This is a genomic window from Paracoccus alkanivorans (assembly GCF_003697785.1).
In the GTDB taxonomy this organism is placed as follows: domain Bacteria; phylum Pseudomonadota; class Alphaproteobacteria; order Rhodobacterales; family Rhodobacteraceae; genus Paracoccus; species Paracoccus alkanivorans.
In genome coordinates this window covers 788373-844086 of the sequence record NZ_QOKZ01000001.1, presented here as the reverse complement: position 1 = coordinate 844086, position 55714 = coordinate 788373, and the positions used below count along the sequence as shown (strand labels likewise).

Annotated in this window: 56 protein-coding genes and 2 pseudogenes (2 of these 58 only partly in view); 20 read left to right on the top strand and 38 right to left on the bottom strand. The window is 60.9% G+C overall.

Annotated elements, in window-relative coordinates:
• Nucleotides 1–102 (bottom strand): annotated as a pseudogene (locus C9E81_RS04205) (IS21 family transposase); its annotated part reaches 613 nt to the left of the window's first position; the annotation flags it as partial.
• Nucleotides 103–277: 175 nt separating this feature from the next.
• Between C9E81_RS04205 and C9E81_RS04200 the strand changes: the two are divergent.
• Nucleotides 278–1525, top strand: coding sequence for an Hsp70 family protein (locus C9E81_RS04200; RefSeq protein ID WP_122111017.1), 1248 nt, complete (start codon nucleotides 278–280; stop codon nucleotides 1523–1525).
• Between the two features lie 432 nt (nucleotides 1526–1957).
• Here C9E81_RS04200 and C9E81_RS04190 read toward each other — a convergent pair whose 3' ends face one another.
• Entirely contained in the window at nucleotides 1958–3394 is a 1437-nt protein-coding gene (locus C9E81_RS04190; RefSeq protein WP_243698482.1) for a YfcC family protein, read from the bottom strand.
• Nucleotides 3395–3574: 180 nt separating this feature from the next.
• Between C9E81_RS04190 and C9E81_RS04185 the strand changes: the two genes are divergently transcribed.
• The 9 genes from C9E81_RS04185 (at nucleotide 3575) to C9E81_RS04145 (ending at nucleotide 13241) form a co-directional block, all read left to right on the top strand.
• Nucleotides 3575–4231 carry a GntR family transcriptional regulator gene (locus C9E81_RS04185; protein ID WP_122111015.1) on the top strand — a complete coding sequence of 219 codons (657 nt, stop codon included), beginning with the start codon at nucleotides 3575–3577 and terminating at the stop codon, nucleotides 4229–4231.
• Between the two features lie 1059 nt (nucleotides 4232–5290).
• Nucleotides 5291–5881, top strand: a complete 591-nt coding sequence (locus tag C9E81_RS04180) for an RBBP9/YdeN family alpha/beta hydrolase (RefSeq protein ID WP_122111014.1) — start codon at nucleotides 5291–5293, stop codon at nucleotides 5879–5881.
• A 259-nt stretch (nucleotides 5882–6140) separates the two neighbouring features.
• Nucleotides 6141–7592 carry an FAD/NAD(P)-binding protein gene (locus tag C9E81_RS04175; protein ID WP_122111013.1) on the top strand — a complete coding sequence of 484 codons (1452 nt, stop codon included), beginning with the start codon at nucleotides 6141–6143 and terminating at the stop codon, nucleotides 7590–7592.
• A gap of 57 nt (nucleotides 7593–7649) precedes the next feature.
• On the top strand, nucleotides 7650–8219 hold the full coding sequence (locus C9E81_RS04170; RefSeq protein ID WP_122111012.1) for an NAD(P)H-dependent oxidoreductase: 570 nt from the start codon (nucleotides 7650–7652) through the stop codon (nucleotides 8217–8219).
• Between the two features lie 92 nt (nucleotides 8220–8311).
• Nucleotides 8312–9208, top strand: a complete 897-nt coding sequence (locus C9E81_RS04165) for a TauD/TfdA dioxygenase family protein (RefSeq protein ID WP_122111011.1) — start codon at nucleotides 8312–8314, stop codon at nucleotides 9206–9208.
• 35 nt (nucleotides 9209–9243) lie between these two features.
• Nucleotides 9244–10596: an LLM class flavin-dependent oxidoreductase gene (locus tag C9E81_RS04160; RefSeq protein ID WP_122111010.1), complete on the top strand. Its 1353-nt coding sequence runs from the start codon at nucleotides 9244–9246 to the stop codon at nucleotides 10594–10596.
• Between the two features lie 15 nt (nucleotides 10597–10611).
• The gene (locus tag C9E81_RS04155; protein WP_122111167.1) at nucleotides 10612–11442 is read left to right on the top strand and encodes an ABC transporter permease; all 831 of its coding nucleotides are present in this window, start codon (nucleotides 10612–10614) and stop codon (nucleotides 11440–11442) included.
• A 36-nt stretch (nucleotides 11443–11478) separates the two neighbouring features.
• On the top strand, nucleotides 11479–12474 hold the full coding sequence (locus C9E81_RS04150; RefSeq protein ID WP_122111009.1) for an ABC transporter substrate-binding protein: 996 nt from the start codon (nucleotides 11479–11481) through the stop codon (nucleotides 12472–12474).
• Entirely contained in the window at nucleotides 12471–13241 is a 771-nt protein-coding gene (locus tag C9E81_RS04145) for an ABC transporter ATP-binding protein (RefSeq protein ID WP_122111008.1), read from the top strand. The genes C9E81_RS04150 and C9E81_RS04145 overlap by 4 nt, the downstream gene beginning before the upstream one ends.
• A gap of 67 nt (nucleotides 13242–13308) precedes the next feature.
• Here the strand turns inward: C9E81_RS04145 and ureG are convergent, their stop codons facing one another.
• From ureG to C9E81_RS04075, 14 genes are all read right to left on the bottom strand, one after another.
• Entirely contained in the window at nucleotides 13309–13938 is a 630-nt protein-coding gene (ureG, locus tag C9E81_RS04140) for an urease accessory protein UreG (protein WP_122111007.1), read from the bottom strand.
• On the bottom strand, nucleotides 13935–14642 hold the full coding sequence (locus tag C9E81_RS04135; protein WP_243698481.1) for an urease accessory protein UreF: 708 nt from the start codon (nucleotides 14640–14642) through the stop codon (nucleotides 13935–13937). The genes ureG and C9E81_RS04135 overlap by 4 nt, the downstream gene beginning before the upstream one ends.
• The gene (locus tag C9E81_RS04130; protein ID WP_122111005.1) at nucleotides 14563–15045 is read right to left on the bottom strand and encodes an urease accessory protein UreE; all 483 of its coding nucleotides are present in this window, start codon (nucleotides 15043–15045) and stop codon (nucleotides 14563–14565) included. Before C9E81_RS04130 ends, C9E81_RS04135 begins: the two co-directional genes overlap by 80 nt.
• A 10-nt stretch (nucleotides 15046–15055) precedes the next feature.
• The gene (gene ureC / locus C9E81_RS04125) at nucleotides 15056–16744 is read right to left on the bottom strand and encodes an urease subunit alpha (protein ID WP_122111004.1); all 1689 of its coding nucleotides are present in this window, start codon (nucleotides 16742–16744) and stop codon (nucleotides 15056–15058) included.
• Nucleotides 16735–17049, bottom strand: coding sequence for an urease subunit beta (locus tag C9E81_RS04120; RefSeq protein ID WP_122111003.1), 315 nt, complete (start codon nucleotides 17047–17049; stop codon nucleotides 16735–16737). Before C9E81_RS04120 ends, ureC begins: the two co-directional genes overlap by 10 nt.
• Nucleotides 17050–17052: 3 nt before the next feature.
• Nucleotides 17053–17616 carry a HupE/UreJ family protein gene (locus tag C9E81_RS04115; RefSeq protein ID WP_122111002.1) on the bottom strand — a complete coding sequence of 188 codons (564 nt, stop codon included), beginning with the start codon at nucleotides 17614–17616 and terminating at the stop codon, nucleotides 17053–17055.
• Nucleotides 17617–17928, bottom strand: coding sequence for an urease subunit gamma (locus C9E81_RS04110; RefSeq protein WP_106692605.1), 312 nt, complete (start codon nucleotides 17926–17928; stop codon nucleotides 17617–17619). It abuts the gene before it with no gap.
• 3 nt (nucleotides 17929–17931) lie between these two features.
• On the bottom strand, nucleotides 17932–18744 hold the full coding sequence (locus C9E81_RS04105; protein ID WP_122111001.1) for an urease accessory protein UreD: 813 nt from the start codon (nucleotides 18742–18744) through the stop codon (nucleotides 17932–17934).
• 183 nt (nucleotides 18745–18927) lie between these two features.
• Nucleotides 18928–19641, bottom strand: a complete 714-nt coding sequence (gene urtE, locus C9E81_RS04100) for an urea ABC transporter ATP-binding subunit UrtE (protein WP_122111000.1) — start codon at nucleotides 19639–19641, stop codon at nucleotides 18928–18930.
• Between the two features lie 2 nt (nucleotides 19642–19643).
• Nucleotides 19644–20384: an urea ABC transporter ATP-binding protein UrtD gene (gene urtD, locus C9E81_RS04095; protein WP_122110999.1), complete on the bottom strand. Its 741-nt coding sequence runs from the start codon at nucleotides 20382–20384 to the stop codon at nucleotides 19644–19646.
• The gene (urtC, locus tag C9E81_RS04090; protein ID WP_122110998.1) at nucleotides 20381–21559 is read right to left on the bottom strand and encodes an urea ABC transporter permease subunit UrtC; all 1179 of its coding nucleotides are present in this window, start codon (nucleotides 21557–21559) and stop codon (nucleotides 20381–20383) included. Before urtC ends, urtD begins: the two co-directional genes overlap by 4 nt.
• A complete protein-coding gene (urtB, locus tag C9E81_RS04085) occupies nucleotides 21560–23449 on the bottom strand; it encodes an urea ABC transporter permease subunit UrtB (protein WP_122111166.1) in 1890 nt (629 codons plus the stop codon).
• 100 nt (nucleotides 23450–23549) lie between these two features.
• Entirely contained in the window at nucleotides 23550–24833 is a 1284-nt protein-coding gene (urtA, locus tag C9E81_RS04080) for an urea ABC transporter substrate-binding protein (protein ID WP_122110997.1), read from the bottom strand.
• A gap of 888 nt (nucleotides 24834–25721) precedes the next feature.
• Nucleotides 25722–26444 (bottom strand): glutathione S-transferase family protein, encoded by a 723-nt coding sequence (locus tag C9E81_RS04075; RefSeq protein ID WP_122110996.1) that lies wholly within the window; start codon nucleotides 26442–26444, stop codon nucleotides 25722–25724.
• 107 nt (nucleotides 26445–26551) lie between these two features.
• On the opposite strand from C9E81_RS04075, the gene C9E81_RS04070 reads away from it, so the two are divergent.
• Complete coding sequence (locus C9E81_RS04070) at nucleotides 26552–26920, top strand: winged helix-turn-helix transcriptional regulator (RefSeq protein WP_122110995.1); 369 nt, start codon at nucleotides 26552–26554, stop codon at nucleotides 26918–26920.
• Between the two features lie 482 nt (nucleotides 26921–27402).
• Here the strand turns inward: C9E81_RS04070 and C9E81_RS04065 are convergent, their stop codons facing one another.
• Nucleotides 27403–28347, bottom strand: a complete 945-nt coding sequence (locus C9E81_RS04065) for a DMT family transporter (protein ID WP_208021078.1) — start codon at nucleotides 28345–28347, stop codon at nucleotides 27403–27405.
• Nucleotides 28348–28394: 47 nt separating this feature from the next.
• The gene (locus tag C9E81_RS04060) at nucleotides 28395–29012 is read right to left on the bottom strand and encodes a nitroreductase family protein (protein WP_122111164.1); all 618 of its coding nucleotides are present in this window, start codon (nucleotides 29010–29012) and stop codon (nucleotides 28395–28397) included.
• Between the two features lie 129 nt (nucleotides 29013–29141).
• On the opposite strand from C9E81_RS04060, the gene C9E81_RS04055 reads away from it, so the two are divergent.
• Entirely contained in the window at nucleotides 29142–30035 is an 894-nt protein-coding gene (locus tag C9E81_RS04055; protein WP_122110994.1) for a LysR family transcriptional regulator, read from the top strand.
• A gap of 255 nt (nucleotides 30036–30290) precedes the next feature.
• Here the strand turns inward: C9E81_RS04055 and C9E81_RS04050 are convergent, their stop codons facing one another.
• The 9 genes from C9E81_RS04050 to C9E81_RS04010 form a co-directional block, all read right to left on the bottom strand.
• Nucleotides 30291–31784: a UxaA family hydrolase gene (locus tag C9E81_RS04050; protein ID WP_122110993.1), complete on the bottom strand. Its 1494-nt coding sequence runs from the start codon at nucleotides 31782–31784 to the stop codon at nucleotides 30291–30293.
• The gene (locus C9E81_RS04045; RefSeq protein WP_122110992.1) at nucleotides 31781–32884 is read right to left on the bottom strand and encodes a mannitol dehydrogenase family protein; all 1104 of its coding nucleotides are present in this window, start codon (nucleotides 32882–32884) and stop codon (nucleotides 31781–31783) included. Before C9E81_RS04045 ends, C9E81_RS04050 begins: the two co-directional genes overlap by 4 nt.
• Entirely contained in the window at nucleotides 32877–33881 is a 1005-nt protein-coding gene (locus tag C9E81_RS04040; protein ID WP_243698480.1) for a zinc-binding alcohol dehydrogenase family protein, read from the bottom strand. The genes C9E81_RS04045 and C9E81_RS04040 overlap by 8 nt, the downstream gene beginning before the upstream one ends.
• 19 nt (nucleotides 33882–33900) lie before the next feature.
• Nucleotides 33901–35172 (bottom strand): TRAP transporter large permease, encoded by a 1272-nt coding sequence (locus C9E81_RS04035; protein ID WP_122110991.1) that lies wholly within the window; start codon nucleotides 35170–35172, stop codon nucleotides 33901–33903.
• Entirely contained in the window at nucleotides 35169–35690 is a 522-nt protein-coding gene (locus C9E81_RS04030) for a TRAP transporter small permease (protein ID WP_122110990.1), read from the bottom strand. The genes C9E81_RS04035 and C9E81_RS04030 overlap by 4 nt, the downstream gene beginning before the upstream one ends.
• 57 nt (nucleotides 35691–35747) lie before the next feature.
• The gene (locus tag C9E81_RS04025) at nucleotides 35748–36746 is read right to left on the bottom strand and encodes a C4-dicarboxylate TRAP transporter substrate-binding protein (RefSeq protein WP_122110989.1); all 999 of its coding nucleotides are present in this window, start codon (nucleotides 36744–36746) and stop codon (nucleotides 35748–35750) included.
• Nucleotides 36743–37501 carry a FadR/GntR family transcriptional regulator gene (locus tag C9E81_RS04020; protein WP_122110988.1) on the bottom strand — a complete coding sequence of 253 codons (759 nt, stop codon included), beginning with the start codon at nucleotides 37499–37501 and terminating at the stop codon, nucleotides 36743–36745. Before C9E81_RS04020 ends, C9E81_RS04025 begins: the two co-directional genes overlap by 4 nt.
• 263 nt (nucleotides 37502–37764) lie before the next feature.
• Complete coding sequence (locus C9E81_RS04015; RefSeq protein WP_122110987.1) at nucleotides 37765–38196, bottom strand: nuclear transport factor 2 family protein; 432 nt, start codon at nucleotides 38194–38196, stop codon at nucleotides 37765–37767.
• 25 nt (nucleotides 38197–38221) lie between these two features.
• On the bottom strand, nucleotides 38222–38623 hold the full coding sequence (locus C9E81_RS04010; RefSeq protein ID WP_122110986.1) for a hypothetical protein: 402 nt from the start codon (nucleotides 38621–38623) through the stop codon (nucleotides 38222–38224).
• Nucleotides 38624–38756: 133 nt separating this feature from the next.
• On the opposite strand from C9E81_RS04010, the gene C9E81_RS04005 reads away from it, so the two are divergent.
• Nucleotides 38757–39554, top strand: coding sequence for an MmyB family transcriptional regulator (locus C9E81_RS04005; RefSeq protein WP_122110985.1), 798 nt, complete (start codon nucleotides 38757–38759; stop codon nucleotides 39552–39554).
• Between the two features lie 69 nt (nucleotides 39555–39623).
• Here C9E81_RS04005 and C9E81_RS04000 read toward each other — a convergent pair whose 3' ends face one another.
• A complete protein-coding gene (locus C9E81_RS04000; RefSeq protein ID WP_122110984.1) occupies nucleotides 39624–40442 on the bottom strand; it encodes an alpha/beta fold hydrolase in 819 nt (272 codons plus the stop codon).
• Nucleotides 40443–40489: 47 nt separating this feature from the next.
• Here C9E81_RS04000 and C9E81_RS03995 point away from each other — a divergent pair, with 47 nt between their 5' ends.
• Nucleotides 40490–40798 carry an ArsR/SmtB family transcription factor gene (locus C9E81_RS03995; RefSeq protein ID WP_122110983.1) on the top strand — a complete coding sequence of 103 codons (309 nt, stop codon included), beginning with the start codon at nucleotides 40490–40492 and terminating at the stop codon, nucleotides 40796–40798.
• Nucleotides 40799–41024: 226 nt separating this feature from the next.
• Here the strand turns inward: C9E81_RS03995 and C9E81_RS03990 are convergent, their stop codons facing one another.
• A complete protein-coding gene (locus C9E81_RS03990; RefSeq protein WP_122110982.1) occupies nucleotides 41025–42056 on the bottom strand; it encodes an aldo/keto reductase in 1032 nt (343 codons plus the stop codon).
• A 167-nt stretch (nucleotides 42057–42223) separates the two neighbouring features.
• Here C9E81_RS03990 and C9E81_RS03985 point away from each other — a divergent pair, with 167 nt between their 5' ends.
• Entirely contained in the window at nucleotides 42224–43129 is a 906-nt protein-coding gene (locus C9E81_RS03985) for an AraC family transcriptional regulator (protein ID WP_122111162.1), read from the top strand.
• Between the two features lie 110 nt (nucleotides 43130–43239).
• Here the strand turns inward: C9E81_RS03985 and C9E81_RS03980 are convergent, their stop codons facing one another.
• The gene (locus C9E81_RS03980) at nucleotides 43240–44454 is read right to left on the bottom strand and encodes an SGNH/GDSL hydrolase family protein (protein ID WP_166461809.1); all 1215 of its coding nucleotides are present in this window, start codon (nucleotides 44452–44454) and stop codon (nucleotides 43240–43242) included.
• Nucleotides 44454–45644, bottom strand: a complete 1191-nt coding sequence (locus C9E81_RS03975; protein ID WP_122110981.1) for an MFS transporter — start codon at nucleotides 45642–45644, stop codon at nucleotides 44454–44456. The genes C9E81_RS03980 and C9E81_RS03975 overlap by 1 nt, the downstream gene beginning before the upstream one ends.
• 109 nt (nucleotides 45645–45753) lie before the next feature.
• Here C9E81_RS03975 and C9E81_RS03970 point away from each other — a divergent pair, with 109 nt between their 5' ends.
• Together C9E81_RS03970 and C9E81_RS22645 are read left to right on the top strand one after the other, a co-directional pair.
• Complete coding sequence (locus C9E81_RS03970; RefSeq protein WP_166461808.1) at nucleotides 45754–46620, top strand: LysR family transcriptional regulator; 867 nt, start codon at nucleotides 45754–45756, stop codon at nucleotides 46618–46620.
• Nucleotides 46621–46815: 195 nt separating this feature from the next.
• A complete protein-coding gene (locus C9E81_RS22645; protein ID WP_147457553.1) occupies nucleotides 46816–47145 on the top strand; it encodes a hypothetical protein in 330 nt (109 codons plus the stop codon).
• A gap of 358 nt (nucleotides 47146–47503) precedes the next feature.
• Here C9E81_RS22645 and C9E81_RS03960 read toward each other — a convergent pair whose 3' ends face one another.
• Nucleotides 47504–48325 carry a glycosyltransferase gene (locus C9E81_RS03960; protein ID WP_122110978.1) on the bottom strand — a complete coding sequence of 274 codons (822 nt, stop codon included), beginning with the start codon at nucleotides 48323–48325 and terminating at the stop codon, nucleotides 47504–47506.
• Nucleotides 48326–48508: 183 nt separating this feature from the next.
• On the opposite strand from C9E81_RS03960, the pseudogene C9E81_RS23215 reads away from it, so the two are divergent.
• A pseudogene (locus C9E81_RS23215) lies at nucleotides 48509–48834 on the top strand (IS5/IS1182 family transposase); the annotation flags it as partial.
• Nucleotides 48835–48842: 8 nt separating this feature from the next.
• Here the strand turns inward: C9E81_RS23215 and C9E81_RS03955 are convergent.
• Genes C9E81_RS03955 through C9E81_RS03930 form a run of 6 tightly spaced genes read right to left on the bottom strand, consistent with a single transcriptional unit; the run spans nucleotide 48843 to nucleotide 54856 of the window.
• Nucleotides 48843–49253 carry a Na+/H+ antiporter subunit G gene (locus tag C9E81_RS03955; protein ID WP_208021077.1) on the bottom strand — a complete coding sequence of 137 codons (411 nt, stop codon included), beginning with the start codon at nucleotides 49251–49253 and terminating at the stop codon, nucleotides 48843–48845.
• A gap of 15 nt (nucleotides 49254–49268) precedes the next feature.
• A complete protein-coding gene (locus C9E81_RS03950; protein WP_122110976.1) occupies nucleotides 49269–49538 on the bottom strand; it encodes a K+/H+ antiporter subunit F in 270 nt (89 codons plus the stop codon).
• On the bottom strand, nucleotides 49535–50026 hold the full coding sequence (locus C9E81_RS03945; protein WP_122110975.1) for a Na+/H+ antiporter subunit E: 492 nt from the start codon (nucleotides 50024–50026) through the stop codon (nucleotides 49535–49537). The genes C9E81_RS03950 and C9E81_RS03945 overlap by 4 nt, the downstream gene beginning before the upstream one ends.
• Nucleotides 50023–51621: a monovalent cation/H+ antiporter subunit D gene (locus tag C9E81_RS03940; RefSeq protein WP_122110974.1), complete on the bottom strand. Its 1599-nt coding sequence runs from the start codon at nucleotides 51619–51621 to the stop codon at nucleotides 50023–50025. The genes C9E81_RS03945 and C9E81_RS03940 overlap by 4 nt, the downstream gene beginning before the upstream one ends.
• Nucleotides 51618–52007 carry a Na+/H+ antiporter subunit C gene (locus tag C9E81_RS03935; protein ID WP_122110973.1) on the bottom strand — a complete coding sequence of 130 codons (390 nt, stop codon included), beginning with the start codon at nucleotides 52005–52007 and terminating at the stop codon, nucleotides 51618–51620. Before C9E81_RS03935 ends, C9E81_RS03940 begins: the two co-directional genes overlap by 4 nt.
• On the bottom strand, nucleotides 52007–54856 hold the full coding sequence (locus tag C9E81_RS03930) for a monovalent cation/H+ antiporter subunit A (RefSeq protein ID WP_122110972.1): 2850 nt from the start codon (nucleotides 54854–54856) through the stop codon (nucleotides 52007–52009). Before C9E81_RS03930 ends, C9E81_RS03935 begins: the two co-directional genes overlap by 1 nt.
• 152 nt (nucleotides 54857–55008) lie before the next feature.
• On the opposite strand from C9E81_RS03930, the gene ruvC reads away from it, so the two are divergent.
• Both ruvC and ruvA read left to right on the top strand, forming a co-directional pair.
• Nucleotides 55009–55527: a crossover junction endodeoxyribonuclease RuvC gene (gene ruvC / locus C9E81_RS03925; protein ID WP_122110971.1), complete on the top strand. Its 519-nt coding sequence runs from the start codon at nucleotides 55009–55011 to the stop codon at nucleotides 55525–55527.
• On the top strand, nucleotides 55524–55714 hold the beginning of the coding sequence (ruvA, locus tag C9E81_RS03920) for a Holliday junction branch migration protein RuvA (protein ID WP_122110970.1). 514 nt of this gene lie beyond the right edge of the window; the window shows 191 of its 705 coding nt (coding positions 1–191); the start codon lies at nucleotides 55524–55526; its stop codon lies off the right edge, out of view. Before ruvC ends, ruvA begins: the two co-directional genes overlap by 4 nt.

Below are 55714 nucleotides of genomic sequence, written 5' to 3'. Positions count from 1 at the left end.
CAGGCATCGGCCATTATTATAGACGATCGACTGCGGAACCGCACCAAAGACGGCAAAGGCATGGCTATGACCGTCCACACAAGCCTCGGCTGGATATGATCGAGACATTGGAAGAGTAGCGCAAGCGCATGGGTTCGACGCCACCGGGCGCTTCATCCGGATCGGGGTGGGCAAGGCCCAATTGCCGCGATCGCCCGACCTCGCGCGCCTGTTCGCTTGACATCCATGTTTCCGCCCCCTATCGACCCGCTCCTTGTTTCAAACCGGAGGGGTGGGTATGACGCGGCAGGCCCGCATTTTGGGTGTCGATTTCGGCACCTCCAATTCCGCTGCGGGCTATCTTTGCGATGGCAGGCCCCGGCTGATCCAGATGGCGCCCGGCCAGGCCACGCTGCCGACGACCTTCTTCTTTGACTACGAGACCCGGCAGACATTGATCGGCGAAGCCGCCAACAGAGCGCTTCTGGACGGCGTGGAAGGACGCTTCATGCGCGCGCTCAAGCGGGTGCTTGGCACCACGCTGATGCATGAGAAGCGCCAGATCCTCAACGAAAGGGTGACCTTCGTCGAGATCGTTGCCCGCTTCCTGAACCAGATCAAGACCAAGGCCGAAACCGAAGCCGGGATCGTTTTCGACCATGTCCTGTCGGGTCGGCCGGTGGTGTTCCACGGTTCCGGCGATCCGCGCGAGGAGCAGGCCGAGGCGGATTTGCGAAGCTGCTATCTGGCGGCGGGGTTTCGCGAGGTGGATTTCATGCCCGAGCCCGAGGCCGCCGCCATTGCTGGCGGTGCGCTGGAACAACCCGGCGCGATCGGGCTGATCGTCGATGTCGGGGGCGGCACCTCGGATTTTTCACTATTCCGTTCCGGCAATGAGGGCGTGACGATCCTTGCCAATCACGGTGTCCGCATCGGCGGCACCGATTTCGACCGGTCGATCAATATTGATCACGTGATGCCTCTGCTCGGCAAGGGGACAGAGTTGCGAAAGGTGATGGGACCGGGCATGTCGCCCACCCCGAACGCCATCTTCAACGATCTTGCCACATGGGAGAAGATTCCGTTCGTCTATACACCGCAGAACCGCCGGATGGTCGCGGAAATGGTGCGCTTGGCGCAGCGCCCGGACCGGCTGTCCCGTCTGGCGAAGGTGCTGGATGACGAGCTTGGCCACGACCTGGCCTTTGCCGTCGAGCGCGGCAAGATCGCCGCCAATGGCGGAGACGGGCAGTCCCACATCCTGCTCGACCAGATCGAACGCGACCTGTTTGTGCTATTGTCAGCCGAGGGAATGGCGGGGAGCCTTCTGCGGCATGCGGAACTGCTGACGGCCGGAGCGCGGGAAACGCTGCAAATCGCCGGCATCGACGCGGCCGATGTCCAGCAGGTGATCTATGTCGGCGGCTCCAGCTTGATGTCCATGGTCTCCGACACGATGAAGGCACAATTCCCCACGGCGTGTCATTCGTTCAGCGAGGTTTTCACCGCGGTCGCTGATGGGTTGGCCATCGCGGCGGGGCGTTGACCGCGACGCGGCATTTGTCGAGTGGGGCTTGGGGCAGGAGCCATCCGAACAGGATTTACGATCATGTGCAACTGGCAGCAGTTGCCCGGGAACGGTGGGCTCTGGTCTGTTTTGAAACCATTGGCGGGCAAGAACGGCGGCTCTGGGCAAGTTTGGACGTGGTCGGGTGCAGGCACGGCAACTGCGGCCGGCACAGATCGCCACCCAATACAACCCGGTCCTGAAAGCTTTTGCTGATCGCCTGCGCAGGGCTGGCAAACCGCACAGGGTTCTCATCACAGCCGTCGCCCGCAAGTTCGTCACAATCGCAAACGCGCTTTGCAAATCTTGTCTGAAATGGACCAATCAGGCCGCCTGAGAAATATAGTTGCTAATCATGCTGGTGGCAGATCAGGCAAGCCTCACCCGCCACCAGCACCGGCTGCAGGGAGGTCAGCCGATCCAGCTTACCGCCTGTGCATAGATCAGGAACAGTGCGGAGATCGCGATCCAGATGCCGAAGAGCGGCAGGAAGAAGCGTACCCAACGGTCCCAGCCCACCCCGGCCAGCGCCAGCGTAGCCATGAAATAGCCCGATGTCGGGTAAAGGATGTTCGAAAGCCCGTCGCCGAGTTGATAGGCCAGGACCGAGCTTTGCCGCGTCACGCCGATCAGGTCGGACAGGGGTGCCATGATCGGCATGGTGACCAGTGCCTGACCGCTGCCCGAGGGCACGACGAAGTTGAAGCCGAGCTGGGAGACGAACATGCCAAGGGCCGAGAAGGTCGAGGGCAACCCTCCAACCAGTCCGCCAAGCCCGTGAACGAGCGTGTCCATGACCTGCCCCTGCTCCAGCATCACGGCGACGGCACGGGCAAGGCCGACGATGATCGCTCCGACCAGCACATCTCGGAACCCCTCGTTGAAGGCCTCGCAGATCTTGCCCGTGCCGAGGCCGGCGATCAGGCCGACGCTGATCCCCATGACCACGAACAGCCCCGCCATTTCGGTCATGAACCAGCCGCGCGTCAGGACGCCCCAGACCATGATCGCGAAAAATCCGATGGCCGCGATGCCGCCCCATTTCTGGCGATTGCTGAAGCTCATCGCGGGTGTGTCGAGATCATGAACATAAACGCGACGTTTCTCCTGTTCGAGCGAACTGCCCGCCATCAGGCTGAACTCGGGATTGGTGCGGACCTTCAGGGCGTAGCGCATCAGGTAGAGGATGGCCGCGCCGGTCAACGCAGTGAACAGCAATGCGCGCAGGCCAAACCCGGAATAAAGCGGCAGTTCGGCGATGGTCTGGCCCAGCCCGGTATTGATGGGGTTCAGGACCCCGGCAGTGAACCCGGCCGTCGTCGCCAGCAGGGCGGTGCCCGCGGCGACGATCGAATCGAAGCGCAGGGCGATCATCAGGGGCAGGATGACGGGCACATAGACCAGCGCCAATTCTTGCGTGCCGATCAGCGTGGCGATGGTCGCAAAGACGATCATCAGGGTCGGGATCATCAGCACGCTGCGCCCGGCAAAGCGGCGGGTCAGCTTGTCCACGGCCACGTCGATGATGCCGGTGCGCCTGATAACCATGAACATGCCGCCGATAATCAGCGTGAAGAACACGACTTGTGCGGCGTCGATCAACCCATTTGGCACGGCCATCATGAATTGCTCCAGCCCGACCGGTGAGGCATCGATATAGCGGAATGTCTCGGGGTCGACTGCGGCGCGACCGTTCGGCAGGGTGATCCGGTCATATTGTCCCGCCGGAATCACATGGGTCAGCAGTGCCGCGATGGCCGTGAAGACGAACAGGATCACGTAGATATGAGGCATACGGAATCGGCCGCCGGTTTCTTCCTCGCTGCTGTCGGTTATGCCGTCTGACATCGTCATCTCCCTTATGGTTGCGCGCCTGGCGCTGATTGGTTGTGCCAGTTTTCTGACATCCGTTCTTATATCTATTGTAAAATGTTACATGATATAGCAGCATGAAGACTATGCCGGAATCCGGAAATCATTTTTCTGGATTTCTTGAAAGTCTATCTTTCCTGTTCAGGGGAATCCGCGATGAAGCCGTCACGGGAGTTGCAATCGGACCAGGCATTCGAGGCGTTGCTGGCGGCCTTGCGCAGCGGCAAGCTGCGCAGCAGCGAGTTTCTGGCCATGCCGGCGTTGGCCGAGACGATCGAGTTTCCGTTGGCCGCTACACGCGAAGCGATCAAGCGTGCTGAGGAACAATCCTTGCTGAGCGTTCTCCCCAAGCGCGGCGTGATCATCATGGAGACCGGGCCGGAAACCACTCGTGCCTGCATGGACATGCGTGCCGCACTGGAGAAGGAAGGCGCGCGGCGCCTGCTCGGATCAGGCAGGCCGGATATGTCGGAACTGCGTGCGACGCATGAGGCCTTGCTGGCCGAAGCCCGGCGCGAACCTGCCGCCGATCTCTCGCGCCGTGCGATCGCGACGGATCTGTCCCTGCATGATTTCATGGCTTCTGGCCTGGATAATCCATTCCTGCAGCAAGCTTATGCGGCCAATCGTAACCGCATCGCGATCATCCAGAACGCCCGCAGTTTCCTGGCTGATCGGGTGGTGCCCGCCATGCAGGAACATCTGGAGATCATCGCGGCGCTGGAAAGCGGTGACAGCGATGCCGCGGTCGATAGAATCGAGCATCACCTGAAGCTGACATTGCGCTGGTGGGGCGTGGGTACGGCTGTTTGAAAAATCTGCGGAAACACTCGTCTGTATTTTAGCAAAACGCGCTACCCGGGTGGTTCCAGGCGCACAACATCAATTATCTGCGGTTGTTTCACATGCTTGGTGTCCCAGTGGAACCACCGTGCTCCACTGCTTTCGTCAAGGATCACCGCACAACATATGCTCGTTGTTTCATGCGCGAGAGTCCAAATTGCGGTAATGCTGAAATTTGCTGCCGTCGTGCGGTCTGGTTGTCGAGTAGCTTCACCTGTAAGCCCGACCGCCCTTTCGTGTCAGGTGAGAGCCGACAGTCGACTGCATCACCATCGCCATCGCCACCGTTGACACGGTCGGCAGCGCAGGAGTGATCCCAGCCTGTGTGGTGGCGGAAAGGCCGTGAAGGCGCTCGGAGACCGCACCAACGGGTTTGACTTCGTGCTGCAGGGCTCCGACGCCGAGTTACTCGGGTGGTCACTCGCCGATCTCACCAGGGAAACGGCGAGTTGATCATTGCAGCTAGGCTGGCACAGCCGGCCCTGCTCTTGTTTTGTGAGTTACGGCTGGATGCGCCCCGATTGAACGTCCAAGACCACTCCGCAGGTATCCCAGGCACTCATATCAAGCGTAACGAACCATTCCTTTGCTGGACCGGTTCCCTTCGTCCATATAGATGGCGTCCCGCCCTGACACATGAATCCACGCCGCAAGCGGTCTGACGCAACGGGTTGTGGGGACGGTGATTCATTCGACCATCGGCGATGACACGGGCCGGGACTGAGCCGGGGCGACAGATCAGGCGGTGGTGTCGGAAAACCGGACTACGACAGAGATGCTGTTCTTCCCGACCGTCGGCTGCGGTGCCGGCAACGGATCTCGCGCAGCAGCTTCCATGAGGCAGGTCCCGCAGCTGGCAAGCCATAGCGGCCCGACTCGATCTGATGGCGGCCCCTTACCGACTGTGTTCCGGAAGTTCCATATGGCGAAGATAGCGCCTGCCGGAGACTCGTCTTCTATCAGACCGGCAATGTTTGGAATTCAAATACACGATTAAATTGGTAGTTTTTATGGGAAAGGAGAACCTAGATGATCAGAACACTTCTCATTCCCGGCCTTGATGGCTCCCCAGCACCACATTGGCAACAATGGTGGGCCGCAATTGATCCGACGGCCAAGATAGTCGAACAGCACTCCTGGTCGAAACCCAGGCCTGAAGCCTGGCTCACGGAAATCGCCGCCGCCACTTTGCTCCACCCTGGCTCGGTGCTTGTCGGCCATTCACTGGGGGCGATTGCCGTGGTCCGGCTTCTGGCCTCCTGGCCTCAGGTGAAAATCGCAGGTGCAATGCTGGTGGCCCCGGCAGAACCGTCGAAATGCAGCCGCATTGCCTCATTCGGGCCGATCCCGGAGCGCTCACTCAATGCCAGGGTCGTCGTCGCGGCCAGCAGGAACGATCCCTGGATGGAGCAGGATCAGGCCCGTAGACTGGCTGACCGTTGGGAAGCGGATTTCATCGACATGGGAGACGCGGGTCATATCAATATTGCGTCGGGTCATGGACCTTGGCCAGCAGGCAAGGCGTTGCGCGATCTGCTTTGGCCTCGAAACGGTTCCGCCGCCCGCCCAGGCATTCGGCGGACAGGTTCCGGTCTCTGCAAGCTGAAAGCTCATTCATGACATCGCAACCCGCGCCCCGCGCCGTCCGAAAAGTTACCCCGAGATGACTCCCGAGAGTTGTTTCAGCCCGCGCTGCCTTGACCAGCCCGAAAGGAGAGTGCCGCATGTATCCATGTTGTACATATGACCCCGATCTATTTTTCCTGTTCATGACGGGTGATGACTCACCTGAACCGATACCCGAACACCACATCCTGACAACTGCTATCGTTACCTTGGCGTCGGCTGTTTTCCTGAGCCTGCTCGTATCGGTGTCCTGATGAACCAGGAACATCAGCATGGGATACATTGCCGACAGCGGGTGGTGATTATCGGTGGCGGGGCGAGCGGCGTTCTTATGGCAGCGCATCTGTTGCGCCAGCCCTCGAAAGAAGTCGAGGTCACCATCATCGAACGCTCAAGGTTGCTCGGTTGTGGCATCGCCTACAACACGGCGGATCCGGGCCATTTGCTCAATACCCGCGCCTCGCAGATGAGCGCCTTTCCCGACGACCCCTCCCATTTTGAGCGCTGGCTGGAAAGTGAGAGCATTCCGGTTACGGGGACGAGCTTTGTCGACCGGGGCACTTATGGCCGCTATCTCGCCAGTCTCTTGAGATCACCACATGCGGGCGAAAACATCAGACGCCTTCACTGCGTTCACGGTGAGTGCATGCGCCTTATCGAGACAGAACATGGTGTGATTGCGGAACTCGATGATGGTCGCACCATACATGCCGATCGGGCCGTTCTGGCCACAGGTCACGCGGTCCCTGCTGAGCCGCTGCCCCCACTGCGCGGGGCGTGGGATTTCGAGTTGCCACATGACGCCGACGCGGTTGTGGCCATCATCGGAACCGGGCTCAGTATGGTGGATCATATGACCACACTTCTTGGTGCCGGGCATCGCGGACCAATCTACTGCTTGTCGCGGCGCGGTCTGTTTCCGCAGACGCACGAAACAACGCATCCTCTGGTTCTTGAAGCTCAGGGCATTCCTTTTGGCGCGTCCGTCAGTAGGACAATGTACTGGCTGCGCAGCCTCGTTCGTCTTGCCGAGGCGCAAGGCGGGACCTGGCGAGATGCTATTGATGGCGTTAGGCCCCATGTCGCGGAAATATGGGGCGCCTGGCCACTCGCGGAGAAGGCCCGGTTCCTCCGCCACGCTGCCTCCTGGTGGGAGGTGCATCGCCACCGGATGCCTCCGGTCTCGGCTGGGCGCATCTCCCGTGCTGCCGCAAGTGGTCAACTCCGTGTACTTCGTGGCAGTTTCGAAAGTGCAGAAGAGCGCGCCGATGGTCGGATCATGTTGAATATTGTTCCGCGGAAAAGTGGTATCCCCGAGCATCTGATCGCTGATCACGTCATTGACTGCCGTGGTATTCGCAGAAATCCGGCAGAACATGCCGCACCCGTTATCCGGGACCTTCTGACCCGTGGAGCAGCCCGGCTCGATCCGCTTGGCCTCGGGCTTGATACAACCCTCTCAGCCCAACTCATCGATGTTTCTGGCAAGGTGTCGCAGCGTATCTCCGCAATCGGGCCTGCGGCACGCGGAGCATTGTGGGAAATTACGGCGATTCCCGACATCCGTGCGCAGACTCACGCGCTGGCCCGGGGCTTTCTCAAACATGCCAGGATCCTAGCCCGGCAAAGGGGGCTAAAGTTCTCCGAAAAGAGCCGGCGGGAAGGGATTTCACCTCTTCGAGCAAGAATCTTTGGAATAGAGTAAAACGTCTCGATATTTTATATCTAAATAACGATAGAAATAATCGTGATAGGATTCGACATGACCGATATCGTAGGTTTTGCGGGCAGCCTGAACACTCCGTCTCGCACCAGAGCACTTGTGGACAAGGCGACGCAAAGAAGCGCGGATTTGTCGGGTGGGAAAGGGACGGTCTTTGATCTGACCGATCTTGGCAGCCGGTTCGGCGCTGTCCATGATCTGGCGGAGCTTGATCCGCAGCCGCGTGCCGTGGTCAGCCGGATTGTCGAAGCGGATGCGCTCGTGATCGGAAGTCCGGTCTACAAGGGCAGCTATACCGGGCTTTTCAAGCATCTGTTCGACCTGATCGAGCCCGATGCGCTGAAAGGAAAACCGGTTCTACTTACTGCAACCGGCGGTGGACATCGCCACGCACTGGTCATCGAGCACCAGCTACGCCCGCTTTTGGGTTTTTTTGAGGCGGCAGTCGTTGCCACCGGCATCTACGCCTGTTCAGAAGATTTTACCGATGGTGTGCTGGCATCGCCTGCAGTTGCAGCCAGACTGGACATTGCTGCGGCGCAGTTGGCTTCCGCCATCGCCGAACGCGCCCCTGCCAGGCAGCACGAGTTCGCCATCAGCGCAGCCTGAATTCCCCAGTTTCACCAGTTCGCCTTGCTTTTGGCTCGGTTCATCCACGGACCGGCAATGGCGGCCTAATGCCCAATGAAAGGAAATTCCACATGACCCAGCAAGATACCATCACCCGCGGGACACCCGCGCTCGAAACTCTGCAGGTTACGCTTGTCATCGGGGCAGAGATTCGCGGTGTCCGATTGTCGACAGATCTTGATGCGGCAGTCGTCGACGAGATCAAGGCGCTTGTTGCTCGTCACAAAGTCGTGTTTTTCCGCGATCAGGATCACCTCGACGATCGAGGTCAGGAAGCTTTTGCCGCGAGGCTGGGCGATCTGTTGCCTCATCCGACCCAACATGTCCGCGAAGGGACGTCAAGCCTTCTGGAGTTGGATTCATCACATGGTGGCCGGGCCGATCAGTGGCACACCGATATCACCTTCCTGCCAGCTTATCCCAAATATTCAGTGCTGCGCGGCGTCGTGATCCCCGAGACCGGTGGAGACACGATCTGGGCCAATACGACGGCGGCCTACGAGGCATTGCCGTCCGCATTGAAGCAACTCGCCGATACATTAAGAGCGGTACATAGCAATGCCTATGACTATGCGGCACAGCGCCCGAAGGCGACGGAGGTCGAAAAGCGGCATTACCGCGAGGTCTTTGCGTCCAGGATCTTCCAAGCAGAGCATCCGGTGGTGCGCGTGCATCCCGAGACCAGGGAGCGCACATTGCTCCTGGGCAGTTTCGTGCAGCGCATCTCCGGCCTGTCCCGCCCCGACACCCACCGAATATACGAACTTTTCCAAGGCTATATCACTTCGCCTGAAAATACCGTTCGCTGGCAGTGGCGCAAAGGTGATGTCGCGATCTGGGATAATCGCGCAACCCAGCATGTCGCGGTCAATGATTATGGCGAGGCACATCGTGTCGTGCGCCGTGTCACTGTCGAAGGCGATACGCCCATCGGCGTCGACGGGCGCAGCAGCGTCGCAATCGTCTGACGCAAATCCTTTACGACATCACAGGAACCAGAACCATGACCAGACAGATCAAACTTGGTGCGTTCTTACCCGGCGGTGGTCAGCATGTAGCTGCCTGGCGGCATCCCGACCAGCCCGCGGATGGAGCTACGAGTTTCGAATTTCATAAGCAACTCGCCCGCACTGCCGAACGCGGGCTATTCGATGCCTATTTCCTTGCTGACGGACTCGCCGTGGCATTTGGCGGTGGGACCGAGGGCGGCAATGCAAAGGTCGCCGGATTCGAACCGGTGACGCTGTTTTCCGCCCTGGCCCCGCTGACGACGAATCTGGGTTTTATCGCGACGGCCTCCACGACTTACGAAGAACCCTATAACACCGCCCGTAAATTCGCTTCGCTCGACCTGCTTTCCGGTGGTCGAGCCGGGTGGAACGTGGTGACGACAGCAAGCGATGCTGCGGCCCGGAACTTCAACCTGACCAAACAGCCCCCGCATGCCACGCGATATCGTCGCGCGCAGGAGCATGTTGAAGTTGTCAAGAAGCTCTGGGACAGTTTCGAGGATGATGCCTTTATCCGCGACAAGAAAAGTGGCGTCTTCTATGATACGGAGAAGATGCATTTTGCCGATCATGTCGGTGCGCATTTCACGGTCGAGGGACCGTTAAACGTTCCCCGCTCTCCGCAGGGTCATCCGGTCATTGTCCAGGCCGGACAATCCGAAGACGGACGGAAACTGGCCGCTGCGACCGCAGAGGTGATATTCACCGCACATCAAAGACTGGATACCGCCCGGGAATTCTACCGTGATATAAAGACGCGCGTCACGGCCAATGGACGCAACCCGGATCATGTGCTGATCATGCCTGGCATATCGCCTTTCGTCGGACGGACCGAGGAGGAAGCACGCGAGAAATACGAGCGCCTCACCTCCTATATACCGGAAGAGGACGGTATTGCGCTTTTGAACGCCTTGACTGGCGGAACGCTGGACCTGACTGAATACAATCTCGACGGTCCGCTGCCTCCCGCCCCCGAGACCGAGGGCAACAAGTCGCGCCAGGCTTTGCTGCGGCAGATTGCGGATGAAAACGGCTTTACCATTCGTCAGCTTTACCAATGGGTTGCTTCTGCACGCGGGCACTATACCATTATCGGCACAGCGGTGCAGATTGCCGACATATTGCAAGAATGGTTCGAGAACGAGGCTGCGGACGGTTTCAACATCTTGCCGCCCTGGCTCCCGACATCGCTTGATGATTTCGTCGCTTTGGTGATCCCCGAATTGCAGCGTCGTGGCCTGTTTCGCACAGCCTATGAAGGGCGGACACTGCGCGAGAATCTCGGGCTCCCCATCCCCATCAACAGATATGCGGCGGATCATCCCACGATCCAGGCAGCGGAATAGCAGGAGGGGATGTCGATGACCTATGAGTTGATTGAACCTGCGAGGCGCTCACATCCGAAATGGCTACGGCGTGTTGCCAACGGTCAGCGGCGGCGGAATGTCCTTGGCAAGATCGCAGCCGACTATGGTCTGCTCTTTGCTTTTTTCGCCCTCTGGCAGATTGCCAGCGGTGCTGGCTGGCTGAACCCATCGGTGTTTCCACCGCTCGACCGGGTGGCGGCGACGCTCTGGACAGGCATCGCCTCCGGTGCGCTTCTCGACGATATCGCCATTTCGCTTCAGCGTGCCGGAATCGCCTTCCTTGCAGCAGTCGGCCTAGGGATTCCGCTTGGGCTTTTCATGGGGCAGATCAGGGCGATTGAACGTGCCCTCGATCCGATCCTTCAACTTTTCCGACAAACCTCGGCATTGGCACTTTACCCCGTTTTTATCCTGCTGCTCGGACTCGGCGAGGCGTCCAAGGTCTTCGTGATCTTCTGGGCAACGCTCTTCCCGATCCTGCTGGCCACGATCGGCGGGGTCAAGGAAGTCGACACAAAGCTGGTCGAGATGGCGCGCAGCTTCGGCGCTTCGCGCAGGACGATCTTCCGGCGTGTGATCCTGCCGGCTTCGGTGCCGCCGATCTTCGTCGGCCTGCGCCTCTCGGCCACGACGGCGCTGTTGCTTCTGATCGCCGCCGAGATGATCGGCGCGAACAAGGGTGTCGGCTTTCAGGTGATGAATGCCCAGTACAACTTCCAGATCCCGCTGATGTTCGCGGCCATATTCCTGCTGGCCTTTCTCGGCCTGGCCGCGAACTCGGTTCTAATGCTGCTCCAGCGGCGCCTTTGCCGCTGGAGCGCCTGACCTCACGGATTTCGAAATTCACGACAGGACAGCCTCATGACTCAAGTGTTCAGAAACCTTCTTTCCGCCTCGGGTATCGCCATCGGCCTTGCAGGCGCGGCGCATGCCGAGGATGTCACCATGCGTTTTCTTTCCACCCATGGCAGTATCGCCGCGCATGAGCTTGCTCAGGAACTCGGTTATTTCGAGGGCACCGGAATAAGCGTCGAAAGCATCGGCTATTCCGGCAGCGGTCCCGAATCGCTCTTTGCCCTCGCTTCGGGGAATGTCGATATCGGTTCCGCCGCGACGCCGGCCTTTCTCAATTCGGTCGCCAGTGGCAACGATTTCGTGGCGGCTTATCCCAGCAACGGCATAAATGACGATGTGCAATCTATCTTCTACGTGCTCGAGGATAGCCCGATCCGCAGCATCGAGGATATCGCCGGCAAGACCATCGCCGTCAACACGCTCGGCGCGCATCTGGACCACACCGTGCGAGAGGCGCTGCGCTCTGTCGGCCTGCCACAGGACTCGGCTAATCTGGTGGTGGCACCCGGTCCGCAACTGGAACAGGTCCTGCGCTCGAAGCAGGTCGATATCGCCGCATTCGGATATTGGCAGACAACCTTTGAAGGCGTTGCCCGTGCGAAGGGCGGCTTGCGTGCGGTATTCGACGATACGGACGTGCTGGGTGACATCGCTGGCGGCTTTATCGTCCTGCGCCGGGACTGGGTCGATGAGCATCCCGAGGCTGCCCGCGTCTTTGTCGAGCAGTCAGCGCGAGCCCTGGACTATGCGCGGGAACATCCCGAAGAGACCCGTCAGATCATGGCTCGCCAGTTGGAAGAACGGGGCGAGAACCCGGAGGTGGCACAATATTTTGCTGGCTATGGCGTCCGCGAGGGCGGTTTACCGGTGGAGCATGATGTGCAGTTCTGGATCGATGTTCTGGTCAGGGAAGGTGTCCTCGCAGATGGGCAACTCAGCCCATCCGACATTCTGCTGGTGACCGGTGAACGGAAAAAGACGGATGAGGACTCCGGCGCATGACCATTACCCGGTTTTCCGCAAGAGGCGAGGTCATCATCCGTGATCTCTCCAAATCCTTTCAGATTGACGGCGACAAGCTGACGGTGCTCAAAAACGTCAATCTCGACATCTCCGCCGGAGAAAGCCTCGCCATCGTTGGCGCCAGCGGTTCTGGCAAGACAACCTTGCTGCGGGTCCTTGCAGGGCTGGAAGAGCCGGACTCGGGTGGCGTGCTGATTGATGGAACGCCGGTCCACGGCCTTGGAAAAGAACGCGCGGTGATTTTCCAGGAGCCAAGGCTTCTTCCTTGGCTTACAGTTCTCGGAAACGTGGCGTTCGGCCTCGAAGTTCAGGGCGTTTCGCGCCGCGAGGCAGAAGATCGGGCGCGACATTACATTCGCCTGGTAGGGCTCACCGCGTTCGAGGCAGCTTGGCCCCGACAGCTTTCAGGGGGTATGGCGCAACGCGTTGGCATTGCCCGCGCATTAACGATACAGCCGGAAATTTTGCTGCTCGATGAACCATTGGGTGCGCTGGATGCCATGACCAAGCTGACAATGCATGAAGAGCTCACCCGGATCTGGACCGAGGAGAGGGTGACGATGGTGCTTGTGACCCACGATCTCGAAGAGGCAATCTTCCTGGCCGACCGTGTGCTAATTCTGCCAAAGGAAAAAAGTGCCTCTCCACGTGTGATCGAAATCGACCTGCCTCGGCCGCGTGATCGCAGCGAGGCTCGTTTCGTCCGGTTCCGTCAGCAACTGATGGCCGAGTTTGGTCTCCATTGAACCTGCGGCCGGCATTCCACCACCGACTGAATCATTGTCAGCATCTCCGAAGGAGGGCCGGAGCGTGTCAGTTTTCGACGGAAGCAAGTTCCAACCCGCCTTCGCGGATGAGAAAATCAACGATTTCGGAGACGCCGTTTCCTTTGCGCAGCGAGGCCATGACCACCGGGCGTGGCCCTCTTGCCTCAAGCGCATCGGCCTCCAGCAATGCGATGTCGACTCCGACATGCGGCGCCAGATCGGTCTTGTTTACCACCAGCAGGTCGGAGCGGGCGAGCCCGGGGCCGCGCTTGCGGGGAATGTCCTGACCCGCGGCGGTGTCGATCACGTAGATCGTCAAATCGGCCAGTTCGGGCGAGAATGTCGCGGCTAGATTGTCGCCGCCCGACTCGATCAGCACCAGATCGAGATCGGGAAAGGCAGTGTTCAGATCAGCGATGGCGGCAAGGTTGATGCTGGCATCCTCGCGGATCGCGGTGTGCGGACAGCCGCCGGTCTCGACGCCGCGGATACGCTCCTGCGGCAGGACCTGCGCGCGCATCAGCGCCTCGGCATCCTCGCGGGTGTATATGTCATTGGTGATCACAGCCATGGACAGGCGCGGAGCGAGATGCCGCGCCAGTTGCTCGGTCAAGGTGGTCTTGCCCGCGCCGACGGGGCCGCCGATGCCGACACGAAGAGGTCCGTTGAGGCTCATGATCTGAAAATCCTTACAATCATGGTTTCATGCGACATGGCAGCAATATCGGCGCCCCATGTCGCACTGGTCAGGTCAGTTTCGCGGGCCGAGGCGGCGCGAGATGCTGTTGCAAGCATTGCCGGTTGCAGTTCGGCCAGCATTGTTTGCCCCTCAACCGGGCCAAGCGGCATGAAACGGACCGCCGCCGAGATCAATGCGCTGGCTTGCGCTTGCAGGTAGACCGCAATCATCTCGGGCACCGGCAGCGGAAATCCGGCACAGGCTCGTCCGAAAGCGACGGGCAGGGTGGCGGCGGCATGGGGTTCGCCGGTGATCGCCGTTACGTTGGCTGCGAAGGCCGTGCCCTGCTCGACCGTTTCGGTCAGCCGCTCGGAGGTCATGCAGGCCGCTCGCGCCAGATCATCGAGCCCGACATGATTGGCATCAGGCCGCAGGGACAGCGTGGCCAATACCGCATCCGTCCAGCCGCCGCCATGCTCCAGCCAGTCTGCCAGCCACTGCGGCAGGGTCTTGCGGGTCGCTGCGCCCTGATTGATTGCCCATTCCAGCCCCTGTGACCACGCAAACCCGCCGGTTGGGAAAGCAGGCGACAGATATTGCGCCAATCTTAACCGGGCAGTGTCAGGCGTGATCGTGTTGATGGTCATGCGCGTGGGAATGAGAATGACCGTGATCGTGGCCGAAAGTGCGGCCATGGCCATAGGCGCCCTTCTCGGGGCTGAAGGGCAGCGTGGCATGTTCGAGCCGCGCGCCAAGCTGTTCCAGCATCGCCTCCAGCACGTGATCGGCGCGGATGATCAGCCGGTCGGCCTCGATCCGGCAGGGGGTGTGGCGGTTGCCGATATGCCATGCGAGGCGGGGCAGATCGCCGCGAATGACCAGCACCGGCTCGGCGGCGGCATGAACGGTGATGCGGCGGCCATCCGACAGCAGGAAGGCGTCGCCATCCTCGAGGCTGGTGACCTCGGGCAGATCTACAAGGAAATCGCCCGCATCGCAGGCCAGCCGCTTGCGACGCAGCAACCGGCCCTCGTAATCGAGCTCCACGCTACCATCGAAAGGGCCGGAGGCGTTGCGGATGACCTGGTGACTATGGGGGATCATCGGGGACTCCTCAGAACAGGAAATAGCGTTGCGCCATGGGCAGTTCACTCGCGGGTTCGCAGGTCAGCAACGCACCGTCGGCGCGGACCTCGTAGGTCTCGGGATCGACCTCGATCTCGGGCATGGCATCGTTCAGCACCATGTCGGATTTGCCGATGCCCCGGGTGTGTTCGACCGCAATCAGGGTCTTGTCCAGGCGGTCGCCCGCCCCGGCTTCCAGCCCCGCATGTGACAGGAACAGCGCTGAAGACCGGCGCGAATGCCCCCACATCGGGCGGCTGAAGACCGGCTGCACCGGGATCGAGCCGTTCGGATCGCCCATCTGCGCCACGCTGATCTGGCCGCCAACAAGCACCATCTCGGGTTTGACGCCGAAGAATGCCGGGGACCACAGGACCAGATCGGCGCGCTTGCCGGTTTCGATACTGCCGATATGGGCGCTGACGCCATGCGCGATAGCCGGGTTGATCGTGTATTTGGCGATGTAGCGGCGGGCGCGCAGGTTATCGTTCTCGCCCTGCTCGCCATCCAGCCGCCCGCGCTGACGACGCATCTTGTCGGCAGTCTGCCATGTGCGGATGATCACCTCGCCCACGCGCCCCATCGCCTGGCTGTCCGACGAGATCACGCTGAAGGCGCCCAGATCATGCAGGATATCCTCGGCGGCGATGGTCTCGCGCCGGATGCGGCTTTCGGCGAAGGCCACATCCTCGGGCACGCGGCGGTCGAGATGGTGGCAGACCATCAGCATGTCGAGATGCTCTTCGACGGTATTTGCCGTGTAGGGCCGGGTCGGGTTGGTCGATGAGGGCAGCACATTGCCCATGCCCACCATGCGGATGATGTCGGGGGCATGACCGCCGCCCGCGCCCTCGGTGTGATAGGCATGGATCGTGCGCCCGCCGATGGCGGCCATCGTGTCCTCGACAAAACCGGATTCGTTCAGCGTGTCGGTATGGATCATCACCTGCACATCCATCGCGTCGGCTACGCCCAGGCAATTGTCGATGGCGGCGGGCGTAGTGCCCCAGTCCTCGTGCAGCTTCAGAGCGCAGGCCCCGGCGCGGACCTGTTCCTCCAACGGTTCGGGGCGCGAGGCATTGCCCTTGCCCGCCACCCCGATATTGACCGGCAGATCGGCACAGGCCTCCAGCATCCGGGCGATATGCCAGGGGCCGGGCGTGCAGGTGGTGGCCAGCGTGCCATGCGCGGGGCCGGTGCCGCCGCCAAGCAGGGTGGTGACACCGGAATGCAGCGCGTGATCGACCTGCTGCGGGCAGATGTAATGGATATGGCAGTCGAAACCGCCGGGAGTCAGGATGCGGCCCTCGCCCGCGATGATCTCGGTTCCCGGGCCGATGATCAGGGTGACGCCCGGCTGCGTGTCGGGATTGCCCGCCTTGCCGATCCCGGCGATACGGCCGTCTTTCAGCCCAACATCGGCCTTGGTGATGCCCTGATGATCGAACACCACCACGCCCGTGATGACGGTATCCATCGCGCCGCCCTCGCGCGTGATCTGGGACTGGCCCATACCGTCACGCACCACCTTGCCGCCGCCGAATTTGACCTCTTCGCCGGGGATGGTCAGGTCGCGCTCGACCTCGATCAGCAGTTCGGTATCGGCCAGCCGGATGCGGTCGCCACTTGTCGGGCCATACATCGCCGCGTAATCGGCGCGGGAAAGCGTCACGGCCATGACAAGGCCCCCATGATGTCTTTGCGGAAGCCCTGCACGATCCGGTCGCCCGCATAGGGGATCAGCCGCACTTCGCGCGACTGTCCCGGCTCGAAGCGCACGGCGGTGCCTGCCGGGATGCACAGGCGCATGCCACGGGCAGCGGCGCGGTCGAAGCGCAGCGCCGGGTTGGTTTCGGCAAAATGGTAATGGCTGCCGACCTGGATGGGACGGTCGCCGCTATTGGCGACCATGAGGGTGACCGGCTCGCGGCCCTCGTTCAGCGCGATCTCGCCCTTGGCGGGGATGATTTCACCGGGGATCATGGCCTAGCCCGCAACCATAAGGGCAAGACCGGCCAGCGCCGTGCCGCCGCCGATTCCGCGCAGTAACGCCCCGCGCTGCAGCAGCCTGCCGATACCGATGCCCAGCAGATGCAGCGCCATGGTCGCGGCGGCGAAACCCACTGCGTAGGGAATCAGCCCCTGCGCCGGGCCCTCTGCCCCATGCGCCCAGCCATGGGCAAAGCCGAAGATGGCGACGCCCGGCAGCAGCACCGCCATCGGCGGGCGCATGGCCATCGCCACGAGCGCACCAAGGATCACCACCGAGGCAAGGATCATCGGCTCGACCCCGGGAAATGGCAGCCCCGCCCAACCCGACAGCCCGCCGGCGATCATAGCGGCGACGAATGCGGCAGGCAGTGTCCAGAGCGCCCGGCCGCCGATCTGCGCCGCCAGCAGGCCAAGCGCGACCATGGCCAGCAAATGGTCGGCCCCACCGACCGGATGGGACAACCCGCCCATGAACTGCCCGGTCTCGTGGCCGGGATGCGCAAGTGCCAGGCCGGGCAGGGTTGCGGTTGCAGCGGTAAGAGTGAAAAATCGTTTCATTCAAGCCTCCTCGCGGATCGGATGATGGACGGTAACCAGCTTGGTGCCGTCGGGAAAGGTGGCCTCGACCTGCACCGACTCGATCATTTCGGGCACGCCCTGCATACATTGCCCGGCAGTGATCACATGCGCGCCCGCCTGCATCAGATCGGCCACACTGCGGCCGTCACGCGCGCCCTCGACGACGAAATCGGTGATCAGGGCGATGGCCTCGGGATGGTTCAGCTTGACGCCACGGGCCAGCCGCCCGCGGGCGACCATCGCGGCGACCGAGACCAGAAGCTTCTCGCGTTCACGGGGGGTAAGGTTCATGGATCAGACCTGCCAGATACGTGGAAGGGAATTGGGGCGCAGTGCCGCGAGCAGCCGGTTGATCTGCCGCCGCAGCGGCCAGTCATCTCTGGCCAGGAACCGCAGGACCAGCCGTCCGGGCGGCGCACTGGCGGCGGATGTCACGCCGGGCTCATTTAGAACATCGCGGACGCAGCCCAGAAAATCCGGCGCATGCGGGGCAATCATGGTCAAAGTCGCCATGGCCCGCGCCCCGTTCAGCATTGCCGCACCGTCCAGTCGCCGCAGACCGGCATCGTTCAGTGCCAGCGCGTCGTGATGCAAGATGTGTCCTTCGCGCCGGACCACCCTGCGGTCGCGCAAGTGCAGATGCGACACTGTCTCGCCCATGGCCAGCCGGCCCAGCACGATAATCTCAAGCAGCAGGCATCCCGCGCCCGCTGCAAGGTCGACCTCGGTCACCCGGTCGAGCGCGGCGCCATCGAAGAGGATGGTTTCCTGCGGCAGCCAGTCCAGCCAGCCGTTCTTGCCGATGCTCAATCGCACATGGGAGCTGGCCGCATTGCCCTCGGCACGATAGGCGCGTTCTGCTGTCTGGGTGGTTGCCAGCGCGCGCGTGCCAGAGCGTAATTCAACGCCGTATTCCAACTGGTCATCCGCGGTCAGCCCGCCGGATGTGTTCAGGAACACGATCTCGGGCAATCCGGCGGTAGCCCGTGGCAGCATCGCCTTGGCTGAGCCGGATTGGGCCAGATCGACAATGCCACGCGGACCAAGGACGATCCGGGCCTGTCCATGACTTCGCTGAAAACTGGATATGTGGGACGTGTCGAGCATGCTCCCATTGAAAAGTTCAATGGAGCAGCCTCAACAATGCGCTGTCAAATTGGGCAGAACGACAAGGGAATCTCGGGTTATGTGCCCGAATACAGGGCATCGTGTCACATATTTGAGCAACTCATTGACGGCGGATCATTGAGGCGCCGTTGCAAACAGGAATTGTCCGACGCTGCCGCAGGATCACTCCGCTGTGCTTGGGTGACCGGCCAGCCGGGCATGCAGCTCGCCGCGCCGAAGATCGGATTTCGGCCCGTGCATGACTGTCCGGCCACGTTCCAGCACCAGGAATCTGTCGCCCAGTTCCCAGGCAAAGTCGAAGAACTGCTCGACAAGGATAATCGCCATGTCCCCCCGGTCACGAAGGGAGGCGATGACACGGCTGATCTGGGCGATGATATTGGGCTGGATGCCCTCGGTAGGCTCATCCAGCAGCAGTAGGCGCGGACGGGTGATCAGCGCACGGGCGATGGCCAGTTGCTGTTGCTGCCCGCCCGACAGATCACCGCCGCGCCGATAAGACATTTCCGCAAGAACCGGGAAGCTGTCGAATATCTCGTCGGGAATGCGACGCTCGGCGCGGGGCAGGCAGGCAAAGCCCGTCTCCATGTTCTCGCGGACCGTCAGCATCGGAAAGATTGCGCGTCCCTGTGGCACATAGCCCACGCCCATCCGCGCCATGGCCTGCGCCGTCGGGCGGCCCAGATTCTGGCCATCGAAAATGATCTCGCCTCCCGATCGCGGATGCCGCCCGGCCAGCAGGTTCAGAAGCGAGGTCTTGCCCACGCCGTTATTCCCCATAACGCAGGTCACCTGCCCGGGGGCAGCCGCGATATCGATGCCGTACAGGATTTGCGAGCCGCCGTAATGCAGGGTCAGGTTGGTGGCATTCAGCATGATCAGCGTCCCAGATAGACTTCGATGACTTGCGGATTGCGGGTGACGTGATCCAGGCTGCCCTCGGCCAGAACCGATCCTTGATGAAGCACCGTCACCTTGCAGTTCAGGCGTCGAACAAAGTCCATGTCATGTTCGACCACGACTACCGCATGCGTCTCGGCCAACCGGCGCAAGAGCGTGGTGGTCTGCTCGCGCTCGGCCAGGGTCATGCCCGCCGCCGGTTCATCGACCAGCAACAGCCGAGGCTCCTGCGCCAGCAGCATGCCGATCTCCAGCCATTGTTTCTGACCGTGGCTCAACTCGCCCGCCTTGCGGTTCACCTGTTCGGCCAGCCCGACCTCGGCGGCAAGCTCCGTGACACGTTGATCCGACGATGGCGAGGCACGCCAGCCAAGAACGCTGAAGGGATTGCGATTGGCCCTGAGCGCCATGGTCAGGTTGTCGGCAACGGATTGATCCTCGAAGACCGTGGGGCGCTGGAACTTTCGGCCGATGCCTGCGCGGGCGATCTGCGCCTCGTTCATTTTCAGCAATGAACGGGAGTATTCACCCCACAGCACCTCGCCCGCATCCGGGCGGGTTTTGCCGGTGATGATATCCATGAAGGTGGTTTTACCCGCCCCATTCGGGCCAATCACTGCGCGCAGCTCAGCGGGGCCGATGCTGAAGGACAGGTTGTCGATCGCCCTGAACCCGTCGAAACTGACCGAGACGCCGGAGACTTCCAGTAATGCGCTCATGATCCGCTCTCCTTGCGGCGGGTGAACAGATCGAAGAACCCGGCGATGCCCCGGGGCGCGAACAGGGTGACGAGGACGAATGACAGGCCAAGCGCCACCTGCCACCAGTCCACCCATTTGACGACATAGCCCGGCAAGGCAAGATCGGGCGCCCGACCGCCGGTGAACCAGCTCGACAACAGCGAAACGAAGACCGCACCGATCACCGCGCCATAGAGCCGTCCGCGTCCGCCGATGGCGACCCATACGGCAAGGTAGATCGAGGCGATGGGCGCCAGTTCCGCCGGGTTGATGATCCCCGCCTGCGGGTAATAAAGCGCACCTGCGACCGCGGTGATCATGGCGGCGAGGGTGAAGACCACCAGCTTGAAGCCCTCGACAGGGTAGCCAAGGAAACGCACGCGGGTTTCATCGTCGCGGATGGCGCGGATCACGGAGCCGAACTTGCCGCCGACCAGCCACGCGATCAGCACATATCCAAGCCCGAGCGCGGCGGCGGAAGCCCAGAGGAACCAGATTGACAGCCGCGCCTGCGACACGCCGTCGAGGCCGGGAATATTCTGCAAGCCCGACAGCCCGTTATTGCCGCGAAAGCCGGAATCGTTCTGGAACAGCCACAGGGCAAGCGCCAGCGTCATGGCCTGCGTCAGGATCGACAGGTAGACCCCGTTGACCCGCGAACGGAACGCCAGCCAGCCGAAGACCAGCGCCAGCAGGCCGGGCACCGCGACGACCAGCAACAACTGGAGCGGCAGCGAATGGGCAAAACTCCAAACCATAGGCAGGTCCGACGAGCCGACCACGCCGAAAATCTGGCTGGCGGTGGCCTCTTGCAGTTCCAGCGGCGTGGGCGGGATCGGTGCCTGCGCCAGCGAGGCGGCGACGATCGCCTCGGTCCTTGCATACATCAGCCACTGGCCGATCATGTAGCCGCCAAGCGCGAAGAAGGCCATCTGCCCGAGGCTGAGAATGCCGATATAACCCCAGACAAGGTCCATCGCCACGGCGGCAAGGGCAAGGCACAGCGTCTTGCCCAGCACCTTGACCATCGAGGTCGGGACCGCGCCGCTGCCATAGGCCTGGCTCATCAGGGTGACGGCCGCGGTGAAAACCGCCAGCACGGCCAGCATGAGCAGCACCGAAGGGTTGCGCAGGATGAAGGGTTTGCGGGTCATTTACGCCTCTGCCGCGCGGCCCTTTTGCGGGATGATCCCGCGCGGCCGGAACTGGATGAAGATGATGATGAACAGGATCATGAAGGTCTGTGCCGCCAGCGTGTTCGAGGGGTTAAGCGACTCGATGATCTTGGACAGTGCGCCGATCAGCCCCGCCCCCGCCAGCGTGCCCCAGATATTGCCGACACCGCCGACTACCACGGTCATGAAGCTTTGCACAATGTAATCCTGCCCTAATTCCGAGGTGACCTTGGCGAACAGCCCGATGGCGACGCCGGCGATTCCCGCGATGCCTGAACCCAGGCCAAAGGTCAGCATGGCGATGCGGTCAGGGTTGATGCCCATGCTTGCCGCCATGCCGGGGTTCTGTGTGACGGCGCGAACCTCCAGCCCCAGCCTCGTGCGCTTCATGATGAACAGGAACAGCCCGAGGAACAACAGCGCCAGCACGAAAATCGCCGCGCGAATAGTCGAGATCGAGATCACGTCGTTGAAGGTGATCGCCCCTTCCAGCCATTCCGGCGCGGTCAGCGGGCGGGCCTGGGTGCCGAAAACATTCTTGGCGATCTGTTGCAGCGCGATCGAGACACCAAAGGTCGCCAGCAGGGTTTCCAGCGGGCGCTTGGCAAGATGCCGGATCACCAGCCGCTCCAATGCCACACCGGCGGCGAAAGTGACGGCGAAAGCGGCAGGCAGGGCCACGATCAGCGACAATGTGCGGTCCGGTATCAGGGTCTGGACGACATAGCCGGTATAGGCGCCCATCATGATGAATTCGCCATGCGCCATATTGATGACTCGCATGACGCCGAAAGTCACGGCCAGCCCGATGGCGGCAAGGAAATAGATCGAGGCGAATGACAGCGCATCGAGTCCCAGGTCAATCCCCTTCATCGCCGCCAGCCGCACCTGCGCCCGCGTCTGCGCGGATTTGGCGGCCTCGGTGACATCCGGGTTCGGCTCGGCATAGATCTCGTAATAGCGATGCCTGTCGATGGCCTCTTGCGCCTCGGCCTCGGTGGCGGCAGGGGTGACGGTGCCCGCTGCCTCCAATGCCTCATAGGCGCGGTCGCGGGCTTGCGGGTCGCCCAGATCCGTCACCGGAATACCGCCGACGCGGCCATCCGCGATATTGGCGATCAGGATATCGCGCTGTGCCGCGAGGGTCAGGCGGGGCTGAGCGAGTTCCTGCGATTTCAGCAATTCATAAGCGGCATCGCGGGACAGCTCGTCGCTGCCGGGTTTGAGTTCGCGGGCGATATTGGCGTCCCCGGGCGCCTCAGTCGCGGCAACCCGGCGGGTCGCCAGCAGCGGGTTGAGCACCGCGCGGAAATCCAGCCCGACATCGCCCGACATTTCCTTCAGCGCCGCAATACGGGCCTGCGGGTCGCCGTCATACTGAATGGTCAGCAGGGTCTCCAGCCGCTCTTTCCGGGCCTGCAGCGCCGGATCCGGATCAGGTGGAGCATTGCGCAGCGCCGCCAGATGCTCTTCGGAGCCCGAGCGGGCGATGGAATCCAGTGCCTGCACCCGGATTTTCCGGTCGGGATCGGATATCTGGCCGGCGACCAATGCCGAGTCGATCAACCCGCGCACGCCGGAATTGGGGCGCAGCATCTTCGGATCCGCACCGGCCACCGCCTCGCCGGTTGCGGCATCGGCCATATCGTCGCCGGCAACGATCACAACCCGCCCGTCATCGGTCAGCCCAAGCCGCCGGTCGGTCCACGCGGCCAGCATCGCCTTGCCTTCCGGGCCGGTCGCGGCGATCTGCTTGATCAATGGCCCTACCGTCCGCCGTGAAGGGCGCTCGATCTGATCCATGTTCGTGGCGATCAACGCTTCCAGCTCAGGATTGGCCTGTGCCGGAAGAGCGGAAACTAGAAGCATCAGCGCAAGCGCAATGAGCGACTGGGCACGGAGCGAAGATGTCACGTTTGCTTTTCCCGAATTGGAGGGGGGAGGACGCGCGCGCCCTCCCGTTCAACGATCAGTAATTCGACTGGATCTGCACGCAGCTTCCGGTCTCGGTGTTGAACATGCCGCATTCCTTGCCCGGCCAATCGGCATCCAGCACCGCCGATTCCGGCAGGAAATCGGTCCAGGCATCGCCCGGCACGGGATCGGTCTCGCTGACGATATCGAACTGCCCATCATCGCGGATCTCGCCGATCAGGACCGGCTTGGTCAGGTGGTGATTGGGCAGGACCGTCGCGGTCGAACCGGTCAGGTTCGGCACCTCCAGCCCGACGATAGCGTCAAGCACGGCATCGGTATCGGTGCTGCCCGCCTTCTCGACGGCCTGAACCCACAGGTTGAAGCCCAGCATGGTCGCTTCCATCGGATCGTTGGTCACACGGGACTCGTCACCGGTGGACTTGTGCCATTCCTCGATGAAAGCCGCGTTTTCGTCGGTTTCGGCGGTCTGGAAATAGTTCCACGCCGCCAGGTGCCCGACGAGGTTCCCGGTATCCAGTCCCGACAATTCCTCTTCACCGACGGAAAAGGCCATGACGGGGATATCATCCGCCGAAATACCGGCCGCCGCCAGTTCCTTGTAAAAACCGACATTCGCGTCGCCATTGATGGTCGAGACCACGCCGACCTTCTTGCCATCCGCGCCAAGCGCCACGACATCCGCGACGATCTTGGACCAGTCGGAATGGCCGAAGGGCGTGTAATTGACGAAGATGTCCTCGGCCGCGACACCCTGATCCTTGAGATAGCTTTCAAGGATATTGTTCGTCGTGCGCGGATAGACGTAATCGGTGCCCAGCAGCGCCCATTTCTCGACGCCCAATTCCTCGGTCATGTATTCCACCGCCGGAATCGCCTGCTGGTTCGGCGCGGCGCCGGTATAGATGACGTTCCTGGAGCTCTCCTCGCCCTCGTATTGCACCGGGTAGAACAGCAGCCCGTTCAGTTCCTCGATCACCGGAAGCACGGATTTGCGGGATACCGAGGTCCAGCAGCCGAAAATCGCGTCCACTTCCGAGACGGTCAGCAATTCGCGCGCCTTCTCGGCGAATAGCGGCCAGTCCGAGGCCGGATCAACGACCACGGCCTCCAGCGGACGGCCAAGAACGCCACCCTTGGCGTTCTGCTGCTCGACCATCATCAGAACGGTATCTTTCAGCGTGGTTTCCGAGATCGCCATGGTGCCCGACAGCGAATGCAGCACGCCGATCTTGATCGGCTCGCCCTCTTGCGCCCATGCCCCGGGCGACAAACTGATCGCACCGGTCAGCATCAGCAGTTTCGTGGTCGTTTTCATATCACCCTTTCCGACCGGTGCTCTGACCGGTGTCCCTGTTGTGATTGTCCGGGAAGGCCGCGCCCTCTCGTGCATCACAACAGCGGAATCCCGCTTGGTTGGACAGGATTCGGGCAGTTCCGATGCCGGGCGGTCAGGCATTGTCGATAATATGGGCAGATTGCTTCGATGCTGCATGAAAACCGGGCGCGCAGGGGCTGGGGATGATGCCGCGCCGATGTGGCAGGACGGAAGAAGTTCGAGCCGGATTGATGCGTGAGAGCCGTTTCAGGCATGAGATGATCCCAGTATTGAAGATTGCCTGGGACGTTTGCCGGCGCGGCCCCGATCCGGGACACAGTCCCGGTGATACCTTGATCAGAATGGCTTTGCACAAAGCCTTTGAGGCGCGAGGTTCCCCTTTCGTCGGGCAGACTTATCTCACAACCTTCGTGACAGGTATGGCAAGCACGGTGTCGTCGTTCAGAACGGCGATGCGGACTTGCGACCTGACGGTCGCAGTCCCATGCCATGGGCCACCGGCCCAACAGCCTGATGCAATGCATCATTGTCACGGCTTGGTTTCGATGGTGATACCGGCTCCATCGTCATCGGATTACAGGGCCGAAGCATTTGACTACCCTGAGGATGTCACAGCATCCCGGTGTTGACATGGGACATCGCGGATCGGCCCTGAGGAATTTGACTGCAAGCTGTCTACCGCTGACCTCGCCATACCCAAGGATGGATTGCGATCAACGGGACTCTCAAGAGTGACCTGACGGCGATCCTCCTGAATGTCCCATCGGCGAAAGTCAAAAAAGCTCGGCGTCGCGACCCGATCAGGGCGGGCTGGATGAATGCCCGAAGTCGAAACCTGGCTTGATGGCTTTCGCCGATGCCCGAACTTCAAGGTGACCAAGGTGACGACGAACCGAACCGGTCGATCAGTTCCGCAAGACCGATATGACCGAGGCAAGCTCCGCTGCCCGGTCTCGTTTCGCCCCCTTCCAACGCAGTTGCATAAATGACTGCGGGATCGGCTTCGAGCCTCTGCCGAATGGCTGCAAGCCTTGGCCAGCGTTCCGGGTCGGCAACCTCATGGAAATTGAGCCACCGGGCGATTCCGATGAACAAGGCGTCCGCAAGCTTCGGTTTGTCCCCCGTCAGGAATGGAGCATCTCCGGCCATTTTTTCCAGCATATCGTGGCGTTTGATTACGGCTTCGCGCCCCCATTCGCGTAGCGCCGCCTGCAGTGGAGGATTGGGAGGTGTCATCTCAAGGGCAGCCCATAACGGGCCGAAGGCAGCGGTGAAGCCTGTATTGATGAACGCCATCACCTGATGCATCCGGTTCGCTTCCGGCGAAAGCGGATCGAAGCTGATCCGCCGCTCGGTATCTCTCGCCTCGAACCAGGCGGCAATGGCCATTGTTTCCGTCAGCGTTTCTCCCTTATCGGTAATGAGCGCCGGTGTCTCGTGGCGCGCATTGATCCGCGCATAGGAAGGTTCTCGCATTTCGGTCAGCATATCGACGCGGCAAAGGCGATAGGGCTTGCCCAGCCATTCAAGGGCGGCAACGAGGCCCATGGAGCTTCCCGCCGGGAAGCCGTATATGAGAATGGGTTCCATTTTACGTTCTCCGTGAATTCCGATGATTACGCTGCGCAGCTGTGCTGGAACCTAGCGGAGTGTTATCCGGAGTAAATTACGCACCTTTTTGTAACCATGGAGGAAGAATGAAAAACCTTGTCTCCCGCTGCCCGATCGAAGAGGTGATGCAGGTGCTCAGCGGTCGCTGGCCGACATTGCTGATTTATTATCTCAAGGATGGCACCAAGCGATTCAACGAGCTTCGCCGGGACAATCCGACGATTTCCCACAAGATGTTGACGTTGGAGCTTCGAAAGCTGGAGGATGCGGGTATCGTGCAACGGACAGAGTTCAATGGCTACCCGCTTCGCGTCGAATACGATCTGACCCCTGCCGGAGAAACGCTTGTGCCTCTTATCGATGCGTTGGGTGAGTGGTGGGAGGCCACTGACAGTCCTGGTCAGCAACACGCCGAAGAAATCGGAAACGCGGTCGAGTTTGATCGTCCGGTTTAACCTGCGTCAGGAAAACCGATAATCCCCGATGCGATCATGGGGGTTATTGGGAAGAATGAGGACGAATCGCCCCATCGTCACTGGCGCATGGGCAACAGCATGCGGCCCTTGGTCTTCGCTCGGCAGACAGTGAAGAAGGAGCCACATGGCCGTTAACCGGGCAATCCGCTGTGTGTTTCTGGTGAGCGGCAATATGCCGGGGCGCAGAGGCGAGACGAGAGTGGATTTGCAGACCGGAGTCTCTGGCTGGAGGTCAACCATGTCCGTTGCGCTGCCTGCATAAACATGAGAGAGGCCGAACAGGGGCAGTAAGGGGGCCTGGCGGCCTGCGAGGTCGGAGCGCAAGCAACATTACCTGCTCCCCGAGGCGCGCTCAGGAGAAAGAGTTGCCCGGAACCATCATCCTGCAGGTCCGGGCATCGCGGTGCAGTCATCTTCATATTGGAAATTCATGGCTGCGCAGCGAAATCATGTCATCTGGATCAGCCGCGCAGTCTTCCCGCATCGGCATGCGAAATAGCCGCAAGCTGTCTGCCTCCCGTGCGGAAGAGCAGGATCATCGCCGTGATCACCAGCGCGCTGCCCGGCAGCCAATGCCAGCCGATGACCTCAGGTCGTGCGGCGAACAGGGCCAGCATCGATACGAAGGGCACCAGATAGCTGTAGGCCGTCACCGCACCCGGCGTCAGCACCCCGGTTCCGCGCTGCATCAGCCAGAATGTGACACCGCTGGAAAACACCCCGAGATAGGCGACCAGCAATATGTCCTTGGGCTGCATCTTTGCCATGGCCGTCAGGGGCTCCATGGCAAAACCGGCCAGTGCAATCAGGACGCACCCCATGGCAAGGCTCCAGAAAGTCCTGACGGCAGCGTCGGATGAGAGGATGCCTCGGGCCAATCCCCATTTGGACAGGACCGGGTAAAGGGCCGAAGCGATGCAGCCCAGAAAAAACGCGCCTTCGCCCCGGCCGAATTGCAGTGCGGTCAGGTTGCCGCCGCTTTGGGCAAGCGCAAGGGCAATTGCTCCGCCCGCGCCCAGGGCCAGAACGGCCGGCAGGCGGGCTGCGCGCGGCTCTATGCCAAGAACCCGGCCAATCCCATAGGCCAACAGCGGCATGGATACGAACAGGGCCGACATGGAAAGCGCGCTCACACGGTGCGCAGCCCAGAACATGACGCCAAAGAAACCGGCAAGGCAAAGCCCCATGAACGCGTAAAGCAGCAGGCCGAGGATATCGGGCATCTCCGGTCCTTTCCGCCAGACCAGCGGCAGCATTGCCAGCGCCGCGATCGCGAAACGCATCGCCGTCAACAGTAATGACGGCAGCCCCTCGCTCAACATGCCGACAACCGGGAAGGAGGCGCCGACTATCGCTGCCCAAAGCAGCATGCCCAGATGCGCACCTGTCACATTGCCGTTTTCCATTTGGTTTCTTCCTTATCAGTTAAAGGCATCTCTTTGCGGGGAAGATCTCAGGCAAAATCCAGAACCTGTGACAGCGGGAGTCTCGGTTTCTGCGGCCAGTTGCCTTCCCGGGCATACCCCACCGCGATCAGCACCACCGGGATCTCGTTTGCGGCCAGATTGAACTCGCGCGCGACAATCTCGGGATCGAAACCAACCATCGGCCCCGTCGCCAGGCCATGGGCCTCTGCTGCGAACATCAGGAATGCAGCGCCCAGAGTTGCCGTCCGAATTGCCTCGTCCCGCTGCATCTGCGCATTGCCGCCATAGTTGTCCTCGACCGCCTTCGTCCATGCGCCGATCATGTCGGAAGGCATGAACCCTGCCTCGACCGAGGGTTGCAGCCGCTCCTCCATGACCGCAGATACAGGGTGCTGCCCGCAGATGATATAAGTCACCGCAGCCTCCGCCACCTTGGTCTGCCCATAGGCGGCGGCCTGCAGGCGTGCCTTGGCCTCGGCGCTCCGAGCGGCAATGAAACGCCAGTTCTGGAGGTTGTAGGCCGTGGGCGCTCGCGTGGCGAGGCTGGCGAGTTCCTCGATCTGCGCGTCGGTCAATGCCTTCCCGGCATCGAACAGATTGGTTGAAACACGGTTCTCGATGGCGGTGATAATCGGATTTTTCATCTGTCTCGACCTTTGACGATAATGTGTTTCAGCGAAGATGCCGCTGATGAGGTCGAGATAATTCTTTTCCACTGCCGGGATAATCCGTTATCCAGTTTCATAACTCATAACCAAAAGTAAATAATAACGATGGATCAGTTGCAGGCTCTCCGGGTATTCCGCCAAACGGTGGAAGGCGGTTCCTTTGCCGAGGCAGCACGCCGGTTGGGACTTTCCCCGGCCGCGATCAGCAAGAACATCCGGGAACTTGAGGCGCATCTTGGCGTGCGCCTGCTCAACCGAACCACGCGCCGGATGAGCCTGACCGAAGCCGGCCAGCGCTATTACGAGCAGATAGCCCGCGTTCTCGACGACCTTTCGGATGCCGACAATTCTCTGGGACCCCTGCAGCAGATGCCAAGCGGGCTGTTGCGGGTCAGCGCCCCCATGGCCTTTACATTGACGCGCCTGTCAGATGCTATCATCGGCTTTCTCGATCGTCATCCCGACCTGACGCTTGACCTGAAACTGGAGGATCGTCGGGTCGATCTTGTCAAGGAGGGGATAGACGTCGCCATTCGTGGCAGTGACCGACTGGAGGATTCCAGCCTGATCGCGCGCAAACTGACAACGCTTCGGCATGTGATCTGCGCCTCGCCGGGTTACTTCGCGCAATATGGCCGCCCCGGGATTCCTGATGACCTGCGCGCGCATAACTGCGTGCAGTTCACGCTTTCGGGCCATGTCCAGCAATGGTCATTCGCGCGGATGGGGCAAAGCGTATCCGTGCCGGTCGACGGGCGCTATAAGGTCACGACCAGCCTGGCGGTTCGGGACGCGCTGCTTGTCGGCTTCGGGCTCAGCCTGATCCCCTATATCTATGTGGAACGGGATATTGCCGAAGGAAGGCTTGTGACGGCGCTTGATGATTGGAGCGCGGTCGAAACCTCGATCCATGTCGTCTATCCCTCGCGCCAATACATCCTTCCCAAGGTGCGGGCCTTCGTGGACTTCCTGGCAGACGAGATGCAGGAGGAAGAGTAAATCTTTTCCGAACGGGCGGTGACGCGCCGCTTATTGGCTGGAAAATCCGCTGTTCACGGTCAATCCCGCCAGCCAGGCGGGAGCGGCGTGATCGGTCAGGACCAATACGGTCTGTTCCGGATCGAACAATGCGGCAGGAGTGGCCATAACCTTCGGGGCAAGGAACGGCCATCCCCGATGATCCTCGCCCGATTGGCTACACCTCGATGTCTCGCGAATGCGGATGATCTTGAAAACGAATCCGGGGTTGCCGGCTTATAGCGTCGCACCGATCTTCCAGGGTACGAATTCATTGTCACCATAGCCCAGAGCTTCGGATTTCGTTTGCTGCCCCGAAGCCATGTCCAGGATACTGTCGTAGATGCGACGGCCCATTTCGGCTATTGGCACTCCCCGATCCACGATCACTCCGCAATCAATATCCATATCCTCGGCCATGTTGCGGGCCATTTCAGAGTTGGACGCCAGTTTCAGCGACGGCGTGGGTTTGTAGCCGGCACAGGATCCGCGCCCGGTCGTAAAGCAGAGTGCATTCGCCCCGGCGGCGATCTGCCCGGTGGCGACGACAGGATCATAGCCGGGGCTGTCCATATACACGAAGCCGGGCCCGTCGATACGCTCTGCATAGCCATGGACGCCGGACATGGGCGATACGCCACCCTTGGCAACCGCGCCAAGGGATTTTTCGAGGATCGTCGTCAGTCCGCCGCGCTTGTTCCCCGGAGAGGGGTTGTTGTCGAGAGTGGTGCCGTTCCGGGCGGCATAATCGCGCCACCAGTCGATCATGCCGCGCAGGCGCGCCCCATCTTCGCTGTTCGCACGTGAGATCAGCAGATGCTCGGCGCCGAAGATCTCGGGGGTTTCGCTGAGAATGGAGGTGCCGCCCGCCGCCACCAGCAGGTCGGAGGCATGGCCGAGCGCCGGATTGCATGTGATACCCGAGAAACCGTCCGAGCCGCCGCATTGCATCCCCAGGATGAGTCTAGAGATATCCTGTGTCGTGCGCCGGTCACGGTTGGCTGCCGCCGCAATCGGTTCCAACAGCTCCAGCGCCCGTCTTACCGCAGAGCGCGAGCCGCCCACCTCCTGCATGTTGAAACTGTGGTAACGGTCCCTGGTCCAGTCGTTTGGCGGATAAAGCGTCAGCTGGTTCACCTCGCAGCCAAGACCCACGATGATGATGCCGCCGAAATTCGGATGATCGCGATAACCCTTCATCACACGGATCAGCGCGTCATAGTCGGGCCCCTTGTGTTCCATCCCGCAGCCCTGCCCGTGGATAAGGGGTGCAAAGCCGTCGATGCCGGGGTATTTCGGTAAAAGGGTGCGGTTGGCTTCGGCCGCTATCGCATCGCAGACAGTGGTCGAGCAATTCACCGAGGCGAGGATTCCGATATAGTTGCGGGTTCCGACCCGGCCATCAGGACGCAGGTAGCCCTCGAAGCTGCGCCTTTCGGGCGGTTCGGGCGTCGTCGCCCTGGGGGCCGGCATTTCGGCATGATCCCTGGGAAAGCCGCAATTATGCGTATGGACATGGGCACCCACAGCGATGTCCTCCGAGGCGATACCCATCATTTGACCGTATTTAATGACGGGATCGCCCTTTGCCATTGGCAGACGGGCAATCTTGTGGCCGCGCGTGATTTCCTCGACAGCAGTGACCCCGGCACGAGTCTCCCCCGCCGGCCAATCGGTTAGCGCGATTGCCACAGTGTCGATTTCGGAAAGGATCATTGCTCCGGTGCTCATGCCGTATTTTCCTTGCTCGCGATCCGCTGCAGTTGCGGGGCCTCGAACTCCGCCTCCACCTCGCGGACCCATTCGAGGAACGCACCGATCCGGCGCTGGATCTTCTGGGGGTGATTTTGCGCGATGTCCGAGAGACGATGTTCCAGAAACGGGTTGCGAAACCGCTCTAATGTGGTCGCAAGATAGTCTGCCGCGGCATCCTTCATGCCGTGCGCGGCAAATCCTCGTAAAACCTCCGTCTCGGCGATGGCCTGCATCCGCTGCCCAAGTGACCCCTTCATCGCGGCATTGACGGTCAGGTCGGACTCGCCATTCGCCTCCATCCAGAGCTGGACAAGCACGGTATGGCAAAGGTTCAGTATATGGAGCTTCAGCCGTTCGATCCGCTCGATATCGTCAACCATGCGGATCGCAGGATGCGAGGTAGGCGCGGCAAGGCCCGGTTGGGTTTCTATGGCCCAAAGCGCGTAGGGTTCGGCCACTGCGCCGGCTGGTTCGATCGGCTCTGACACGATCCGATCGACGAGAGAGACTGCCCAACGGCATTTTGCCAGCCAGTTCATCAATGCGTCCGGGGCTGACCGGGCGCGGGCGATCTGTGTCACGCGATCCCGCAGAACGATGCCGTTGTCGGAGATCAGTTCCATCGGAAAGATGTCAAGAGGCGCCGCACCGGCCGAATGGCGGTGGGCAAGGAGATGATAGAGCTTGGCCGGGTAGCTCATGTCCCGGGGATCATTGCCGGTCTCGTCACCGGGCAACGGATCATAGCCGCTGTCGCCGGTGTTGGACAGGATGGCGATCGCCTCTTCGGTGACGACACGTGTAACTTCGTCCCAATCGGTAGTGGTAGACAGCGTGCGGCGGACGATTTCGACGCAGCGCTCTTCATCCACGGTCTTGCCATCCTGAAGGCCGCGGATGCGGACCGGATAACTGCCTGTGAGATGGGCGAGGCGCTTGCGGCGATCAGGATCGCCGGATGACTGGATGACCGTTACCGCTCGTTGTGGCGTGCCTTCCTGAAAGAACAGATCTGCATGGGCCTGCAGAAAACGCGAGGTGCCGAACTGCACGATGGGAGTGGTGACATCAGACATGGATCAGTGCCTTGACGACAGTATTGCGATCTTCGGCCCATTTTGGCAGGTCGGTTACGGCTGCTTCAAGAGTCGTGCTATGGGTGCCGAAGGCGTCGATGGGGACGAGCCCGCGCGCCATGCAGTCCATCACATGCTCGAAATCGGCCTTCAGCGCGTTGCGGCTGGCGAAAAGCGTTGTTTCACGCTTGTGAAACTCGGGATCGGCAAAGAGCAGATCGCCCTTGACCACAGAAAGCAGAACATAGGCCCCACCATGGGCTACGAAACGCAGGCCGGCATTCATTGCCTTGATGTTGCCGGTCGCGTCGAAGACCGCATCAAATGCCCCGCCGCCCGCTGCATCCACGGTTTCGCATGTCGCATCGGGCAGGATCGCACGGGCCAGGTCAAGTCGCTCGGACGAGGTGTCGCGTACGGTCACGCTGGCCCCGGCGATCTGCGCAAACAGCGCCGCTCCCAGTCCAATGGGGCCAGCGCCCACCACAAGCGCCGTCGAACCCGAGCCGATACCGGCGCGGTGCACGCCGTGGGCGCCGATGGCCAGGAATTCCACCATCGCGGCGGCCCGCGGTTGCAGCCCGGGCGCGGCATAGGCGTTGGCCTCGGGGATCACGATCTCCTCGCACATGCCGCCGTCGCGATGAACACCGAGCACACCGATATTCTCGCAGCAATTGGGCTTGCCGGTGGTGCAGGCACGGCATTCGCCGCAGGTGATATAGGGATTGACCGCCACCAAATCGCCACCCTTGATGCGGCCGTCGGAACTGTCCTGCATCGCGCGCGCGGCAAGCTCGTGTCCCATGATGCGCGGATAGGACAGAAAGGGCTGCTGGCCCTTGTAGATGTGATAGTCCGTTCCGCAGATGCCGATCGCCTCGATTTTCAGCCGGATATGTCCGGGACGGTCCTCGGGGCGCGGTCGCGTGACCAGTTCGAGACGGCCCGGCTGGTCGCAGACCAGTGATTGCATCTCGTTCGGAAAGTTCGTCATGACAATTCCGTTCCTTCAGTTAGATCAGGGCAAGTGACAGCGCGGGCACGAAGGTCACAAGCGCCAGGGCGACGATCAGCGCCAACATGAAGGGCCAGCCATCCTTCAGGAACTCTGTGATGGAGGTTCCCGTCAGATTACATGTCAGCAGCATGACCGTTCCCACAGGCGGCGTCAGGGTGCCGATCGCAAGGTTCAGGATCATGACGATACCGAAATGCACCGGATCGATCCCCAGATCGACCACGACCGGCTTCAGCAGTGGCACCAGAATGATAAGAAGCGCGTTGCCTTCGATGAACATCCCGAGAACCAGCAACGCAAGGTTCACCACCAGCAGAAAAAGCCAGGGATTCGATGTCAGTGCAGTGATCCAGTCGGCCAGTTCGACCCCTGCACGCTCCAGGGTGAAGATCCAGGCCAGAGCCGACGACATCATGATGACCAGCAGAACTGCGGCCGTCTGCCGGGCGGTCATGCTGAATGCTGCCGCCAGATCCCGTCCGTTCATTTCGCGATAAACAAAAAGCCCGATCAGGATGGTGATGACAGTGGCAACCGCGCCAGCCTCGGACGGGGTGAATACGCCAAAGCGGATACCGCCGATGATGACGGCCACGAGCAGGATCGCGGGCCATGCGCCGAGAACCGTGATCCCAGTTTCGCGTGCGGTAGGCCAGCTTTCCCGTGAAGGCGGCTGGCCCTCGCGCCGGGCGACGATATAAACAGCGGCGATCAAAAGCGCGGAGCAAAGCAGACCCGGCAAGATGCCCGCCACGAACATCGAGCCGATCGAAACATCGGCCACAAGACCATAGATGATCAGGGCAATGCCCGGCGGCAGGATAGGGGTGATCAGCGACGAAGCTGCCGTGATCGCGGCAGCGGTGCCGCGGCGATAGCCGGCCTTTTGCATGTTCGGAACCACCATGCGGCACATCATCGCGGCATCGGCAAGGTTCGAGGCGGAAATGCCGCCCATCAGGGTCGAGAGCATGACGTTGGTATGCCCGAGACCTCCGCGCAGGCGCCCGACAAGCAGATCAGCGAGCATCAACAGGCGCCCCGCGATCCCGGTGGTGCCAAGAAGCGTCCCGAGAAGCACGAAGAACGGGATCGCCAGCAAGGAGGTGTTCTGAGTCGGCGCAATCAGGCGCTGAATGCCGATTTGCAGGGGGATGTCAGCAAAGAATACGAAATAGGCAAGGATCGCCGCGAACATCGCCAGGTAGATCCGCATGTTCAACGCGAAAAGCGCGAACATCACGACGATGATGATGGCCCAGGTCATTTGTCTGCTCCCGTTGCATGCGCCTCTGCCATGACAAGGTCGATGACACTCTCGTCCTCGAATTTTTCGCGTCCCGTCAGAGCGGCGATCAGGCGTGCGAGCAGCACAATGGCGATGCCGGCGGCGCCGACGACCACGGCAATATCGATCCAGAACCACGAGATGCCCAGAAGCCGGGTCTGCTTGGTGATTGCGGATCGCGCCAGTTCCCAGCCCAGCCAGGACATTGCGATCAGCAGCCCCAGCGACAGAAAGCCGATTGTGAGCGCGATCACGTTGCGAAGGCGATCCGGCAGCGATGACATTACAACGTCGATCGTAAGATGTTCGCGGTGAAATTCACACCCGATAGCACCAAGAAGGACGATCCAGATCATCAGCAGGCCGGACAGTTCTTCCGTCCATTGAAACGGGGCGGCGAAAACATAGCGGGTAACCACCGAGGCTGCAGTGATTGCCACGAGCACAAGCACGAGCAATCCGGCCGCGGCTGATGCCACGCGTGACAGGATGTTCATGAAAGAGACCTCCGTGAGGGCCGGGATGACGGCAAGGCCATCCCGATACGGGTCAGATCATTGTTTGGCCGCGCTTTCGCCCGGTTTTGCGATCAAGGCCTGTATCTGCTCATACAGCCCGTCAGACCACTCCGGGAACTGCGCGTAGACGGCAGCGGCTTTCTCGCGGAAGGGCGCAAGATCGGGGCGAATGACCTCGACTCCGGCCGCCTCCATCTCAGCAAGGATCTGCTCATCGGACTCGCGTGCCAGTTCCTGGCTGTAAAGACCTGCTTCGCGGCCAGTCTCGTGCAGCATCTCGACCACGCCGGGATCAAGCGTATCGAAATAGGCCTGTCCGCCCAGCCACAGCGATGTGTTCTGCAGATAGTCGATCATCGACAGGTATTTGGCCTGTTCGTGCAGTTTTTGGCCGTAGAGGACAGCGAGCGGGTTTTCCACGCCGTCGATTACGCCTTGAGTCAGCGCCGGATAGACCTCGCCAAGCGGCATCGGCGTCGCCGTGCCGCCCATCGCCTCGATTGCCTTGACCTGCATCTCGTTGTTGGGCGTGCGGATCTTCAAGCCGTCAAGGTCATCGGGGGTGCGAACCGGCTTGGTCGTCAGCAGCTCTCTGGTGCCGTAGAGATAGTTCTTGATGACGATATGGATGCCCTGATCCTGCAGCGACTGTTCCTTTTCCTTGAACCAGTCGCTCTCGTAGATGTCGAACAGCGCATCGACATTCTCAGTCAGGTAAGGACCGAACAGAATGCCCAGATCGGGCTCGTAATCGGTCAGAAAGCCGACATCCGCGATGGTGATGACGTTCACTCCGGCCATGGCCTGCTCGATCACGTCCTGCTTTGATCCGAGCTGAGAGGAGGGGTAAAGTTCCAGCTTGACCTCACCGTTCGAGGCCTGATCCACCAGTTCGGCCCAGCGGTTCATGACCAGATCGGCAGGTTCACCGGGGTTGTTTTCATAAGCGACGCGGATCGTGGTTTCCTGCGCATAGGCAGTTCCGGCGATAACCGCAGCCGCAGCAACTCCGGCAAAGTAGGATAGAAATTTCATTTGATTCCTCCTGATGTGATGGGTGTGTTCCGCCGCTCCAGGGTGGGCGGCCATATTTCCGCCGGGGCATCTGCGCCGTCGCGGCTGGCAAGCCAGTCGGCAAGGGTTTTTCCCGAATGGTCGAAATGAGCGCCCAGAGCCGCCGTCAGTTCCTCGGGCCCGCGCTGATTGACAGCTGTGATGATCCGATTGTGTTGTTCGGCGGCAGTCGCGGTCGCGGGCGAATGTGACTTGCCAACCTCAAGATAGAAGCGCAGCGGGACCGACATGACGCGATACATCCGGCTCAACACGTCGTTATGGGCCGCGTCGATCATGGCGAGGTGAAATCGATAGTCCTGTTCGGCGGATGCCGCGGCCGTCATTGCAACGCCCATGGCCCGGTTGGCCTCATCCATCTTTTCGACATCTTCTGAAGTCGCGTTGCGGATGATGAGTGGCACGGCCCCGGATTCGACGATCCGGCGAAAATTCAGAACATCGACGAAGGTTTGCGACGAGGTGGCGAAGAACTGTGTAAACCCTTGGAACATAACGTCGAAGTCGGGCTTTGACACCTGTGGTCCACGCTTGGTCTTGCGCACCAGCTGAAACGCTTCGAGATGAATTATCGTCTCGCGTATGGTGTTGCGGGAAACGCCGAACCGCTCGGCCAATTCCCGCTCGGTCGGAAGGTAATCGCCGACCGTGTAATTCTCCATGATCTCGCGCCTAAGCGTTTCCCTGATCTCGTCGACTGCTGTGATACCGGCCATTGATTCCCCTCCTGTGGTTGGACCATAGGACCAAATAACCTAAATTGCAAGCGAGGTATGGCATCAAGGCAAGGTTGACTGATGCTATGCTGGTGTTTCGATCCACAGCCCATGATCGTCACGACTATCGGCCTGGAGTTACGCTGCATCGTCCGGTTCGGGCATCCGGTGCCCCGGCCTTCCGAACTGCTTCAACGCAGCCGGACCCGGATTCATCGGGTAAGTGCTGCGGTGCGGCCCGTCATATTCGATGCTTGCACCCCTCATGGGGCGCAAGCCTCGGCGATCGACAGGCTGTTCTCATACAGGTGATGCTTGGTGATCCGGCCATCTTCTACCGTAAGGCGCAGGGCAAACGGCCCTTCGAAGGATTTTCCCGTCGCCCGCACAGTTCCTGACAGATACCCCATCAGGACGGCATCAGCGCCATCGACAACGAGCGTGTCGATGGAAGCCCGCGCTTCATCGGGCACCGTGTGCTCCATCAATTCCGTGAATTGGGCCGCGCATTCTGCGGCGGTGGACCGTGGCCGGATCCACGGAACGGTCGGGTTCTCGGCAAGCACCCAGTCGACCTTTTCGGCAAACAGCAGCGTAAGGCGCCGGATGTCTCCGGCCAGGCGTGCCGCGAGAAACTCCTGCACGACGGCTCGCGTGGCTTCGGTTTGCGGATGATCGATTGCGCATTGAGTCATGATCTTTCTCCCTTCGGGAATTTGTTCAGCTGTGAGCGGGAGCGGGTTTCGGAGCTGCTCGCTGCTCGAAACCGGCAAAACCTGCGACGACCACGGCCTGTCCCAACAGGAAAAGCCAGCCCAGGGCGTTGGGCAGGATGATTCCCAGCAGTGGCAGAAGCAGGCTCGCCAGCACCCAGAGCCAGTTGCCCGCAATCACGGCAAACGCCCCCCATGCCGGGACATGTGGCTTCAACGACAGGGCAAGCATGAAGGCAGCGACCGGGAACAGGACCAGACCGGCCCAGAACAGCAGCGATACGGGAATTCGTGTCAGTGCGGCAGCCGGTTCCGGCGCAAGGACCAGAAGGCTGCCCATCATGACGCAGGTAAAGGCGTCGAGCCGCAAGAGAGTATGCAACGATGGGCGGTGATGTTCGTGAAACATGGTTATCTCCTTCGATCCGGTTCCGCCTTGCCGGAATGACAGGGCGATACCCGTTCATCGCGAATCGGCTGTCTTGAATCGATTACCTTGGAGGTAATTGTTCCCTTGCAATTCCCGCGTTAATCATCCGACCATGAACAGCATGACCGGCAATGCAGGGGAATTGTTGCGGCAATGGCGGCAAAGGCGCAGGCTCAGCCAGCTTGCGCTGGCGAGCGAGGCGGATATTTCCCAGCGTCATCTCAGTTTCCTGGAGTCGGGGCGGTCCCGGCCAAGCCGGGAGATGGTGTTGCATCTCGGCGAACGGCTCCAGATCCCGCTGCGCGAACGCAACATGATCCTGATCGCGGCGGGCCATGCCCCGCATTACCCGCATCGCGGGCTGGACGCGCCGGAACTCTCGGGGGTTCGCCGAATGATCGAGAGCGTTCTGCATGGCCATCTGCCGCATCCGGCACTGGCGGTGGATCGTCACTGGATGCTCATTTCAGCGAATTCGGCAGCCCGGAACCTGATGGCGAGGGCCGCGCCGCATCTTCTGGAGGGAGAGGTCAATGTTCTGCGGCTGAGCCTCCATCCCGAGGGGCTGGCGCCACGTATTCTCAACCTGGCGGAATGGCGATCCCACCTGCTGGCCCGGCTCGAGCACGACATCCGGCAATCGGCGGATGCAAGGCTGATCGCGCTTCGCGATGAACTCGCCGGCTTTCCTTTTCCGGTGAGCACCGAACCGGCCAGATCCGACCCGGCACGGGAAGGACGCATAGCGGTGCCGCTCAGGTTGAAAAGCGATGCGGGCCCGCTGGCTTTTCTCAGCACCACCACCGTTTTCGGGACAGCCACCGATGTGACGCTGTCTGAAGTAACGATCGAAGCATTCTTTCCGGCCGACGACAAAACAGCCTGTGCAATGCGCCAGTTTGGCGGTTGATCGCTCCCAAAACCATGACATTGATCAAGCCGTGCCAGCCGCATACGACGGCGACGCTGAAGGTAGATGTCAGCCGGTCGAAATCTGTCTCAATACTGCGGCGACGATCGCTTCCGGCCGATCCTCTTGGACGAGATGCCCGGAATCGGGAACCGGCACGCAGGGACGGTCAGAGATCAGGGCCGCCAATTCCTCGCCCTTTCCATAAGGAATCCACTCGTCCCGCTCGCCCCAGAGCACAGTGACGGGGCAATCCATGAAATCATAGAGCCCTTGGACCTCGTCGGTGTATCGCTGGTCCATCTGCGCAATCTGCCGATAGAAGGCAGGCTGACCAACGGGTCCGAGCCATGGGGTGCTGTAGATGTCGACCGCTTCGCTGGACAAGGGCTTGTGCGCTGCCGTCTGCAAATATGCCTTCAGGAGCGCGCGGTGCATGTAATCCGGCATTCCGGAAAATGCGGCCTCGTGTTTCCGGACATGCTGAACGAAGGGTGATCCCCAAGGAGCAAGAGCAACGGCATCGAAAATGGTGAGCGAGGCGTAACGCAATCCGTCCAGGTAATATGCCCGCAGTGCGGTTGCACCGCCGAAATCATGTGCCAGAACGTCGGGCCGGTCGAGCCCCCATTCCGCGAACAGCGCCGCGAGAACCTTGTTCTGCACTGCCAGGGACACGTCTTGGCCTTCTCTCATTTCGGATTGGCCATAGCCGGGCAGGTCAAAGAAATAGACGGTTCTTCGATCGGCGAGATGCGGCACGATCCTGCGCCAGACCTGCGAGGAAAATGGCGTGCCGTGAATGGCGACCAGTGGTGGCCCTTCTCCGCAGCTTCCCCATCTGACGGTGTTCCCGCCGATGCTCGACATGTTCGGTAACTCCAGCATGGCAATATTCGCATTGTCATTTAGCTAAGTAACGATATGATGGTAAGATGGATAGGTCAACACAGATCAAGGCGATGGCCAGTGAAACCCGGATGTCGATCCTCCGGTTATTGGCAGAGCCGAACAGGTATTTCGGCCATCAATGGTCAGCCGATCCGATGGAGTTCGGGGTCTGTATGACCATGATCGCGGAGGCACTAGCCGTCGCGCAACCGACGGCCAGCAGGCATCTGGACATCCTCAGGCAGGCCGGTTTCATTACGGTCCGGAAGTATCAGAAATGGTCATATTGCAAGCGCGATGAAAATGTCATTCGGGACTATCTCGAATGGCTGGGACGACAGCTTTCGGTGTAACGGGCCGGCTGATCATGCCGAAGGCGGATTGGCAAAACGGCCCCTGGGCTATTCCGGCAGATGCGGACGGCCCGAACCGGTATCGAGCGCAGCTTCGCAGCTTGCCTGCTCCGGACATTCAAATGGCCGTCCGCGAGTGATCTGAACAGGACGCCGCGCGGGCTACCCCAACGCGGCGAACCTTATCCAAACGGGCGCCACGTTTGCGCGCGAGGCCCGTTTTTCGTCATTTCTCCAGCATATGCGCGCGGTATTCGCCCTGACGTTCCAGCATCCAGCCGGGATATTCCGCCGGAAGCCTTGTCACCGCATCCAGCGCTACGAGATCCTCTTTGGTCAGGGACACCTGTGCCGCGCCGATATTGTCGGTAAGTTGATCAGTCCGTTTCGCGCCGATGATCACGCTAGTCACCGCGTCCTGATGCAACAACCAGGCCAATGCCACCTGAGCAACCGAGCAGTCATTGCTGGCTGCGATATTGCGCATTACCTCGATAGCGTCATAGGCGCGGTCCTTGCTGATTGGCGGGAAGTCGAAATTTGCGCGGCGTCCTTCCGCCGTTTTCCCTTCGCGGTCGTATTTTCCCGAAAGAAAGCCGCCGGCGAGGGGGCTCCAGACCATCAACCCGATGTTTTCTGATTTCAGCATTGGCATCACCTCCCGCTCGAGATCGCGGCCTGCCAACGTATAATAGGCTTGCAATGACACGACCGGCGCCAGTTTTCGCGCTTCGGCAATCCCTACCGCCTTGACGATCTGCCATGCGGCCCAATTGGAGAGGCCAAGGTAGCGGACATGCCCCTGCCGGACCAGCGCATCGAGCGCCTCCAATGTCTCGACCATCGGTGTCGCCGGGTCGAAGCCGTGGATCTGGTAGAGGTCGATATGGTCCAGTTGCAGCCGAGCGAGGCTGGCCTTCGCCTGGTCCAGGATATGCCCGCGTGAGGCCCCCCGTGCATTTGGGCCCTCACCCATCGGGCCAAGAACCTTGGTTGCGATCACCACATCCTCGCGGGCTACCCCCAGATTTTTCAATGACTGGCCAAGGATCCTCTCGCTTTGCCCGTTTGCGTAGATATTGGCCGTGTCGATAAAGTTGATACCCGCGTTCAGCGCGGTCCGGACGAGGCTGTCCGCTTCTTCCTGCTGAAGCTGGCCGATCTGGCCCCACATACCCTCCGAACCGCCGAAGGTCATGGTGCCGAGGCAAAGTTCGGAAACGAAAAGGCCACTATGGCCAAGGCGACGGTAACGCATGGATTCTGTCCTTTGATAAAATGCCGGTCCGGGTGACTGCGGCATGGTCTTATCTATGGGCAGACGGCTTGTGCGGGCCACGCCAATCCTCGCGAAATCCTGCCCGATCCTCTCATTTCGGGCGGATCGGCTCTGGCGCGGAAATGCCACCCGGCTATACTGAAATCATGGAAAAGACCTCACTGGGCAAGCTGAAAGCCAGCGCATTGGCGATCTGGCGCGATCACGGGCGCGAAACCCCGTTGCCGGGTTTGTCGGTGACTGTCGCCGAAGCTCCAACCGGCCCGTTTCATGGCGTTTACCGGCCTTCCCTCATCGTTGTGCTGCAAGGAGCCAAGATCAGCCGTCTCGGGGATCGCATCTTTCGTTACGATCAGGGGAAATGCCTGATTGCATCACTCGATGTTCCTATCCGGGCTGAAATCGTTACCGCGTCCCGAAACACCCCCTATATTGCCTTCGCTCTCAATATTGATCCCGCGGTCATCGCCGAACTGCTGCTGGAACTGGCACGCGATACGGCGCGGCCCGCGTCTGCGCCGGTCGCGCTTGGCGTTCATCAATTGCCCGGTGTTGTCATCGACCCGCTTGAGAGACTGCTGGCACTGGCCGGTCGACCGCGGGACATTCCGGTTCTGGCACCGATGATCCGGCGCGAAATCGTCTGGCAGCTTTTGAACAGTCCTCAGGGGACGATGCTGCGTCAGATCGGTCTGGCCGATAGCCGAATGGCCCGCATCGGCCGGTCGGTCGCATGGGTGCGCGACAATTTCACCAGCATGATCAGTGTTCCGCATCTTGCGGCACTGGCCGGGATGAGCCCGGCCACGTTCCATCGTCATTTCAAGGCCGCGACGGCGATGACCCCGATACAGTTCCAGAAGCAGCTGCGGCTGCAGGAAGCCCGGCGGCTACTTCTTCGCGACGGTGCGGATGTTGCGCAGGTGGGCTTTTCTATCGGCTATGAAAGCCCCTCGCAATTCAGCCGCGAGTATCGGCGCATGTTCGGTGCCCCGCCGGGCCGGGATGGAATCGAGATCCGCCGCTCCGTCGCCAGCGAAACCTACGCCTGACATCGCATCGCGATGCGGCCTTCAAGCTGCCGCCCTATCACAATCACGTCGCGGGCATTCCCGCATTGCACGATTTCTCCTGCCTGCGGATAACAGCTACCCTATAATGGTCATCGTGGCTCCCCTTCCAGAAGCTCCAGGGAGATGGCCGCCGCCATCGCCTCATTTCCTGCAGCGCTAGGATGCAGCCGATCCCCGCTGTCATAAGCAGGTTTCAGCCGCGACGCATCGTCCGGATCACGCAGAACGGCATCGAAATCAACCAGCCCATCGACCAGATCGGTTTTTCGCAGCCAGTCGTTGAACTCACGGCGAAGAGCATCTTTCCCGGCAGTCCAATATGTAGCTGCCATGGGTGTGCCGGGCAGGGCGCCACGAAATGGCGGGACGGTGCCCACGATCAGGCGCATGTCCCGAGCCTTGCTCTTCGCTGAAACAGCGGCAATGCCCGCCTGCAGACGTTCGAGTGTCATGGGTGTCTCGTCGGGAGCAAAGGACGAACCTGGCCAGGCGATATCGTTGGTGCCGATCAAAAGCACCACGGCATCAACTCCGGGCACGGCGAAAGCATCGCGGTCGATCCGTGCCAGAATGCTTTCTCCCATCCCGTTCGAGAGGAGCCTGCCGCCGGATATGCCGGCATTTATCACCGCGACACCTTCCGGGGCGAGCCGTCGGGACAGGAAATCCGGCCAGCGGACATCCTCGTTCAACGCCGCGCCATTGCCATCGGTGATGGAATCCCCAATCGCGACCACGACCATGTCGGCCGGACGGTCGGTCAGCACGTCGGAAAGAGTCACACGGGCGGTGATCTCTGCGTCGATCTGATCCTCATCAAGGACAAAGCCCGTTTCCCGCGCGTCCCAATGGAAATCCTCCGCGACCGCGCCCTCGCCATAACTCAGGGTGACAGAGATGCGTTGCCCGGCCTCGACCGGCAGCGCCACCGGGTCCGAGGTGATCCGCGCTCCCGGCGGTATGGTCACCTCGGACTTGCCACCGAAGAGGATCGGTAGTTCCTGCCCCTCCAGCGCGGCAGCTTTGCCGCCGAGCGCGATCATGGCCTCGTCAACAGGCAGGGGTTTGGTGCCGTAACTGTTCGACAGGGTGATGCGCAGGCTGTCCCCGCCCCATGCAAGGGTCAGTGGCTGGCGAATGGTTTGCCCGGCAATACTGTCGGGCAGTCCGGTGGGAAAGTCGAATTCGCTACTCCAGACGGCTTCCGGGCTTGCGGCCCAGGCCGGGGTCCATTCCTCTGAATGGACCGTTCCGGCGGATAAAGCGAAAAATAGCAAGGCGGTCGTTGCGGTGATCGGTTTCATCATTCTTCCCCGGATTTGAAGGTTGCGAGGGTCAGCAGCACGGCCAGCACCGGCATGACGGCGCCAAGCGGGAACAAGCTGCCAAGCCCCCATCCTGCCGCGATCGCGCTGCCGCCGATGGCTGCACCGATGGCATTGGCAAGGTTGAAGGCCGAGATGTTCAGGGTCGAGGCCAACTCCGCGCTTGCGCCTTGGGACTGGCGCAGCATGAAGGCCTGAAGCGGCGCGAGGGTCGAGAAGGCCGCAGCACCGAACAGGAAAAGTGAGACCATCGCCGCACCCGGATTACCCATGCCAAGACGCATGACCAATATCACCACCGCCAGCCCTGCCAATGTTCCCAGCAGTGCCGGGCGCAGCCCGCGATCTGCAAGGCGCCCGCCAAGGATGTTGCCCACCACGATACCCGCGCCGAACAACAGCAGGTATCGCGATACATGCGATGGGGAGACCTCGCTGATCCCGGTCAGGATCGGTGCGATATAGGTGAAGACCAGGAACACCCCGGCATAGCCGAGCGTAGTGGTGGCAAGCGCCAGTAACGGAGCGCCACACAGAAGCCGTGCAAGGCTGCGCCAGTTCGCCGGGGTTTCGCCACGGGTGCCGACGGGCAGCGACAATGCACTGGCGATCAGGGCCAGCAGACCGATACCGCTTACGCTCCAGAAGGTCGCGCGCCAGCCAAGCGCCTGGCCCAGCTCGGTGCCGAAGGGCAGACCCAGGACCGTTGCCAGCGTCAGGCCGGTAAAGACCAGCGCGATGGCTGAAGCCTTGCGCTCGGGCGGCACCAGGCTTTGCGCGACGACGGCGCCGACGCCAAAGAAGGTGCCATGGGCAAAGCCGCTGATGACACGCCCCAGCATCAGCAGCCCATAGCTCGGCGCGACGGCACAAAGAATATTGGCGAGGATGAATATCGCCATCAGAGCGAGGATCACGTTGCGATGCGGCAGGCGCGCCGTGGCAAGGGTCAGCAGCGGGCCGCCAAAGGTGACGCCAAGCGCATAGCCGCTGATCAGCAGGCCCGCCGATGGCACGCTGACCGAAAGCGATTGTGCCACCTCTACCAGCAATCCCATGATCACGAATTCGGTCAGGCCGATCCCGAAGGCGCCGATGCCAAGCGCGACAAGAGCCCAACGGGCTGCGCGCCCGGTCTCGATGCGCCCTGCAGTGAGAGTCGTTGTCATGATGTAAATCTCCACTTGTTCGGGAGGAAGATCGGCGCAGAAAACTTGAGAAGCCAGACGCTGAAAACTACAAGGATATGTGCCTGAAATTCACAGATGGACAATGCGAATGCGCGACACTAACCGGCTTGCGGAGATCGAAACCCTGCTGAGCGTCATCGCCGAGGGTAGTTTTTCTGCCGCCGCGCGGATGCGTGGGATGACGCCATCCGCGGTCTCCAAGATGATGGCCCGGCTCGAAGAGCGGTTGGGCGTGACGCTGTTGAAACGCTCCACCCGAAAGGTCCGGGTAACAGAGGAAGGCGCACGCTTCGCGCGACAAGGCCAGGCCATTCTGGAGGCGCTTGATGCGGCAGAGCACGAGGCAAGCTGCGGCCGGGTCGCGGGCACCGTGCGCATCGCCACCAGCGCCGCCTATGCTAACCATATCCTGGCGCCGATTCTTGGTGGATTGTTGCATGCCCATCCGGAGATCCGTATCGATCTGGTGATCGGCGATAATGTCAGCGATCTTTACGACCAGCCGATCGATCTGGCGGTGAGGGCGGGGCCCCTTGAGGACTCGAACCTCATGGCCCGTCACCTGGGCCGCAGCGAGATTGTCGAGGTCATGGCTCCACCCCGGGGCGATGATCCGCCGCCCTCGCTTCGGATCGGCTTTTCCTATGTCCGCCGTGACATGACATGGCGGGGCGGGGCACCGCGTCTGCAGGTGAATGACGGGGCGACCATCGCGGCCCTCGTTGCCGCGGGAGCCGGTGTCGCACGTGTCGGCCGCTTTACGATCGCTCGGGAACTGGCTGCAGGGACCGTTGTGCCTTGCGACCCGCATGCCGAACCGGTTTTCGAGGATTTTCATCTGCTCTATGTCGGGCGCGCGAGGACGCTTCCGCGCCGGGTTCAGGCCGTGCTGGATTATCTCGCCGGACATGGCCGTGTTGATCGGGCCGGCGCTGGATCGAATATCGTCGGGTAGGCCTTGGCAATGAACCTCCCGGCCCCTGAACGTCGGTCCTGATCCTGCCTTCTGCCGCGCCCCGACTTCGGTGCGTTGCCACCTTCAGCGCACGCCCCGTGTGATTGCTTGCAAAGATCGGAAACGCGGGACGAAGCGGAGGTTGCGGCGACTCCACCTGCTGTGCTTTTTGCGCCGATGTAAAGGAGAGCGAGCATGAGCGGTTTTCCTGATATTTCGGATGCTGAAGCCTTTCAGCGTTGGCGATCAGCAACGGAACTATTGTTGCCTTTGGTCAGGAAAATCGCTCGCAAGGCGCATGTTGGTGCTGTCTTCTCTATTCCCTTCAAGGCCGGTACATCTGTTGGCCGATTTGCCCGAGCTTTTGCGCGCAGCCGCTTCCGTGCCTCCACAAAATATGCAGCCCGCGATACCGACCGGGGACTGGGTTCCCAAAAAACTGCTCCTATCGCCAGCACCTGTTGGCTGGCGGCTCGCTGCAGCCATCGATTTCAGCGACGTGATGACGAGCTGGAGGGAGTATGATTTTCTGGGGCCGAGTACTTTCATATACGCGGGTGCTCCGGATCGTTTCCGGGGATTTCTGGAGGGGTCCGATCTGTCCTCGACAGATTATGATTCCGACATGCGTTGGAGGTTTAGCCCCTGATGATGCTTCATGGAGCGACCTGTCCAACATCGCTATCACGGACTGGCAGTCTTCGGCGGGGCAGTTGAAGGGCCTGGAGTGCCTAATCTGACCGGAGGTTTTTCAGGGCCTTGAATGAGATGAATGGCGGTTCGAACCATCTTATGGCAATGCGGTTTATCGTTGCTAACTTTCGCCGCGAACGCAAAATCTCGGCTACCCAGCCCAACGAAAAAATCGAGTTTCTAACGAGTTCTATACGATAGAAAGAAACGGGAAATTTGTTTTGACGATCTGTTCCAATTTCTTCCTTGGGATTTCCTCTATACGTTGTTTCTTCATCCTCCAGGGGGTGAGTGCCCCTGTGTCATTATAAGAGAAGTAACTTTGCAGGACCCAAATGGAAGGGTCGGAAAAGCTCATGAGTTTCCGGCCGACACCCGTATGCGACCACTGCATTATATTCTTCCTGCGATGACCAATCGCCTGCCCTGCCGCGTTATGCGGGAGAAACCGCCGCATAAATCTCGATTCCGAGATACCTTCCTTTGTAACCACAGGCCCACAAACCATCACATTCGGGAATGTGATGGCGAAAGGTCGGCGTTCGAGATCGAGATTCATCATCGACCATGCCTGCCGCAGACGTGAAATATAGTGGCAACCCACCGTGTCATCATCATCAAGCCGAAACTGGACGACAGATCTATGCTTGACGCCCAACTTTTTATAGGCCTGTTCAACCGCACGCCCCGAACTCATCACAGGCAAGCGAACGATCTCCAGAAACGGATATCGCTCGGACAAGCTCTTTAAACGGCTCCAATATTTTTCTGGTAATTCATCTGATGTGAGAGCAATAAACGCGAAGTTCTTGTCTGTCTGGGCGTCTAAGCCAGGGAGAGTTATCGCTTCGAAGGTTTCGAACCTATGTTCCAGGCGCTGCTCATCAAACAGCTTCTCGCGCAACGACTGAATTATTTCTTCTCCGGAGTCTTTCCCGACACCATTGAATGCTTTCCAATCCCCGTGACCGAGGAATGAGAATCTGCAAATTCCTACGATGTTCCTTCGCATGAGGGACTCCGGATATCTGCATGACCAAATCTATGCCAATTCTGCACAGTCTGCAAGAAAAGTATCGCTTAAATCCTCGTCAATCCCGAGTTAACGTCATAATCATTTCCCACCATCCGGAGCCATCGAAGCTGGGCGCGAGCAGCGATCCCATCCCGATGAACATGAAACCAATATCACCGCGCCGGTCAGGTCAACGGTTACAAGGGCTCTGCCGCACTCCCGGACAGCCTGCCGAAGGTTGAAGGGCTGTCTGACGATCGTAGAGCTATGATGCCGATTGCTCAGGGACGCCTTGAAAGGCAGAAACATACGCGCCTGCATTCCGGGCCGGAAGCCATGGGGCAAGCAGGACGGATACGGCAGGAGGCGATACAGGCAACGCAATCGCATCCGGATCATTGTTCGGCAGGCTGACGGATTGGCCACACATCGCAACAGGTTACGACAGGTGCCCCATGGAATTCGTGCCCGCCGTCGCCCTCGCTGCAATCGTAATATATTCGTTGGCCCGAGCCTATTCCCGCAGGTCGCGCTCGGTGCCCTCGTCGCCGGAGCCGATGTCGAGCAGGCTGCGTTCGGCGGAATCGCCATAGGTGGCCCAGTTGCGGTCCTCGCCGCAATCGGGAAGTTCGTCGGCGCGCCAGCTTAGATGCATATGTGCCTTGGCGATCATCAGCCCGGTGATCGGGGCGGTCATGAACAGGAACAGCGCGATCAGCAACTCATGCCAGCTGGGATGCTCCCCGAAAAAACCGAACCACGCGACCGAGGCCAGCAGGACACCACCGACGCCGAGTGTCGCGGCCTTGGTGGGGGCATGCAAGCGGGTCATCTGGTCGGGCAGCTTGACCAGCCCGTAAGAGCCGATCAGCCCGAAGATGCCACCGATGACCAGAAGGGCCGAGATAAGGATTTCCCCGAACATGTCCATTTCCGTTCCTCACTCGATCACATCGCCGCGCAGGATGAATTTCGCGTAAGCTACCGTCGAGACGAAGCCGACCATGGCGAAGAGCAGCATGATCTCGAAATACATCGTCGTATCGTACAGGATACCGAACAATGCGACCAATGCGATCATGTTGATGGTCATGGTATCCAGCGCGAGAACGCGGTCGCTGACGCCGGGGGCGACGACCACGCGATAGAGGCAGAATAACAATCCCAGGCCGAAACAGGCAAAGGCGAAATACAACGCATATTCGATCATTCGAAAATCTCCATCAGCCGGGCCTCGTAGCGGGACTTGATCTCTGCGATCACCGATTCCGGATCGGGGGCGTGCAGGCAATGCACCAGCAGTGCATGACCGTCCTGCGACAGATCGGCACTGACTGTCCCCGGGGTCAGGGTGATCGTGCTGGCCAATACGGTGATCGCCTCGGGAGAGCGCAGTTCCAGTGGGATGGTGATCCATGCCGGCTGCAGTTTGCGGTTCGGCTTGAACAGCACGATCATCGCGACCTGGATATTGGCCATGATGATATCCCAGATCACCAGGCCGATATAGGAAAGGATCTTGCCCGGATTGCTGAATTTCGCGCGATCGGGCCAGTAGGGCTCGGTCAGGGCGGGGATGGCGATGCTGAGGATGGTCGCGAAGACCAGGGAACCCCATGCAAAACGGTTCACCAGCAGCATCCAGATCAGTATCAGCAGTGCCGAGAGATAGGGATGGGGGAAGATACGGCGGATCATCGCGTGCCCTCCTGCTGCTGCAGCACGGATTCATAATAGAGCGCGGGCCGGGTCAGTTGATCGGCGGTCTGTTGCAAATATTCGGAGAGCGGTCCGGCAAAAACGGTCATGACCACACTGCCGGCCAGCAACCCGCCAACCGCCAGGAAGGCCAGCCATGGCGCTGCGGAATCGTCGACATCCTGGATCGGCTCGTCGGTTTCCAGCTTGGTCGGGATCGGGCCGGGCTCAGGGCGTTTATCCTCGTCGGTATCATTGCCCGGCTCGGGATCCAGCTCATGTGATTTCCAGAACAGGATCGAGCCCGCTCGGCCAAAGCCAACCAGCGAGATCAGCGAGGTGATCAGGATCGTAGCCCAGATCCCGGCCATCCACGGATCGTCGCCCGTGGCATCCAGAATCATCAGCTTGCCCAGAAAACCGGAAAGCGGTGGCAGTCCCACGACGGCGATGGCGGTCGCGAAGAACAGCGCCGAGACAAGGCCGGTATTGCGGATCGCCGGTCGCAGCCGCAACCAGAAATCGCCTCCGCGCCGGGCCGCGATCAGATCGACGGTAAGAAACAGTGCCGCGCCCGCCAGCGTCGAATGCAGCATGTAGTATAATCCCGCCGTCAGCCCTTCGGCATCGAAATGCGCGACCGAGATCATCAATGTGCCGATCGAGGCGATGGCGGCATAGGCCGCAAGCCGTGTCAGGCTGCGGGTGCCCAATACGCCGAGTTGTCCCAGAGTCAGTGTTATCAGCGCGGCGGGCAGCAGAAGGTCCGTGGCGATGGTTTCGACAATGGTGTCGCTTGGAAAGACCAGCGTGAAGAACCGGATGATCGCATAGACGCCGACCTTGGACATGATCGCGAACAATGCCGCGACCGGGCCGGGAGCGTTGGCATAGGTCGAAGGCAGCCAGAAATGCAGCGGGACGATGGCCGCCTTGATCGCGAATACCAGCATCAGCAGCACCGCGCCGGTTCGCAGAATCGCCGTATCCTCGGCGGGCATCATTGCCACCCGCTCGGCCATGTCGGCCATGTTCAGCGTGCCGGTCACCGAATAGAGCGTGCCGAGCGCCGCCAGGAACAGCGCCGATCCGGCGAGGTTATAGCTGATATACTGCACTCCGGCCCGCAGCCGCATCGGGCCGCCGCCATGGATCATCAGCCCATAGCTGGCAATCAGCAGGACCTCGAAGAAAACGAACAGGTTGAAGGCGTCGCCGGTCAGAAAAGCCCCGTTCAGCCCCATCAGCTGGAACAGCCAGAGCGAGTGGAAATGCCAGCCCTTGCGGTCCCAGCCAGACCCGATGCCGTAAAGCTGCACGATCACCGCGAGGATCGCGGTCAGGATCAGCATCAGCGCCGCCAGCCGGTCCAGCATCAGCACGATGCCGAAAGGCGCGGGCCAGTTGCCGAGGCGATAGACGAAGACCTCTCCGCCCGCCGCCATGACGTTCAGCTTGATGGCGACGACCAGTGTCAGCAGGCTGCCGATGACGCCGAAGACCCGCTGCTGCAGCAGGTCATGCCGCATCCACAGGATCATCAGCGGGCCGAGAATGGCGGGAACGAGAACCGGAGCAATCAGCCAGTGGGTCATGCGGTTTCGTCCTCGGGCTTGTCGTCGATGGTCCTCAGCGGCGGCATCACCCGGTCGTCCTGTGGCATGTTGATCCGGTCGTCACCGCTTTCGATGAAGGCGCCAAGCGCCATCATCACCACCACGGCGGTCATCCCGAAGGAAATCACGATCGCGGTCAGCACCAGCGCCTGCGGCAGCGGGTCCGTATATGCGGCATGTTCGCCATGTTCGCGCAGAATCGGCGGCAGGTTCACGACCAGCCGTCCGGTCACGAACAGGAAGGCATTGATCGCATAGGTGATCATCGTCATGCCCAGAACCACAGCGAAGGTCCGCAGCCGCAGGATAAGGTAGATCCCGGCCGCCATGCATGCTCCGATAGCGGTCGCGACGAGAAGCTCCATCACAGGGCTCCTTTCGGTTCTTCTTGTTCTTCGCTCAAATCGATATCCATCGGTTTCTCGTTCACCGTTTCCCCGGCCCGCCGGGCGATCCGGCTGAGCGAGTTCAGCGCCAGCATCACCGCACCGACGACGCAGAGGAATACGCCGAGGTCAAAGCCCATTGCCGTGGCCAGCTCGAATTTTTCCAGGAAGGGCAGCTTGAAATAGCCATAGGCCGAGGTCAGGAACGGCTTGCCGTTGAACCATGCCCCGATCCCGGTGACGCCCGCTGCCACCACGCCCGCACCGATCAACGCGTGATAGGGAATGGTCTGGCGGTCCTGCGCCCAGGCATAACCCGAAGCCATGTATTGCATCAGCAGCGCGATGGCGACGACAAGCCCGGCGATGAAACCGCCGCCCGGCTGGTTATGGCCGCGCAGGAAAATGAACAGGCCGACCATCAGCGAGAACGGCAGGATCACCCTTGTCGCGATCACCAGCATCAGCGGATGACGGTCGCCCGCGCGACGCTGATCGTGCACCCAGTTACGCAGCCGTGCCGAGGATTTGCCCTGCAACAAGGTCTGTGTCAGCGCGAATATGGCCAGCGCGGCGATGCCGAGAACGGTGATCTCGCCAAAGGTGTCATAGCCGCGGAAATCTACCAGGATGACATTCACGACATTGTCGCCACCCCCCAGTTTGTAGCTGTTTTCAAGCATGTAACCGGAAATAGTGTCAAAGGCGAAATCGCGCCGCAGGATCGCATAGCACAGCCCGCCGAATCCGATCCCCGCCAGCGTGGCGATGAAGGCGTCCCAGCCACGATTCACGGTGCTGGTCTCGATCAGCGTCCGTTTGGGCAGGAAATTCAGCGCAAGAAGCAGCAGGATCACGGTGACGATCTCGACCGAGATCTGGGTAAGCGCAAGGTCGGGGGCCGAGAAATAGGCGAAGAAGATCGAGGTGATCAGCCCGACGATGGCCACCAGCACCAGCGCCAGCAGGCGGACCCGGTGGAAGAACACCATGCAGCCCGTTGCCGTTATCGCTAGAAGCCAGCCGATGAAGGGCACAGGTTCGATCGGCAGCATCGGCCGCGTGACGGGGCCGGCGGAACCCGTGATCCACGCGAAGCCGCCTGCGATGAGCGAGGTGAGGGTGAAGAAGGCCAGCGCCCGCGGCATCGAGCCATTGGTCAGGGAATCGGTGATTGCGCGGGCCGCCCTGACGATGGCCAGAACCAGCCCGTCGAATATATCCTTCGCTTCGGGGCGCGGGGCGCTCTCCCACGCGGCAAGCAGGGGCTTGTGCAGATTCAGCAGCACGATCCCGCCCGCGATGGCGGTCATCGACATGATCAGCGCCGCGTTCACCCCGTGCCAGAGCGCGATATGCGAATGCGCCTCGTGCCCGGTGACGGCGCTGGCCGATATGTCGACCAGCCAGCCCGCCATGACATTCGGGAACAGCCCGATAAGCACCACCAGCACCGTCAGGAGCGCGGGACCCGCCCACATGCCGAAGCCCGGATCATGCGGATGATGCGGATAATCGTCCCGCTCGGGTCCGGTGAAGACGTGAAAGATGAAACGCAGCGAATAGCCGACAGAGAACACCGCCGCGACGGTCGCCACCACCATGAAGAACTGCCGCGCCAGCTCCAGGTGGCTGGCCTCGTAAAGCATCATCTCCTTGGACAGGAAACCGTTGAGCGGCGGGATCCCGGCCATGGACAGCGCCGCTATGGTGCCGATGGCGAAGCTGACCGGCATCAGCTTGCGCAGCCCGCCAAGCCGGGCGATGGAGCGCGTGCCCGCCTCGTGATCGATGATCCCGGCGGTCATGAACAGCGCGGCCTTGAAGGTGGCATGGTTGATGATATGGAAGACGGCGGCGATGGCGGCCTCTTCGGTGCCGAAACCCAGCAGCATGGTGATCAGCCCCAGGTGGCTGACCGTCGAGAATGCCAGCAGCGCCTTGAGATCGTCCTTGAACAGCGCGATCGCCGCACCGACCAGCATGGTGATCAGCCCTGTCGTGGCGACGATCCAGAACCATTCCGGCGTCCCCGACAGCACCGGCCAGAGCCGCGCCATCAAAAACAGTCCCGCCTTCACCATGGTGGCGCTGTGCAGATAGGCGCTGACGGGGGTGGGGGCAGCCATGGCATGCGGCAGCCAGAAATGGAACGGGAACTGCGCCGACTTGGTAAAGGCACCGATCAGGATCAGGATCAACGCAGGAAGGTAATAGGGGCTGGCCTGGATCGCGTCCTTCGCCTGCAGGATATCGCTGATGTCATAGCTGCCCGCGATCTGCCCGAGGATCAGCATCCCCGCGATCATCGCCAGTCCGCCCATGCCGGTGACAGCCAGCGCCATGCGCGCGCCCTGTCGCCCGGCGGGCAGATGCCGCCAATAGCCGATCAGCAGAAAGGAGGACAACGATGTCAGCTCCCAGAAAATCAGCAATAGCAGTATGTTGTCCGAAAGCACGATACCCATCATCGCGCCTTGGAACAGCATCAGATAGGTATAGAACTTGCCCACCGGGTCCTGCCGCGAGAGGTAAAAACGCGCATAGGTGATGATCAGCAATCCGATCCCCAGGATCAGCGTGCCGAACAGCACCGCCAGCCCGTCGATGCGGAAATTCGCATTGAGCTGGATCAGTGGCAGCCACTCGATACGAGCGGTGATCACCTCTCCCTGCATTATGGCGGGAACGTGCAGAAGCAGGCCCAAAAGCGCCACGAATGTCGCGGTTCCACAAGCTGTTGCTGCTACAGAGCGGCCGGAGCGAACCAGCAATCCGGGCAACAATGCCCCGATGAATGGCAGCAGGGCGATGAGGGCTGGCGACATCTGTCCTCGTTCCTGTTGGGCGTTTGCGCGTTCTTTTCCTGTGTCTTTCCAATCGGGAGCAGGGAGTCAAGCAATTGAGGTCGATATCAGCAACTCCCCCTAGCTGATGTTCCTGTTTCGTGCTAATCCTTGGAAAAACGGAAGGGGCAGGCATGCGTGTTCTGGGGATCGATCCCGGATTGAGGAATATGGGCTGGGGGGTGATTTCGGTCGACGGGCCACGGCTGCGGCACGTGGCGAACGGGGTTATCCGGACGGCGGGCGACGGTAGCGCGCAGGATTTGGGCGCGCGGCTCTCGGCACTGTTTCGCGGGTTGACAGAGGTGATCGCGGAATACCTGCCCGATGCGGCTGCGGTCGAGCATACCTTTGTCAACAAGGATGCGGCTGGCACGCTGAAACTGGGCCAGGCCCGCGGGATCGCCTTGCTGGCACCGGCAGAGGTGGGTATCGCGGTGGGGGAATATGCGCCCAACGCGGTCAAGAAAACCGTTGTCGGGGTAGGTCACGCCGGGAAGGAGCAGGTGCAGCACATGGTCCGGGTTCAATTGCCGGGAGTCGTGTTCAATGGACCGGACGCCGCCGATGCGCTGGCGATCGCGATCTGTCACGCTCACCATCTGCAGGGTCGGAAGCTGCGGGCGGTTGACCTGCGACGAGGTGTCGCATGATCGGACGCATTGCCGGGGTGATCCTGCATCGTGCCGCCGATCACGTGCTGATTGACGTGCGTGGGGTGGGATATATCGTCCATGTCAGCGAACGGACCGCGATGAATCTGCCTCCGGTGGGGCAGGCGGCTGCACTTTATACCGACCTGCTGGTGCGCGAGGATTTGCTGCAGCTTTTTGGCTTTCC

Coding starts and splice junctions, on each gene's coding strand:
- C9E81_RS04200 (WP_122111017.1), top strand. CDS start 278: ATGACGCGGCAGGCCCGCATTTTGGGTGTCGATTTCGGCACCTCCAAT.
- C9E81_RS04190 (WP_243698482.1), bottom strand. CDS start 3,394: ATGTCAGACGGCATAACCGACAGCAGCGAGGAAGAAACCGGCGGCCGA.
- C9E81_RS04185 (WP_122111015.1), top strand. CDS start 3,575: ATGAAGCCGTCACGGGAGTTGCAATCGGACCAGGCATTCGAGGCGTTG.
- C9E81_RS04180 (WP_122111014.1), top strand. CDS start 5,291: ATGATCAGAACACTTCTCATTCCCGGCCTTGATGGCTCCCCAGCACCA.
- C9E81_RS04175 (WP_122111013.1), top strand. CDS start 6,141: ATGAACCAGGAACATCAGCATGGGATACATTGCCGACAGCGGGTGGTG.
- C9E81_RS04170 (WP_122111012.1), top strand. CDS start 7,650: ATGACCGATATCGTAGGTTTTGCGGGCAGCCTGAACACTCCGTCTCGC.
- C9E81_RS04165 (WP_122111011.1), top strand. CDS start 8,312: ATGACCCAGCAAGATACCATCACCCGCGGGACACCCGCGCTCGAAACT.
- C9E81_RS04160 (WP_122111010.1), top strand. CDS start 9,244: ATGACCAGACAGATCAAACTTGGTGCGTTCTTACCCGGCGGTGGTCAG.
- C9E81_RS04155 (WP_122111167.1), top strand. CDS start 10,612: ATGACCTATGAGTTGATTGAACCTGCGAGGCGCTCACATCCGAAATGG.
- C9E81_RS04150 (WP_122111009.1), top strand. CDS start 11,479: ATGACTCAAGTGTTCAGAAACCTTCTTTCCGCCTCGGGTATCGCCATC.
- C9E81_RS04145 (WP_122111008.1), top strand. CDS start 12,471: ATGACCATTACCCGGTTTTCCGCAAGAGGCGAGGTCATCATCCGTGAT.
- ureG (WP_122111007.1), bottom strand. CDS start 13,938: ATGAGCCTCAACGGACCTCTTCGTGTCGGCATCGGCGGCCCCGTCGGC.
- C9E81_RS04135 (WP_243698481.1), bottom strand. CDS start 14,642: ATGGCCATGGCCGCACTTTCGGCCACGATCACGGTCATTCTCATTCCC.
- C9E81_RS04130 (WP_122111005.1), bottom strand. CDS start 15,045: ATGATCCCCCATAGTCACCAGGTCATCCGCAACGCCTCCGGCCCTTTC.
- ureC (WP_122111004.1), bottom strand. CDS start 16,744: ATGGCCGTGACGCTTTCCCGCGCCGATTACGCGGCGATGTATGGCCCG.
- C9E81_RS04120 (WP_122111003.1), bottom strand. CDS start 17,049: ATGATCCCCGGTGAAATCATCCCCGCCAAGGGCGAGATCGCGCTGAAC.
- C9E81_RS04115 (WP_122111002.1), bottom strand. CDS start 17,616: ATGAAACGATTTTTCACTCTTACCGCTGCAACCGCAACCCTGCCCGGC.
- C9E81_RS04110 (WP_106692605.1), bottom strand. CDS start 17,928: ATGAACCTTACCCCCCGTGAACGCGAGAAGCTTCTGGTCTCGGTCGCC.
- C9E81_RS04105 (WP_122111001.1), bottom strand. CDS start 18,744: ATGCTCGACACGTCCCACATATCCAGTTTTCAGCGAAGTCATGGACAG.
- urtE (WP_122111000.1), bottom strand. CDS start 19,641: ATGCTGAATGCCACCAACCTGACCCTGCATTACGGCGGCTCGCAAATC.
- urtD (WP_122110999.1), bottom strand. CDS start 20,384: ATGAGCGCATTACTGGAAGTCTCCGGCGTCTCGGTCAGTTTCGACGGG.
- urtC (WP_122110998.1), bottom strand. CDS start 21,559: ATGACCCGCAAACCCTTCATCCTGCGCAACCCTTCGGTGCTGCTCATG.
- urtB (WP_122111166.1), bottom strand. CDS start 23,449: ATGCTTCTAGTTTCCGCTCTTCCGGCACAGGCCAATCCTGAGCTGGAA.
- urtA (WP_122110997.1), bottom strand. CDS start 24,833: ATGAAAACGACCACGAAACTGCTGATGCTGACCGGTGCGATCAGTTTG.
- C9E81_RS04075 (WP_122110996.1), bottom strand. CDS start 26,444: ATGGAACCCATTCTCATATACGGCTTCCCGGCGGGAAGCTCCATGGGC.
- C9E81_RS04070 (WP_122110995.1), top strand. CDS start 26,552: ATGAAAAACCTTGTCTCCCGCTGCCCGATCGAAGAGGTGATGCAGGTG.
- C9E81_RS04065 (WP_208021078.1), bottom strand. CDS start 28,347: ATGGAAAACGGCAATGTGACAGGTGCGCATCTGGGCATGCTGCTTTGG.
- C9E81_RS04060 (WP_122111164.1), bottom strand. CDS start 29,012: ATGAAAAATCCGATTATCACCGCCATCGAGAACCGTGTTTCAACCAAT.
- C9E81_RS04055 (WP_122110994.1), top strand. CDS start 29,142: ATGGATCAGTTGCAGGCTCTCCGGGTATTCCGCCAAACGGTGGAAGGC.
- C9E81_RS04050 (WP_122110993.1), bottom strand. CDS start 31,784: ATGAGCACCGGAGCAATGATCCTTTCCGAAATCGACACTGTGGCAATC.
- C9E81_RS04045 (WP_122110992.1), bottom strand. CDS start 32,884: ATGTCTGATGTCACCACTCCCATCGTGCAGTTCGGCACCTCGCGTTTT.
- C9E81_RS04040 (WP_243698480.1), bottom strand. CDS start 33,881: ATGACGAACTTTCCGAACGAGATGCAATCACTGGTCTGCGACCAGCCG.
- C9E81_RS04035 (WP_122110991.1), bottom strand. CDS start 35,172: ATGACCTGGGCCATCATCATCGTCGTGATGTTCGCGCTTTTCGCGTTG.
- C9E81_RS04030 (WP_122110990.1), bottom strand. CDS start 35,690: ATGAACATCCTGTCACGCGTGGCATCAGCCGCGGCCGGATTGCTCGTG.
- C9E81_RS04025 (WP_122110989.1), bottom strand. CDS start 36,746: ATGAAATTTCTATCCTACTTTGCCGGAGTTGCTGCGGCTGCGGTTATC.
- C9E81_RS04020 (WP_122110988.1), bottom strand. CDS start 37,501: ATGGCCGGTATCACAGCAGTCGACGAGATCAGGGAAACGCTTAGGCGC.
- C9E81_RS04015 (WP_122110987.1), bottom strand. CDS start 38,196: ATGACTCAATGCGCAATCGATCATCCGCAAACCGAAGCCACGCGAGCC.
- C9E81_RS04010 (WP_122110986.1), bottom strand. CDS start 38,623: ATGTTTCACGAACATCACCGCCCATCGTTGCATACTCTCTTGCGGCTC.
- C9E81_RS04005 (WP_122110985.1), top strand. CDS start 38,757: ATGAACAGCATGACCGGCAATGCAGGGGAATTGTTGCGGCAATGGCGG.
- C9E81_RS04000 (WP_122110984.1), bottom strand. CDS start 40,442: ATGCTGGAGTTACCGAACATGTCGAGCATCGGCGGGAACACCGTCAGA.
- C9E81_RS03995 (WP_122110983.1), top strand. CDS start 40,490: ATGGATAGGTCAACACAGATCAAGGCGATGGCCAGTGAAACCCGGATG.
- C9E81_RS03990 (WP_122110982.1), bottom strand. CDS start 42,056: ATGCGTTACCGTCGCCTTGGCCATAGTGGCCTTTTCGTTTCCGAACTT.
- C9E81_RS03985 (WP_122111162.1), top strand. CDS start 42,224: ATGGAAAAGACCTCACTGGGCAAGCTGAAAGCCAGCGCATTGGCGATC.
- C9E81_RS03980 (WP_166461809.1), bottom strand. CDS start 44,454: ATGAAACCGATCACCGCAACGACCGCCTTGCTATTTTTCGCTTTATCC.
- C9E81_RS03975 (WP_122110981.1), bottom strand. CDS start 45,644: ATGACAACGACTCTCACTGCAGGGCGCATCGAGACCGGGCGCGCAGCC.
- C9E81_RS03970 (WP_166461808.1), top strand. CDS start 45,754: ATGCGCGACACTAACCGGCTTGCGGAGATCGAAACCCTGCTGAGCGTC.
- C9E81_RS22645 (WP_147457553.1), top strand. CDS start 46,816: ATGAGCGGTTTTCCTGATATTTCGGATGCTGAAGCCTTTCAGCGTTGG.
- C9E81_RS03960 (WP_122110978.1), bottom strand. CDS start 48,325: ATGCGAAGGAACATCGTAGGAATTTGCAGATTCTCATTCCTCGGTCAC.
- C9E81_RS03955 (WP_208021077.1), bottom strand. CDS start 49,253: ATGTTCGGGGAAATCCTTATCTCGGCCCTTCTGGTCATCGGTGGCATC.
- C9E81_RS03950 (WP_122110976.1), bottom strand. CDS start 49,538: ATGATCGAATATGCGTTGTATTTCGCCTTTGCCTGTTTCGGCCTGGGA.
- C9E81_RS03945 (WP_122110975.1), bottom strand. CDS start 50,026: ATGATCCGCCGTATCTTCCCCCATCCCTATCTCTCGGCACTGCTGATA.
- C9E81_RS03940 (WP_122110974.1), bottom strand. CDS start 51,621: ATGACCCACTGGCTGATTGCTCCGGTTCTCGTTCCCGCCATTCTCGGC.
- C9E81_RS03935 (WP_122110973.1), bottom strand. CDS start 52,007: ATGGAGCTTCTCGTCGCGACCGCTATCGGAGCATGCATGGCGGCCGGG.
- C9E81_RS03930 (WP_122110972.1), bottom strand. CDS start 54,856: ATGTCGCCAGCCCTCATCGCCCTGCTGCCATTCATCGGGGCATTGTTG.
- ruvC (WP_122110971.1), top strand. CDS start 55,009: ATGCGTGTTCTGGGGATCGATCCCGGATTGAGGAATATGGGCTGGGGG.